The following is a 57,671-nucleotide window of genomic DNA, read 5'->3' as shown; positions in this document are numbered from 1 at the left end:
ATTCGCCAGGTCGTCGGCCCCGATGTGGCCCTTGTATCGAGCGACATCGAGACTGCGAACGAGGTCTTCCAGGTGCTCACCGATCGCGGGCTGCTGCGCCCAACCGGGTCGGGTGAGCCCGAGCTGCGCTACGAGGCGACCGGGCCCGATACCGCTGCATTCGTCGAGCTCGCGAGGCGCATGCTCGGGATCGGCATCGATGCCGTCGACCGACTCGAAACCGGCGCGATTCGCCTGCCGCGCTAGGCAGCCGCGCCAGACTGTACCCACGTATCCGATCCGCCTGAACCCCGGGAGCCCCAGATGACTGAGACCCTTCGCGCCGATGGGCGCACCCCGCAGCAGACCCGCCCCGTGACCATCGAGCGGGGGTGGAGCGCGCAGGCTGAGGGCAGCGCGCTGATCTCATTCGGCAACACGAAAGTGCTCTGCACGGCGTCGTTCACTCCTGGGGTGCCGCGTTGGCTCGCGGGCAAGGGCACCGGCTGGGTGACCGCCGAGTACTCGATGCTGCCCCGTTCGACGAACGAGCGCATGCAGCGCGAGTCGATCAAGGGCAAGGTTGGCGGCCGCACCCACGAGATCTCGCGCCTCATCGGGCGCAGCCTGCGCGCCGTCATCGACACGAAGGCGCTTGGCGAGAACACGATCGTCATCGACTGCGACGTGCTGCAGGCCGATGGCGGCACCCGTACGGCGTCGATCACGGGAGCGTATGTCGCTCTCGTCGACGCGCTCGAGTGGGCGCGCGAGCGCGGCTTCATCGCGAAGAAGGCGAAGCCGCTCACCGACAGCGTCGCCGCAATTTCGGTCGGTATCGTCGACGGGGTACCGCTGTCAGACCTCGCCTACGTCGAGGATTCGCGCGCGGAGACCGACATGAACGTGGTGGTGACCGGCTCCGGCGACTTCGTCGAGGTGCAGGGCACCGCCGAGGGCGCACCGTTCAAGCGAGACGAGCTCGATGCGCTGCTCGATCTCGCGCTCGTCAGCACGACCGAACTCTCCGAGCTGCAGCGCGCGGCGCTGGCGGAAGGACGCTGAGATGACGACCGTCGTGCTCGCCTCGCACAACGCGCACAAGCTCGAGGAGCTGCGGCGCATTCTCGGCCCGCTGATCCCGGGTATCGAGCTCATCGGTTACGACGGGCCCGAACCGGTCGAGAACGGCCTCAGCTTCGAGGAGAATGCGTTCATTAAGGCGCGCGCTGCCGCCGAACACACCGGGCTCCCGGCCATTGCCGACGATTCGGGCATCGCGGTCGACGTGCTGGGCGGCTGCCCGGGCATCTTCTCGGCGCGCTGGGGCGGCCCGGCACGCAACGATCGTGCGAACGTCGACCTGCTGCTCTGGCAGCTGACGGACGTCGCAGATGAGCATCGCGCCGGCGGATTCGTGTGCGCTGCAGCGCTTGCCCTGCCCGGCGCTTCGCGCGACGGCGATGTGTGCGAGCTCGGCGTCTGGAAGGGGACGGTGCTGCGCGAACCCGCGGGGGAGCACGGCTTCGGATACGACCCGATCTTCCAGCCGGAGGGCGAGACGCGATCCGCTGCAGAACTGACGAGCACGGAGAAAGACGCGCACTCGCACCGCACCCGTGCATTCACGGCGCTGGCCCCGGCCATCCAGGCACTCGCCGGGTAGCGGAGGCCCGCGCCCGCGACACCCACGATCTTCGACGTCGGCTTGTGCGGCCCCATGGCCCGAGCCCGAGTGCCCCGCACCGCACGCGCATCCGCGCCGCACCGCGATGGAGCACCCAACACACGAGTGACATCATCGACATCAGAGATGGAGACCACGCGATGACTGAATCATCACCGGGTGGATTGGTGCGACCCGCTGTGACCGAGGCCGACGCCGTAACGATTGCCCGCGACTGCTACGGGATCGAGGTGACCGCCTCAGAACTCGGCAGCAACCAAGATCGCAATTTCGCGTTGACCGCCGCCGACGGCACCCGCAGCGTGCTGCGCATCGACAACCCGATCTTCGCCGACGACGCGCGTGACGCGCAGCACGCGGCGATCGATGCCTATCGCGCTGCGGGCGTGCAGGCGGCGCCGGTACTGCCGGGGCTGAACGGCGAGTTGACGCAGCGCTGGGGTGGCTTCGCCGTGCGGCGCAGCGAGTTCGCCGCAGGCGAGCCGATGGTCGACCTCGGCTACTTTGCGCCCGTCGTGCTCGAGGAATTCGGGGCGCTGGCGGCCGCCTCGGCGAATGCGCTCGCCGACTTGCGCCACCCCGGGCTCGATCGCGAGCACATGTGGGACATGCGCGTGGCGTTCGCCGAGACCTCGAAGCTGGTCGACGCGATCACCGACGAAGACCTGCACGAGCGCGTAGTGCTCGCCGCGACCGCGGCTGACGAAGCGCTCGCTCCGCTCGTCGATGCGCTGCCGGTGCAGGCGATCCACGGCGACCTCACCGACGACAACGTGACGGGTGTGCGCGGCGATGACTCGCGCGTGCACCCGTCGACCGTGCTCGACCTCGGCGACCTCTCGTATGGCTGGCGCGTCGCCGAGCTCTCGGTCACCGCGAGCTCGCTGCTGCACCACGAGCCCGAGCGGCCGCTGCGGTTGCTCGACACGATCGCCGCGTTCCATCGCGACGCACCGCTCTCGGCCGCCGAGGCGCGCGCCGTGTGGCCGCTCGTCGTGCTGCGGGCCGCACTGCTCGTCGCGAGCGGGTGGCGGCAGCTGCAGATCGACGGCGACAACGACTACGCCCGCGACCGCATCGCCGGCGAGCAGGCCATCTTCGACGCGGCAACCTCGGTGCCGCTCGCCGAGGCGACGGAGCAGGTGCTGGCGCGTCTTGGGTTCCAGGGCGTCGCGCAGGGGAGCGGGTTGCAGCTCGTGGCGCTGCCCCAGGCGGTCGCGAGCGCTCCGCTGCGGGCGCTCTTGCCTGGACTCGACGGTGACGTCGAGATCGTGGATCCGGGCGTCGAATCCGAAGCACTCGCGTCTGGCGCGTGGCTCGAGCCCGACGCCGAGGCGAGCCTGGTGACGGCAACACTGCGCGCCGGAAACGCTGCGGCCGTGCTCCCGTACGGGGTGTATCGTCTAACGCGTGCAGCGATCGACGCGACTGAGGCCGCGGCGACCTGGCCGATCGCGACCGAGGTCTGGGTCGCCGGCGGCGACGCCCTCGACGTGACCGCCCCGGTCTCAGGGACGGTTGCGGTCGCCACCGAGCAAGGCCTGCTGCTCGAGCTCGACGGCGGGTGGTTCCTCGCGATCGATGGTGTCGCTGCGTCGCTCGAAGCGGGCGATGCGGTCGCAGCCGGTGGCCCGCTCGGGCGCCTCGCCGCCTCCGGAGACGCCCGCGCCCTCGCAGTGACCCTGTGTCGCAGCGAGGCGCTCGACGGCGCCGAACCGCCCATCTTCGCGGTGGCTGAACCCGAACCCGGTCGCGCCCCGCTCGTGGCTCCGGAGAGGGTACCCGCATGGAGCCGTTTCACGCATGACGCGGCACTGGTACTGGGCTTGCCGCGCCTCGCCCAGCGGGATGAGTCCGGTGACGAGCTGCACCGCCGCGAACAGATCTTCGCGAGCGCGCAGGAGCGCTACTACGATCGGCCGATGCAGATCGAGCGCGGCTGGCGCCACCACCTCGTCGATACGACGGGCCGCACGTACATCGATATCGTGAACAACGTCACCGGGCTCGGCCACGGCCACCCGGGCGTCGCCGACGCGGTGAACCGGCAAATCCGCGTGCTCAACACCAACTCGCGGTTCCTGTACCGCGAGCTCGCCGAGTACAGCGAGCGGCTGCTCGCACTGGTGCCGCCGGAGAGCGAACTCGACACGGTGCTCCTCGTCAACAGCGGCTCCGAGGCCGTCGATCTCGCCCTCCGACTCGCGCAGGCGGCGACCGGCCGCAAGACCGTGGTCGCGCTGCGCGAGGCGTATCATGGCTGGACCATGGCGTCGGATGCCGTGACGACGAGTGCCTACGACAACCCGTTTGCGCTCGAGAACCGCCCCGACTGGGTACACGTCGCCGACGTACCCAACCGCTTTCGCGGCACCTATCGGGGCGACGACACCGGCGCCGCGTACGCCGCAGATCTCGGTCGAGATCTCGACGAGCTGTCGGCCGACGGTCGCGACGTCGCCGCGTTCATCTGCGAGTCGGTGCTCGGCAACGCGGGTGGTGTGCTGCTGCCCGACGGGTATCTCGTCGATGCCTATGCACGGGTGCGTGCCGCCGGCGGCCTGTGCATCGCCGACGAGGTGCAGGTCGGTTTCGGTCGTATGGGATCGAGCTTTTGGGGCTTCGAGCAGTCGGGGGCGGTGCCCGACATCATCACGATTGCGAAGCCGATGGGCAACGGCTTTCCGATCGGCGGCGTCATCACGTCGAAGCGCGTCGCAGACGCGTTGGCGAGCCAGGGTCAATTCTTCTCGTCGGCCGGCGGCAACCCGCTGAGCTGCCGCGTCGGCATCGCGGTGCTCGACGCGATGGCCGAGGAGGGGCTGCAAGAGAACGCGCGCGTGGTCGGCAAGCGCCTGGCGAACGGATTCCGCGGGCTGGCCGAGCAGCACGACATCATCGGCCCAGTGCACGGCGAGGGATTGTATCTCGGGGTCGAGCTGGTGCGGGATCGCGAGACGCTCGAACCGGCGAAGGCCGAGGCGGCGGCGATCTGCGAGCGGCTCAAAGAGCTGGGCGTCGTTGTGCTGACGACCTCGGAGCGGTCGAACGTGCTGAAAGTGAAGCCGCCGCTCTGCCTCACCGCGGAGAGCGCCGACTTCGTGGTGTCGGCGCTCGACCGCGTGCTCACCGAGGGCTGGTAACCCTGCCGCCCGTGGCGGTGCTGCGGCTGGTTTAGAGCCGCAGCACCGCCGAGGCGATGCCGAAGTAAACGAGCAGACCCGTGGCGTCGACGAACGTCGAGATAAACGGGTTCGAGAACACTGCAGGGTCGACCCGCACGGCGCGCGCGAGCAGGGGCATGCAGCCGCCGACCACGGCCGCGACCGTGCAGACGGCGAGCAGCGTGAGTCCGATCACGGCCCCGATGGGCAGCGAGTAGAGCGTCCCGGCGATCCCGAACCCCAGCGCTCCGAGCAGCAGCCCGAGCAGTGCCCCGGTGCGCAGTTCCCGCGCGAGCACGCGGAAGATGTCGCGCGGTCGCACGTCGCCGAGCGCGAGTGCGCGGGTGACGGTGGTCGCTGCCTGGTTGCCGGTGTTGCCGCCCGTGCCGATCAGCAGGGGCACGAACAGGGCGAGTACGGTGACCTGCTCGATCGTCGCCTCGAAGATCTCGAGCACCTGCACCGTGAGCGTCGCGCCCACCGCGAGCACGAGCAGCCAGACCACGCGCGAGCGCACCAGGGTGCGCACCGGGGTCGAGAGGTAGGGGCGGCGCAGCGGCTCGGAGCCGCCCTGACGCGCGGCGTCCTCGCTCTCCACATTCTCGAGGATGCGGATCGCGTCATCGATCGTGAGCATGCCGACGAGGCGCTCCTCGCTGTCGACGATCGGCAGCGCGAGCAGCGAGAGATCGGCGCAGCGTCGCGCGGCCGTCTCATCGGATTCGGTCGCCGCCGCGGTGTGCACGGGCCGCATCATCTCCGAAATGACGGCGTCTGAGTGCGCCGCGAGCAATTCGCGCAGGCTGACCACGCCGACGACAGTGCGCGTGCCGTCGAGCACCGGAATCGTGTAGACGGTCTCGGCGTCATCGATGTGCGCTTGCACGCGCTGGAGGGTCTCTGCGACCGTCAGCGTGGCGCGGGTCGACACGTACTCCGGGGTCATGCGTCGCCCGACGCTGCCCTGCGGATACCCCAGCAGGGATGCGGTGAGCGCGCGATCCTCTGCGGGCAGCCCGCGCAGCAGCTGGGTCGCGAGCACCGACGGTACCTCGTCGAGCAGCCACAACCGGTCGTCGGGGTCGAGCTCGGCGAAGAGCCGACTGACTTCGGCATCTTGCAGCCCGTCGAGCAGATCGCCCTGGAGTGAGGGCGGCAGCGCTTCGAACACCTCGATCGCGCGGGGCTTCGCCAGCAGGCGGAACAGCACCGCGCGCTGGCGCAGGTCGAGGCGCTCGAACAGCGGCACGAGCTCCGCGACTGAGACCGACGTGAGGTCGTGCGTCAGCGCGGGCAGGTCGGTGCCGTCGAGATGCGTGATGATCTCGGCGAAGCGGTCATCGATGGTGGGGATCGGCTGAGTGGTCATGAGAACTCCTTCGCTCGGGCGCAGAAACGCGCCACGGCGCCCGAGAAGTGTCGGGCGGCTGGATGGGAGCCGGGCAGACGCGGAGCCTCGCAGCGAACGGCGGAGACGTGCTCGGGGGAGTACGTGCCGTTAGCGAGCGTGCGAGAACCGGAGCGCGGAGCCCGGCTGCTGACTATTACTGTCACTGGACATCGGGCTCACCTCGCTTGGGTTGTGGGTCGTGCTGACCACGGGAACCCTAACAGCAGGGCAGCCGATCGGCAAACCCGGTGTGGGTCAGGCATTCCGCGTCTGCCCAGGAACTGCCTGTGCCGCGTTGGTAGCATCGGGAGCTTCGCGCCGAGATCCGGGCGGAGGGAGCAGCCATGAACGAAAACGCACGTCGGCGACGGCCGGGCATCATTCTGGCTGCGTTCGCAGGCATACTCGGCGTGCTCGTCGCCGTACCGCACCTCCTGCCGGATGCGCTCGGCCTGGCGATTGCGGTCGAAGCCGTACTGCCCTGGTTCGGGATTGCCATTGCGCTCGTGCTGATCGCCGCACTCGTGCGCCGCCGCTCCCTTGCTGTCATCGTGGCCGTCGCCGCAGCGATCGCGTGGTGCGTCGTCTTCGTGCCGCGCGTGCTGCCGCTCAGCGTCTCCACAGACGCCGCCGCGAGCGTCGCAGCGGGGGGTCGAACGCTCAGCGTGATCAGCCAGAATCTGCACGGTGCCGTTGGCGACCCGGCGGGCACGGCGCAGGCAGCGCTCGATGCGGCTCCCGATCTCATCGCCTTTCAGGAGCTCGACGGTGGTTCGCGCGATGCGGTCGACGCGGTGCTCGCCGAGCGGTATCCCTATCTCTCGCGAGCGGGGTCCGTGTCGCTGTGGAGCGCATACCCGATTACCGCCGATGAACCGCTTGATCTCGGGCTCGGTTGGAATCGTGCGTTGCGCGCAACGGTCGCGGCTCCGGGCGGAGACGTCGAGGTGTACGTCGTGCACGCCGCGTCGGCGCGCATCGGAGAGCACGGGCCGCGGGATCGCATGCTCGCCGAACTCGCCGACACAGTGCGGGCAGACGGGAGCGCCCGCATCCTCGCCGTCGGCGACTTCAATGCCGGCACCGACGATCGCGCGTTCGCGCCGATCGCCGCTCTGCTGACCGAGCCGCGGCAGACGAACGGTGGCTTCGGGTTCTCCTGGCCCGAGGAGTTTCCAGTGACCCGCCTCGACCACGTACTCACGCGCGGCCTGACCGCGACCGCGTCATCGACCGAGCGCCTCGGTGCGAGCGACCACCTGGGGGTGTGCGCGGAGTTCGTGCTGAGCGACTAGCCAGACTCGGAGCGGCCGCGCGGGTGAACGATTCCGTTCACCCCGGGGTTGCAGGGGGGACACTTCTGGTTCATCCACGCTCGGAATGATGGTCGAGGTTGCGGCTGGAAACGGTCGCGCCGATCCGACATTCGATCAGGAAAGGCCTCCGTGCTCCCCACCCCGAATTCTGCCGTTCCGCGTGCGCGCCGCCGGTTCGCGGCGCTCAGCGTCGCCACCGCGCTGCTGGCCGCACCGCTCGCCGCGGGCGTCGCCGCACCGGCGTTCGCCGACCCCATCACCGATTCCGGCGCGTCGCAGGCTGCCGAGCCGACTCTCGAGACCGCCGCTGCGGGTGGCTACGCCGATGCCGAAGCGGGCGATCTGCTCGACGTGCGCATCGGTGACGTACACCCGACGCAGCCGTCGATCGGTTACGACGAGATCTACTACAAGCTCGGGCGCTACGACGCGACCATGGGCAAGGATGCCGTGAACAAGCGCTTTGGCGACTGGTGCGAGGCCAACGGACAGTTGGATGCCGTCGCCGCCGAACCGACGGCGACGCTCCGCGATCCCGCGTCGTTCACCTGCGAACTGCCGCTGGGCGGCGAGACCGACAAGAGCCGGGCGGCGATGAAGACCGTCGTCATCGGCCCCGAAGGGGTGCCGTACCTCACCGACGGGCACCACACCCTCACGTCGCTTACGGAAACGCCCGACGGCGGGCTCGACCTGCACGTGCGTCTGCGCGTGGTCGCGAACCTCTCCGACCAGGCGCCCGAGCAGTTCTGGCAGACGATGATCGCGAACAAGTGGACGTGGCTCGAGCAGGTCGACGGCTCGGCCATCACCCCCGATCAGCTTCCGGCCGCGGTGGGCATAAAGAACTTCGCAGACGACCCGAACCGCAGCCTGCTGTACTTCGCACGCGACATCGGATTCGCGTCGGGCACCATCCCGTTCCAGGAGTTCTACTGGGGCGCATGGCTGCGCGACAGCAACCCCGACTACCTCGCGAGCTGGAACAGCAGCGATCGCGAGAGCTACCTCGCAACCGTGCGGGCGCTCTCTGAGCAGCAGGTGGCCCTGCCGAAGGATGGCGTCGTCTACAGCGGCTTCACCGCCACGGATCTCGGCGCACTCGCCGAGTGGAATGACGGCAAGAAGGAGAACAAGGGCGAGTGGGACAAGCTTTCGCAGCCGTACGAGGCCGCGAAGCCGGGCAAGCTTGCCTACGCGATGGCGTACAAGGCGACGCTGCCGGAGGCCGAAGAACCCGGCACGGAAGAGCCCGGAACCGAGCAGCCCACCGACCCGGCGACGGTGCTCGGTACTCTCTCGGTGCAGGGCGATCTGGTGCCCGGTGGCACGATCTCGGTGAACGGCACCGGGTTTGCGCCCTCCACGAGCGGATTCTCGCTGGAGCTGCACTCCGACCCGGTCAAACTGGCCGACGTGACGACCGATGCCGACGGCGCATTCACGATGGCCGCGACCCTGCCCGAGTCGCTGAGCGGCGCGCACCGCGTCGTGCTGCTGATCAACGGTGTCGAGGTCGGTGGGGCGGCGGTCGAGATCGCACCGGTCGACGGTGAGCAGGCGAACGGTGCAGTGAACGCCGACGGTACCGACCCGACGACGGGAACAGCGTCGGGCGATGTGACCATCGCAGCTTCCGGCTCTGCTTCCGGCTCGGCCTCCGACGCCGGCTCGAACGCGGGCGCCGGAACGACGGCCGCGCTCGCGCAGACTGGTGCGACGTCGGCGCTGCACGCGCTCGCCATCGGCGGCGCGCTGCTCCTCGTGGGTGCTACCGCGCTCGTGCTGCGTCGACGCGCTGCGTCGACGCGCTGCGCAGCACTGATTCGCCGCGCAGCGCTGAACTGAACTGCAGCGCAGCGCTGACCCGCTAGTTCGGGCGTCCGTGGAATGCAGGCGCCCGAACCAGCGCGTTACGGGTCAGATGGCGAGCGACAGGTCGTCGAGTTCGGTGAGCGAGCCGCCCTCTGCCAGCAGTTTCTCGTAAGCGGCAAGGCGCTGCTCATCGATCTGCGTATTGGTCGTGCCGCGCTTCCAGTAGCCGAACACGGCGACGTCGTCTTTCGCGAGTCCGTGCTCCGAACGGAAGAACGACCGCACGGTGCGCATCTCGTCGCGCTCGCCGGCGCCCCACACCACCATCTCGCCGGGCAGGTCGATCGACGTGAGCTGCTCCGAGAACCCGGCGCCCGGTGCCACCCGTGTGAGTTCCAGCCCTGGTAGCTGGGGGAGTTCGCCGAAGGCCACCGCGTCGTCGGTCGCTACCCAGCCCACTCCACTCAGACCTGGGCGCGCCTGCATCAGGATCGCGTAGAGCGCCGGAATCGCGGTCGCGTCGGCGAAGATCGCGACCGCACGGCCCTCGGTTTCCGGGATGGGGAAGTGTGGACGGGGGCCGCCGAATGAGACGGTGTCGCCGACGCGCAGCGTCTGCAGCCACTGCATCATGGGGCTGCGCGCACCGTGCCGCACGACATCGACCTCGATCGTGTTGGCATGCAGATCGGCAGACCGTACGGTGTAGACGCGGGTTGACGCCTCGAATCGGTCGTCGAGGTAGAAACGAATTGCGACGTTGGGTGCGGTCCAGAGGGGCTCGTCGGAGAGACCCTCGATGTGCAGCACGACGCGGGCGAGTTCCGCCGTGATGTCGTCGATGCTGCGCACGGTCGCGGTGCCGAGCACGAGGCCTCGGTTGTGGTCAGACGACTGCACGGCGGATCGCTCCTGCAGCGGGGTCGAGCTTTCGGGGGTGGGCTGCGTCATGAGCGCTCCTGTTCTGCCGCGACGGGTGCCGCAGCGGTCATGGGTGTGTGGTTCTGAGGCCTCCGGCGGTCGCGCGGGATCACCAGCGGTCGACCGGTCTCCGGGTCATCGATGACGCGCGCGTCGAGCCCGAACACCTCGCGCAGGGTCGGTTCCGTGAGTACCTCATCGGGGGAGCCCGCGGCGGCGATCCGGCCGTCGCGCATCGCGACGATGTGGGTGGCGTACCGCGCCGCGAGGTTGAGGTCGTGGAGTACCGCGACCAGTGTGCGACCGCGTGCGTGCAGCTCGGAACAGAGATCGAGCACGTCGATTTGGTGCGCGATGTCGAGGTAGGTGGTGGGCTCGTCGAGCAGCAGGATCGGGGTTTCTTGCGCGAGTGCCATCGCGATCCACGCGCGTTGGCGCTGCCCGCCGCTGAGCTCTTCGACGAGGCGGTCGGCATCACTGGTCAATCCGACTTCGGCGAGCGCTCCGTCGACGGCGAGTTGATCGTCGGGAGACCACTGGCGCAGCAGCGACTGATACGGATTGCGGCCTCGCGCAACGAGATCGGCCACGGTGATTGCCGCCGGGGTGACCGGAGATTGCGCCAGGGTGCCGATGGTGCGGGCGACCTGCTTCACCCGCATGGCCGACAGATCGGCGTCGTCGAGGGTGACGGCTCCCGAGCTCGGCGTCATCATGCGGGCGAGGGATCGCAGCAGCGTCGATTTGCCGCACCCGTTCGGGCCGATGACGGCCGTGAACCCACCGTCGGGTACGGCGAACGTGAGGTCCGAGATGATTTGCCGGTGACCGTAGTCGACGTCGAGGTGCGCGGCGGCGAGCCGTGGGGTGGGGGGTGCGTGGTGCATGGAGTTCCGTTCAAGCGCGGCGTGCGAGGAGCCACAGGAGGTAGACGCCGCCGAGCACGCTGGTGACGAGCCCGACCGGCGTGCGCAGGCCGATGTCGAGATTCTGGGCGAGGAGGTCGGCGCCGACGAGGAGAGCAGCGCCGACGAGAGCGGAGAGGCCGATGAGGGCTCCGGGAACCGGGGCGAGCCGGCGTGCGATCTGCCCGGATGCGAACGCGATGAATGCGATGGGCCCGGTCGCCGCGGTGCCGACCGCCGCGGCGATGACGGCGACGATCATCGCCAGAAATCGCGTGCGTTCGACGCGTACCCCGAGCCCGTGTGCGCTGTCGTCGCCCATCTCGATGAGTGCGAGATCGCGGCCGAGCCAGAGCAGCAACGGCAGCACGACGGCGAGCGCCGCCGTGGCGGCCCACACGTGCGGCCAGCCGCGACCGATGAGCGAGCCAGACGTCCATACCTGCGCGAGCAGAGCGTCGTCGACGTCGGCGCGGGCGATGAGCAGGGCGGTGATCGCACTCACCACGGCGCCCACGCCGATCCCGACGAGCACGAGCCGGAGGCCGCCAGTGATGCCGTCGCGGCGGGACAGCGCGTACACGATCAGTGCTGTCAGCACACCGCCGAGCACGGCAGCGGCCGCGGTGGCGAGCATTCCGTCGTTGAACACCACGATCTGAAAGACCGCGCCGGTCGCCGCGCCTGAAGTGAACCCGATGATGTCTGGGGAGCCAAGCGGGTTGCGCGAGAGCGACTGGAACGCGGCACCGCTCATTCCGAGCAGCGCGCCGACGAGCGCGGCGGTCAGTGCGCGCGGCAGGCGCCGGTTGAACACCGAGCGTTCGAGTGCTGGTCGGGCGTCTCCGGTCAGCACGGCCGTGATCTCTGTGAGTTCGAGTCGCTGACTCCCCACAATGACTGCGGCGATCACGACGACGACCACGAGGGCGGCGAGGATCGCCACGCTGCGTGCGAGACGCCGCCGCATCACAAACGTGCAGCTGCCGAGTTGCGCGATGATCCGGGACCGCGGAGCACGGCGCTGCGCGACCACCTGCCCGCTCACAGTGCGGCGACCCGGCGTGAGCGCACGAGTGCGATGAAGAGTGGCGCGCCGAACAGGGCCGCAGCGAGGCCGGTCTGCAGCTCTGCGGGGGCGACAAGCGCACGACCGAGCGTATCCGCGGTGACCAGCAGGGCCGCGCCGACGACGATCGATGCGGGGAGGAGCCGACGGTGCTCGTTGCCGGCAGCGAATCGAGCAATGTGCGCGGCGCCCAGGCCGATGAACCCGATCGGACCGGCTGCCGCGGTGGCGGCACCGGCGAGCACCACGACCACTGCTGCGGCGCCGATCCGGGTCCCTGCGACGCGCGTACCGAGGGCACTCGCGGCATCGTCGCCGAGCGCGAGCGCGTTGAGCGGCCCCGCGAGCAGACCGGACACGAGCAATCCGACCGCGATGAACGGCAGCACCGACCAGATGACATCCGCTCCGCGCCCCTGGAGTGAGCCGAGCGCCCAGTACCGGAAGATCGTGAAGCTCGTCTCGTTGCTGATGAGTACCATCTGCGTCAGCGCGGAGATGACGATCGCGACGGCGGTGCCTGCGAGCGCGATGCGCACCGGCGTCGCGGCGCTCCGTCGTGCCGTGCCCAGCGCGTAGACGAGCACTGCGGTGAGTGCGGCGCCGGCGAACGCGAACCAGATGTACCCAGTGACACTGTGCACTCCGAAATATGCGATCGCAACGACGACGCACAGCGACGCACCCGCGTTGACTCCGAGAATGCCGGGGTCAGCGAGCGGATTGCGCGTCATCGACTGCATGAGCGCCCCCGCGAGTCCGAGCGCGGCGCCCACGAGCGCGCCGAGCAGGATGCGCGGCAGACGAGACTGCACCACGATCAGGTGCGCATCATTGCTCGGGTCGTACGCGACGAGCGCCTGCACGACCGTTCCGGGCGGCACCGGGTGGGAGCCGAGACCCAGGCCGAGTACCGACGCTGCGGCGAGCAGGGCGACGCCGCCACCGAGCATCGCCGCGGTGCGCCCGCGCGGAGAGCGGCGGGTACGCGATGTTGGGCTCGCCGGGGCGGCATCGGAGGGCTGTCCGGGCTGCTCCGGGGCGCCGTGCGCATCGGCGCGGCGCCCCGGTGAGGTGATGGTCATCGCGGTCAGTTGCTGAAGGTGTCGACCAACAGCTCGACGGTCAGTTTCGCGCTGTAGTAATCGAGGCGGAACGCCTGTGCACCCATGGAGAAGACGCGGTCGTTCTGTACGGCCGGCTGATTAGCGAGCAACGGATCGCCGGAGAAGTCTGCGGCAGGATCCCCGCCACCCATGGCGACAGCGAGCACGGTTTCGGCATCTGCAAGACCGGCCGACGTGTTCTCGGAGGTGAGCACGTCGACGCCGCGTCCCTGCGCGTCGTCGGTCTGGTACTTCTCGGCGACCGGTGCGTAGGTGAATCCGAGCGACGTGAGCAGTTCTGCCTGCGGGCTGTCGGCCGTGAAGGCCCACGAGCCGTCGACGCCCATGTAGACCAGGGCGGTGGTCGGCTGCTCCGGGAGCGCAATGCGGGTGGCCTGGTCGGCGACCCAATCATCGTACTCGGCGATGCGATCCGCCGCCGCGTCTTCGAGCCCGGTGATCTCTCCCAGCTCGGTCGTGAGTTCCTGCCACGTGATGCTGCTGTAATCGAGCATGACGGTCGGGGCGATCTCGGAAAGCTGATCGTAGGCGTCGGCGGTGGCGTCGCCGCCATTCGCGGAGCCGATGATCAGGTCGGGTTCGAACGCATCGACGGCATCGACGTCGAGGGTGAGATCGGTGTACGCGATCTCGACGCCGCGGTCTTCGGCCACCTCGGCCCACTGGGTGAAGAACCCCTGGTCGTCGGTCAATGGGGAGACCGTGGTCGCGCCGGAGGCGACGAGCGGTGCATCGATGGCGAGCAGGCTGCCGGTGATGGAGGGGGATGTGGAGACGATGCGCAGCGGTGCCGCGTCGATCTCGGTCTCGCCGGATTCGTGGGTGATCGTGCGCGGCCAGTCGCCCGAGGAGTCGGAGGCCTGGGTGGCGTCGGCATCAGTCGCTGCGCTGCTCGTGCTGCAACCGGCGAGGAGCGCGGTCAGCGCGGCGGCCAGAATGATCGGGGCAAGGGGTTTCGCCATGCGGCGCACCTCCGTGGAATCGAGTTCAGCGCGGTCGAATCGCCGCGCGGTAACCTAAGTTAGTAGAGCCTAACTTGCATCTGTTGATGGAGAACGACACCGTGTTACCAGGACCCACCGGGCGCCTCGCCGAACCGTTGCTGTACGTCGCAGTGCGCGGTGCATGCAGGGTCACCGTGGGTGACGTCGCCTGCAGTATTGCGGAGGGTGAAGCGCTCTGGGTGCCGGCGGGGTCGATCGTAGATGCGGCCCGAGCGTCAGTAACCGGCATCGTGCTCCCGGTTCCCGGACACGCATCGGGGCCCGCGGTCATTGCGCGGATTTCCGGCGCGATCGAACACCTGCCGGTGCTGCTCGAGGCCTTCTCGAGGGGGCTCGGGCATCTCGATGACGGCTCGGCGCGCGGCGTTTCCGTGCGTATTGAGGAGTCTGCGCTGCTCGAGCCTCCTCCGGCGCCGGTCTCGGCCGAACTCCACGACCTCGCCGACACGCTGGCCGATAATCCCGACCTCGACCTCGCTGCCGCGCTTGATGCCGCGGTTACCGGCTGGAGCATGCGCTCCGTGCAGCGGAGGTTCCGCGCCGAAACCGGTCTGTCGCTCACCGCCTGGGTGCGTCGCTCCCGCATTCATGCTGCCGCCGAACTCCTGCGGAGCGGCCGTGATCTCGAATGGACAGCGCACCGAGTCGGCTTTCGCAGCGTGCCCGGGTTCGTGCGGGCATTTCGTGAGATTGCCGGATCACCGCCCGGCGAGTGGCGACGTACCGCGACGGGTGCCAAGCTCGCCCGGGCGCAGATCGTTCCCACGGTCGCACTGGCGGAGACCCGCACCTGGGAGCGGGTGAACGGCGCGCACGTCGCCGTGTGGGCAGCCCTCGGCGTCGTCGACGTGACCATTGGTGGGCGGCCGATGCGCCTGCGCGAGGGAGACGCTGTGGTGCTCCCTGCAGGATTGCGCAACCGAGTCACGGTGCCGGCCGGGTCGCTCATGCTGCCCATCGGCTATCGATCGGGCCGGGCGGGTGCCGTGGGGGTGCCGCTTGCCCCCGTGCAGGTGGCTCCACGGCTCGATATCGAGGCGATCGCGTGGATGATCGATGCGTATGCCCGGCCGAGTGCGACCGGACCCGGAGCCGAGCGCGTGGAGGCGGGATTCGCTTCGGTGCTCCGCGAGGGCTCTCTTGCGCCCACCGACACGGATGACCACCGGCTCGCAGCCCTTGCGAGCGCCGTGTCGCTGCGGCCCGAATGGAGTTTTGCCGACATCGCAGCGCTGCTCGACGACAGCGAGCGCGATCTCAGACGGCTCGTTCGCGAGCGCGCGGGGGAGTCGAGCGCGACCTGGCTTCGTGCGGCGCGCATGACCCGCGCACGCAACCGCCTCAACGAAGGGCAGGCAGCATCGCGCATCTCCCGTGATCTGGGCTACGCGCACCTGCCCGCGTTCTCGCGAGCGTTCCGAGAAGTGCACGGCGCGGGACCCGCGACGGTGCCGCTCACCGATATCTCGGCGATGTGGACATCTGCCGGGGCCGAGTCGGTGCGCTGATACGCCACGTGCGCGAGGGGGGACTTGAACCCCCACGTCCGAAGACACTGGAACCTAAATCCAGCGCGTCTGCCAATTCCGCCACTCGCGCGTGGGCCGGGAATCCCGGCCGAATACCACCTTAGCGGTCGTGCGAGACCACTTCGGCGCCCTCGGGCAGTTGTGCGCCTGCCGGCAGTCGCACGGTGACGAAGCCGTCGGCTGCGGGCGCCGCAGTCACCGTCGCTGGCGTCGGCGCAGCTGCAGGTGCGTCTCCGCGCAGTCCTGCTTCGATGGCTCCGGCGCTCAGCCCGCTCGGGGCCGCCGGCACGTGGTGCTGGCTCATCCGATCGATCCAGGCGAGCGCGATCGCGGAGACGATGAAGGCAAGGTGAATGGCGACCTCCCACATCACGCCCTCCGACGAGTACAGCACAGTGCCGTTCGAATTCAGCACCACGCCGCCATCCATGCGCCCCACCTCGATGAAGGTCTTGAGCAGGTGGATCGACGAGATCGAGATGATGGACACCGCAAGCTTGACCTTCAGCAGGTTCGTGTTCACGTGCGACAGCCACTCGGGCTCGTCGTGGTGCCCCTCGACGCGAATCTTCGACACGAAGGTCTCGTACCCGCCGATGATCACCATGATGAGCAGGTTCGCGATCATGACGATGTCGATGAGCGCGAGCACGCTGAGCATCACGTCGGTCTCCGTGATGTGCCCGGTCGCGACGACGTTCTCGACCAGGTGCCAGAGCTCGACGAAGAAGAGCACGACGTATACCGCCTGCGCGACGATGAGGCCGAGATACAACGGCGCCTGCAGCCAGCGGCTCGCGAAGATGAATCCTGCGAGCGTGCGAGAGGCGGCCCCGGGGCCGGCTTCGGTGCTGCGTTCGATGGTGTTGGGTCGCTGACTCACGTGGGGCCCTCTCTGCGGATGTGGATGGCATGATGCTAGCGCAGCGCGATTGAGCGTTCGTGAACGACGTGCGACGCGACCCGCCTGTGCGAGTACACTGTTGCGAGCGAAGGGGAGTATCCCGGTTCGCCCGTGTCGTCAATACGTGCCGCTCCGTAGCGGCGCCGGTGCGGGCGCGGTGCTGCAGGCGTCATGTCGAGCACCGGGGAGAGACTTTCGGTCATTTGCGCGCCTGCCGCGCCCTGCCGAAAGAAGTGCACTCCGGTGACCTCAGTTCTGCCGCTCTGGTTCGAAATCGGTTCGATGGTCGCGCTCGTCGTGATCCTCGTCGTCGATCTCGCCCTGATCATTCGTCGTCCCCACGTTCCGTCGATGCGGGAGGCAAGCCTGTGGGTCGGGTTCTACGTGCTGCTCGCGCTCGTCTTCGCCGGAGCGATCTTCCTGCTCGGCGACGTGCAGCACGGCACCGAATTCTTGGCAGGCTGGCTGACGGAGTACAGCCTCTCCATCGATAATCTCTTCGTGTTCGTGCTGATCCTCGCGAGCTTCAAGGTGCCCAGTGCTTACCAGCAGCGCGCGCTCATGATCGGTATCGTGCTCGCACTGCTCTTCCGCGGAGCGTTCATTCTGGTCGGTGCCGCAGTCATCGAACGATTCATCGCGATCTTCTTCGTGTTCGGTGCGTGGCTGATCTGGACGGCCTGGCAGCAGATCAAGCCCGGCGGTCACGACGATGAGGGCGACAGCTGGATCATTCGCCAGATCAAGAAGGTCATGCCGTTCAGCGATCACTACGACGGTGGCAAGTTGCGCACCACCGTCGATGGCAAGCGGATGTTCACTCCCTTCCTCCTCGTGCTGATCTCCCTGGGATTCACTGATCTGCTCTTCGCCCTCGACTCGATTCCGGCGATCTTCGGTATCACGCAGAGCCCATTCATCGTGTTCACCGCGAACGTGTTCGCGCTCATGGGCCTGCGTCAGCTTTACTTCTTGCTGGGCGGGTTGCTCGAACGTCTCGAGTACCTCAAGTACGGCATTGCCGCGATTCTGGCTTTTATCGGCGTCAAGCTGATCCTCCATGCCCTGCATGAGAATGAGTTGCCGTTCATTAACGGTGGCGAGCACGTTCCCGTTCCCGAGATCACGACCGGAGTTTCACTCGGCTTCATCGTCGGGGCGATGGCGATCGCGACGATCGCGAGCGTCATCAAGGCCAACCGCGAGGCGCGCGCGCAGGGTGAGCACCTCCACCTCGGCATGGCCGAACCGCACGAATCGAACAGTCAGCACCACGATCGCGCGAACCGCCATTAGGAGCCAGCGCGCGGCTCGGCACCGAATGCAGGGTGCTCGGGTCGCGCGGTGGTAGACTCTCGGCATGCGTTCGCGGGCTCTGCTTCTTCACAGCCGCGACGGGGTCTAGTCCATCGACCGCCCGTCGCGGAGTTCGCGCATGGTCGATCCGCCGCGTCAGAGCTTGCGAAATAGTTTCGTGCCGCGCGGTGTTGAACAGCACAGTGCTGAGTGCACGGAACCGGGAAGAGAAGCACACATGAGCGAGCAGAATGCGACGGAGGCGGCCGGTCGGCCGCGGACCCTGGCAGAGAAGCTGTGGGACGACCACGTGGTCGTCAAGGGCGAAAATGGCGAGCCCGACCTGATCTACATCGATCTTCACCTCATTCACGAGGTCACCAGCCCTCAGGCGTTTGATGGTCTGCGTGTCGCCGACCGCCCGCTGCGTCGCGTCGATCTCATGATCGCGACGGAGGATCACAACACTCCGACGCTCAACATCACCCGTGAGATCGAAGACCCGACGAGCCGTCTGCAGATCGAGACGCTGCGTCACAACGTCGCTGAGTTCGGCGTGCGCGCGCATCCGTTGGGCGACCGCGAGCAGGGCATCGTGCACGTCGTCGGCCCGCAGCTCGGTCTGTCAATGCCGGGTATCACAGTGGTCTGCGGTGACAGCCACACCTCGACGCACGGCGCCTTCGGTGCACTCGCGTTCGGTATCGGCACCAGCGAGGTCGAGCACGTGATGGCGACCCAGACGCTGCCGCTCAAGCCGTTCAAGACCATGGCGATCAACGTCGACGGCGAACTGCGCCCGGGCGTGACGGCGAAAGACATCATCCTCGCAGTCATCGCGAAGATCGGTACCGGCGGCGGGCAGGGGTATGTGCTCGAGTACCGCGGTTCCGCAATCCGTGGCCTGTCAATGGACGGCCGAATGACGATGTGCAACATGTCGATCGAAGCCGGTGCGCGCGCCGGAATGGTCGCTCCCGACGAGACGACCTTCGCGTACGTCAAGGGTCGCCCGCACGCACCGCAGGGCGCCGATTGGGATGACGCGGTCGCATATTGGAAGACGCTGCCCACCGACGAGGGCGCGGTGTTCGATGCCGAGGTGTTCATCGATGCGAACGAGCTCGAGCCGTTCGTCACCTGGGGCACGAACCCCGGTCAGGGCGTGCTCCTCAGCGACACGGTGCCGAACCCCGAGCTCATCGCCGATCCCAACGAGCGTGCCGCAGCCGAGCGCGCACTCGAATACATGGATCTCACTGCGGGCACCCCGATGAAAGAGATTCCGGTCGACGCGGTCTTCATGGGCTCGTGCACCAACAGCCGACTCGATGATCTGCGCACCTTCGCCGAGCTCATCAAGGGCAAGCAAAAGGCGGAGGGCGTGCGACTGATGGTGGTTCCCGGTTCCGCTCGCGTGCGAGCTGAAGCCGAAGCCGAGGGTATCGACCGTATCGTCGAGGCATTCGGCGGTGAATGGCGCTTCGCGGGCTGCTCGATGTGCTTGGGCATGAACCCGGATCAGCTGGCGCCGGGTGAGCGGTGCGCGTCGACCTCGAATCGCAACTTCGAGGGCCGGCAGGGCAAGGGTGGTCGTACCCACCTGGTCTCACCGCTGGTCGCAGCGGCGACCGCGATTCGCGGCACGCTCTCGAGCCCGTGGGATCTGCAGGACGATGCGGCGAACGGGGTGTCGCACGACGCGCCTGAGGGCTCCGAACTCCCGGTGCGGCGACGCATTCCGATCATGCCCGTCTCCGAGCAGGCAGGAGCCTGAGCCATGGATAAGTTCACCACGATCACGGGCATCGCAGCGCCACTGCAGCGTTCGAACGTCGACACGGATCAAATCATCCCTGCCGTCTTCCTGAAGCGGGTCACCAAGACAGGTTTCGACGATGCGCTCTTCTACCACTGGCGCCAGGACGAGCAGTTCGTGCTCAACCAGCCGGCGTTCCAGGGTGCGCAGATCCTCGTCGCGGGCCCCGATTTCGGCACCGGCTCGTCGCGCGAGCATGCCGTCTGGGCGCTGCGCGATTTCGGGTTCAAGGTGGTCATCTCTCCGCGTTTCGCTGACATCTTCCGCGGCAACTCGGGCAAGCAGGGTCTGCTCGCTGCGGTTGTTCCCGAAGACGACGTGAAGCGGATCTGGGCCGCCATCGATGCGCAGCCGGGCATCGAGCTCACGGTGAACCTCGAGGATCGCACGGTGACGGTCGGCGACCTGACCGTAGCGTTCGACGTCGACGACTACACGCGTTGGCGCCTGCTCGAAGGCCTTGACGATATTTCCCTGACGCTCCGCAACGCGGATGCGATCACCCAGTTCGAGGCGAAACGCCCGAATTGGATGCCGACGACGACTCCCGTGGAGGCCGCATGACCGAGAAGCTCACGACCCAAGACACTGCGGTCGAGACCGCGACTGAAGACGCGGATGCCGCCGGGCGCAAGCTCGACGCGCAGCGCGCCGGCGCCCGAGTCGGCCTCACCTCCGATGAGATCATCATCAACGGTGGACGGCCGCTGAAGGGCCGCATCGAGGTGCGGGGTGCGAAGAACCTCGCGACCAAGGCCATGGTCGCGGCGCTGCTCGGCAAGACGCCGAGCGTGCTGCGCAACGTGCCGAACATCTCCGATGTTCGCGTCGTCGCCGGACTGCTCGCACTGCACGGCGTGCTCATCACCAAGGGTGATCAGGCCGGGGAGTGGCGCCTCGACCCGTCGAACGTCGAGGTGGCGCATCAGGCTGACATCGATGCGCACGCGGGCTCGTCGCGCATCCCGATCCTCTTCTGCGGGCCGCTGCTGCATCGCCTCGGTGAAGCCTTCATCCCCGACCTCGGCGGATGCCGCATCGGCGACCGTCCGATCGACTTCCACCTCGATGCGCTGCGCCAGTTCGGTGCCGTCATCGAGAAGCTGCCGAGCGGCATCAGCCTGACCGCTCCGGATGGCCTCAAGGGAGCGAACATCGAGCTGCCTTACCCGTCCGTCGGTGCCACGGAGCAGGTGCTGCTCACCGCCGTGCTCGCCGAGGGCCAGACCGAGCTGCGCAATGCAGCGATCGAGCCCGAGATCGTTGACCTCATCTGCATCTTGCAGAAGATGGGCGCCATCATCTCGATGGAGCCGAACCGCGTCATCTTCATCGAGGGCGTTCCCGAGCTGCGCGGCTACGACCACCGTGCGATCTTCGACCGCAACGAAGCCGCGAGCTGGGCTGCTGCCGCGCTCGCGACCAAGGGCGACATCTTCGTCGGCGGTGTCGAGCAGGAAGAGATGATGACCTTCCTGAACGTGTTCCGCAAGGTCGGGGGCGATTTCGACGTCCACGACGACGGAATCCGCTTCTGGCACCCGGGTGGAGAGCTCAAGCCCGTCGTCATCGAGACCGACGTGCACCCCGGCTTCATGACCGATTGGCAGCAGCCCCTGGTGGTCGCGCTCACACTCGCTCAGGGCGAGTCGACGATTCATGAGACGGTGTACGAGAACCGCTTCGGCTTCACGGACGCACTCGTGAAGATGGGAGCGGACATCGTGGTGTACAAGGAGGGTCTGCACGACGAGAACCGTCGCGTCAAGCGTCGCGAGTTCGAGCAGGCCGCGGTGATCACCGGGCCCGTGCACCTGCGCGGCGCCGATATCGAGGTTCCCGACCTGCGCGGCGGGTTCAGCCACCTCATCGCAGCGCTCACTGCAGAAGGCCAATCGAAGGTCACGAACCTCGGCATCATCTCTCGCGGCTATGAGAACTTCATCGAGAAGCTGCACCTGCTCGGGGCAGATTTCGTCTACGAGAGCTGATCCTGCAGCAATCATTTTCTGCGAATGCGGCGGTGGCCCGGAGCGTATGCTTCCGGGCCACCGCCGCTTCGGGATAATGGACGTATGACTGACACGGTGAAATTCCGCAGCCGGCTTTCCGCGGAGAAACGCCGGCCCTCAGCGTTCTGGGCGCTCGCATCGTTGATTCTGCCGTTCTGGTCGATGATGGTTCGCTATCGCTTCACGCCGAAGTCGAAGCTGCCCGAGAGCGGTCCCTTCATCCTCGCGCCCAATCACTACAGCGAAGTCGATCCGATTGCGATGGGTGCCGCCGTCTGGCATCTCGGTCGACTGCCGCGTTTCATGGCGAAGGCGAGCCTGTTCAAGGTGCCCGTACTCGGCTGGCTGATGCGTGCCTCGGGTCAGATCCCGGTGCAGCGAGAAGGTGCGGCGCGCTCCGCCGCCCGTGACGGAAACCCCATGAGCGCGGCGTCACTGTTGATCGAACGCCAACAAGGGGTCATCGTGTACCCCGAGGGCACCCTGACCCGCGACCCCGATCTCTGGCCGATGCGCGGCAAGAGTGGAGCAGTGCGTCTCGCCCTTGAATCAGGCATTCCGCTGATCCCCGTGGCGCACTGGGGTACGCAGCACTTGATGCCGCGGTATGCGAAGCGACTGCATCCGTTCCCTCGGAAGACGATCGAGGTATCGATCGGGGCGCCGCTCGATCTGAGCAAGTTCAAGGGCCGGCCCCTCGATCAGCGTGTCATCAACGAAGCGACGCGCGAGCTTATGGACGCCATCACTGCGCTGCTCGCGGAACTGCGCGGCGAGACCCCGCCCGCTGAGCGCTGGGATCCGAGTAAGCACCAACAGAGCGAAACGGGACGCTTTTGAGTACTCGACCCGTACCCGTGGTGTCCGCGAGCGCGACGAAGAATCGCGGCCGCAAGGTCGCCGTCATCGGTGCCGGCAGCTGGGGCACCACGTTTGCCAAAGTGCTTGCCGATGCGGGGTGCGACGTCACGATCTGGGCCCGTCGCCCGGAGGTCGCGAATGAGATCCGCGTCGCGAAGCGCAACAGTCAGTACCTCCCGGGAATCAATCTGCCGAAGCGGCTCAGCGCCACCGACGATCTCTCGGTCGCGCTGAAGGGTGCTCGCCTCGTCTTCCTGGCCGTCCCGAGTCAGACACTGCGGCAGAACCTCATCGACCTCGAGCCGTATCTCGATCGTCGCTCGGTGCTCGTCAGCCTGGTGAAGGGTGTGGAAAAGACCACCACCATGCGCATGTCCGAAGTCATCGCGGATACGCTCGATCTCGACCCCGAGCGCATCGCCGTGGTGTCAGGCCCAAACATCGCGCTCGAGATCGCGAAGGAGCAACCCACTGGAGCGGTCGCGTCGTGCGTCGATCTGGGCGTTGCCCAAGAGGTGGCCACGGCCGCGAATGCTCACTACTTCCGCACGTACGTGAACACCGATGTGGTGGGGACCGAACTCGGTGGCGTGCTCAAGAATCTGATCGCACTGGCGATCGGCATCGTCGACGGTGTGGGGTACGGCGAGAACACGAAAGCCGCGATCATCACGCGTGGGTTGGCAGAGATGACCGAGTTCTCGGTGGCATCCGGGGCCGACCCGGCGACGCTGTCGGGGTTGGCGGGCCTGGGCGACCTGATTGCCACCTGCCAGTCTCCGCTTTCGCGCAACAACACCGCGGGGCGACTCATCGGTCAGGGGTACACGCAGGAGGAGACCCGCGAGCAGATGCAGCAGGTCGCCGAGGGCATCACGTCGGTGCCGCCCGTGCTCGAGCTCGCCCGTGAGCGGGGCATCGTCATGCCGATCGTGGAGCAGGTGCAGATGGTGCTCAGTGGCCGCATGGCGCCGAAGCACCTCGGCCCGCACTTGGCGACCGAAGACGAGGTGCCTCAGGCCGAGCTCAGTCTCGCCGCGCCGCAGGCCGGAAGAATCCGGCGACTATTCAACCGTTTTAAAGGAGAAACTTCGTGACTGAGCCCCAGCCCCAGGGCAGCGAACACGCGAAGAGCACCGTCGTGCTGCTGTTCGGCGGCCGATCGAGCGAGCACGGCATCAGCTGCGTCACCGCTGCCGGCGTGCTGCACGCGATCGACCGCGAGAAGTTCGACGTGATTCCGGTCGGCATCACGAAGCACGGCGCGACTGTGCTGATGCGCGAAGAAGATCTTTCGGAATACCGACTCGACGCCGCGGTGCTGCCCGAGGTGCGCGACAACGGCACGCGTGTGCTCTGGCCGGCGTCGACCGCGACGCGCGCGGTCACCGTGATCGACCAGCAGGGCACGCTGCGCAGTCTCGGCCACGTCGACGCCGTGCTGCCGATGCTGCACGGACCCTACGGTGAAGACGGCACCGTGCAGGGCATGCTCGAACTCGTCGATATGCCGTACGTCGGCAGCGGTGTGCTCGGGTCGGCATTGTGCATGGACAAGCACGCGGTAAAGACGGTGCTTGCCGACGCCGGCATCGCGGTGGCCCCGTGGAACACCGTCACGCGTTCGCAGCTCGATCACGACCCGTATCTCGTGTCGCGTCTCGACGAGGGCCTGACTTATCCGCTCTTCGTGAAGCCGGCCCGTGCCGGTTCGAGCGTCGGGGTCAGCAAGGTGACGGAGCAGGCGGGCCTGGGCGCCGCGCTCGAGATCGCATTCGCGGAGGATCGCACGGTGCTCATCGAGTCCGCCATCATCGGCCGCGAGGTCGAGATCGCCGTACTCGAAGGGCGTGGCGACGACCGCCCGCGCACGAGTTCGGTCATCGGCGAGATCGTCATCAGCGGTTCGGGGTTCTACGATTTCGACGCGAAGTACCTGGGAGCGTCGGGTGTCGAACTCCAGCTGCCGGCATCGGTGACGGAGGCGGAGTTCGCGGCGCTGCAGCGGGATGCGGTGCACGCGTTCGAGATCGCGCAGTGCGCCGGGCTGGCCCGCATCGACTTCTTCCTCACGGCAGAAGGCCCGGTGCTCAACGAACTGAACACGCTTCCCGGCTTCACGCCGATCTCGATGTACCCGCGCCTCTGGGAGGAGTCGGGTCTCAGTTACACCGACCTCATCACCGAGCTCATCGAGCTCGCGATCGAGCGCCGCCCGGCCTACTGACCGACGGCACGATCGGGGCGTCTCACGGCGCGATGTTTATTGTTTCGCGCCGGGAATGTCGAACGTGTCGGTGAGTGCCGTGCACTGGCGCTCTTGGGGCAACTGTTGCACGACGTTGTTGAGGTCGACGGTGGTCTCGGTGCCGCTGACCTGCTCGGAATCGACGTACACCACGATGCCAGGGGTGCGCCCGTACGGCTCGAATTTGTAGATCGGCGCGGCTGAGTCGTCGATCACCCAATCGACGCCGTTCACATCGACGCAGGCATCGGTCGTCGGCCCGCTCGGTTCGGTGCCGCAGATCAATTGGACCGCGCTGTCGCCCCATGCCCCGGTCGACTGGGCGTTGGTGGTGCGGCGATCCTGCCCCGCGACCGTGTCGGGTAGACGCACGATGACATTTGCGCACGCCGGATTGTTGGCATCGTCGGCCGCGGTCATGGGCACCGTCGGTGCGCATGCGGTGAGCATGGATGCTGCGCCCAGCAGTGCGGCGGTCGATGCGGCGATCTTCAGGGCACGAGACTTCACCCGGCCAGCCTACTCGTCGGCATCTGGTGGATCGCCGCACGGTGCCGTCTCGGGCACTCGGGGCGGTCGCCCGGTAGCGTGGAGTCGTGACGCCTGTCGAAGAATCCGAAATGACCGTGGGAGCGTTGGGAGAGCGCGGTGTGCTCGCGCGTGTGCTCGCTCGATTCACGGGCGCTGAGGCGGCGTCGGTCGGCCCCGGCGACGATTGCGCGGTGATGCGGCATTCCGGCGACATCGTGGTGACGACCGACACCATGATCGAGGGCCCCGATTTCCGACTTGCCTGGCACGACGGATTCGAACTCGGCTGGAAGCTGGCGGCGACCAATCTGTCTGATGTCGCGGCGATGGGTGCGCGGCCGACGGCGCTCACGGTTGCGCTCGCCGTGCCGCACGACACCCCGGTCGTGCTGCTCGAGCGCATCGCTGAGGGGCTCGATGCTGCGTGCCGCGCGCTCGCGCCGGGGTGCGGGGTGGTCGGGGGTGACCTCGGGCGCGCCCCCGTCGTGACGGCAGCGGTGACCGCGATCGGTGACCTTGACGGACGGGCTCCGGTGCTGCGCGGCGGGGCGTGCCCGGGTGATGTCGTCGCGTACGCGGGGGAGCTCGGCCTTGCTGGTCTCGGCCTGTCGCTCCTCTTCGCGGAGGCGGCCGACGGCGACGGCATCGCGCACGATCGTGCATTGCCCCGGCTCTGGGCGACGCACCCCGAAGTGCTCGCGGCGCAACTCGCGCCCGCGCCGCCGATTCCGCTGGGGGTCGTTGCCGCGCAGTTCGGGGCGACCGCGATGATGGATGTGTCAGATTCGTTGTCGATCGACGCGGAGCGCCTCGCGCGTGCGAGCGGAGTCGGCATCGATTTCTCAGCGGAGCACCTGCTGGCGTCGTTCGGCGAGCAGCAAGGGGTGCCGGTGCCGCTGACCGCGATGCTCACCGGCGGCGAAGACCACGGACTTCTGGCAACATTCCCTGCAGCAATTGAGCTTCCGAGCGGGTTCCACCGGATCGGTGCCGTGGTGCCATCCGGCGCCGGGACGAGCCTGCGGCTCGACGGCGAAGCGCTCACTGCGCAGGGGTGGGATCCGTACACCGTGCGACTTCCTGGCGCCGATGCGCCGTCAGCCTCTACTGTGGTGCCATGACGTGCACGCGCAAGGCATCGGCACGTGGATTCGACCGACGATCGGAGCAGCCATGACTGAGATTCGAGTGACCGGCGCAGCGACACGATCGCTTCCCGCGGACCAGGCAACCGTGCGAGCATCCGCGCGATTCGCGGACGCATCGCGCGAGAACGTGGTCGCCAGTGCCAGCGCGCTGCAGGATCGCGTGCTCGATCGTCTTCGCGCTGTCGCCGCCGCGGGCGGGGCCGACGCCTATATTGCGGACCCGATCAGCACCTCGAGCAATTCATGGTCGGGCGAGGGCGGCGTGCGAGTCGTCGAGCACAGCGCTGTGGTGTCGGTGTCGGTGACACTGCATGACCCGCAGCGTGTCGGCGAGCTCATCGCGGGCCTGATCGAGGACGGCGCCGATGCTGACGCGACGTGGGAGCTCAGCGCGGCGCATCGTGCAGCCGTGATCAGCGAGCTTCGAGCCGAGGCGGTCGCTGACGCTCGTGCGGCGGCAGGAGACTACGCGGCAGCGCTCGGCGCACCTGGGATCGAGATCACTTCAGTCGAAGACGCGAGCGACGCGGGGTTCCCCGGCCCGCCTGTCATGCGTATGGCCGCGGCGAAAGATTTTGCGCCCGAGGTCACCGCCCGAGACATTCAGGTGAGCGTGCGCATCGACGTGCGCGCGCAGACCGCGTCGGGCTGATCCTGCGCCGGTTTCAATGATCTGAGACGAATCGTGAACGCTCAGGCGCCGGGGTGGCAATACTCGGTATGAGATCCAGTTACGTGCAGAGCGATGCCGAGATCATCGCCAGCGCGCGCGAGCAGCCCGAGGCCTTCACCGAGCTGTACCGGCGACATGCCGCTGCGGTGTTTCGATATGCCATCTCGCGACTCGGCCGTGAGGCCGCTGACGACATCGTGGCGGAGACGTTCCTGGTGGCGTTCGAACGACGCGACACCTACGACGTCGCGGTTCCCGGAGCACTGCCCTGGGTACTCGGGATCGCCACGCGCCTGATTCGTCGGCGCCGACGGCAGGAAGCCGATCTGTGGCGTCTCGTCTCCGCAGTGGGCGGCATCGGCGGTGACGGTACCGTGCACTCGGGCCATGACCCCAGTGAGGGGATCGACTCGCGCCTCGACGCGGATACCGCCGTTCGATCAATCGCGGCTACCGTCGCGCGGTTGCCGAAGCGTGACCGCGACGTTCTGATGCTTTCGGCCTGGTCGGAGCTCGACTCCGCGGGCATCGCAACCGCGCTCGGCATTCCGGAGGGCACCGCGCGGTCTCGACTGCATCGTGTCCGGCGCATCCTTCGCACACAACTTGCAGCGGGCGCGGCCCGTGAAGTGGAGAACACTGATGAACAACGCAATGCAGCACGACGAACTGTCGTCCGTGCGCCGAGCGCGTGAACGCGTCGGCGGCGTCGAACCCGGCGACGACGATCTGGTGCGCGGCTTCGCGCGTTTCGAGCGCGATCTCGCTCGGAGCCTCTCGGGTGACGTCGAGTCGCCGACGCGGGTGCGCGCGCGTTCCCGCCGCAGGCGAGTGACCTGGGCGGGTATCGGGGTGATCGCGGTCGGAGCTATTGCCGGGGTCGCCATTGTGGCGACGCCGGCCCCCGTATTCGGTCCGATCGCACCGGCCGATACCTCGGCGGAGGCCGCCGAGCTTCTGGGGCGAGCAGCAGATCAGGTGCTCGCCGCCGATGCCGAGTTGGCTCCGGGCCAGTACATGCGTGTCGCCTCTCGCTCCGAGGGAATCGGGTCGTCGTGGAACGTGAATGACTATGTGAACGAGGGGGAGCCGGCGGCGCTGGTGAAGTCTCAGATGGAGGTGGCGACGTATCTCCCCGCTGATCATGACGCGCCTTACACCGTGCGCCAGTCCGCAGACTACGGTCGACAGCTGGTGTACCCCTTAGGCGGCGACCTCGAGCGCCAGGTGCGCGAAGAGTTCGCGGTCGTCGATGACGCGGTGACCGGCCCGTCGGCCGAACCCGCGCCGGGGGCAGAGAACGACGATACCTGGCCGCGTGGAGTCGAGGCGGGCCGGTCGCAGGCCCCAACCGACGTCGACGGATTGCGCGCGTACGTTCTCGAGGAGGCGCGCCAGCGCGAAAACGGTGACTTGCCCATCTCCTCCGAGCAGGGCGCCATCGCCTACGGTGCCTGGTCGATCGCAGCTGACCAGAGTCTGCCCGGCGAACTTCGCGCTGGGGCCTATCGCCTGCTCGCCACGGATTCAGAACTCGAGGTCACGTACTTCGCGGGCTACGACGCCGCTCAGGAGTGGAACTCGCCTACGGGTTCGACGATCTCGATCGGAGCGGGCACCAGCATTTCGATTCACGTGCTCCCTGACATCACCACGCAGCTGATCTTCGACGATGCCACGGGGAGGCTGATCGGTACCCGGAACGTGGTCGAAAGAGAATCACGCGAGTACCCGGGTTTTTCTCCCGGCGACGTCATTGGCGCAAGCGCCATCACCTCCACGATCGTGGACAGCATCCCGCCAGACGAGACATGGGACTAATCAGTCGCGCAGTGCCGGGCGCTCTGGGTTCTCTTCCGGGCGCCCGGTGAGCCTGAGGGCGGCCCAGAGTTCCGCTCGCGTGTCGGGCGAGTCGAGGTTGTTTTGCAGCAATTGGGCCGCAGTGTGTACCCGGGCCTTGAGCGTGTGCCGGTGCAGCCCCAGTTCGGTGGCGGCGGCGCTGGTCTGCCCGTGATGCGCAAGCCAGACCGTGAGCGCTTCCTCAATGCGGTCGTCGTGACGCTCATCGTGGTGTCGTACCGGCGCGAGCAGCAGTTGCGCGCGTCGCCGTGCCTCGGGCTGGGCATCGAGCAGATGCAGCACTCCCTGATGCAGTGCCGGGAGGTAGTCGACCGATCCACCGGCATCGGTCGCGATGGCTCGATCGAGCGCGAGGTCGGCTTCGGCCGCGGCTTCGTGCAAGCGGGTGAGTGCGCCGCGATCGGAGACGCCAGCAGCGAGCTGGTGGGAGGCGAATAGACGCCGGATCGCCGGAAGGTGGCGCACCTCGGCCACCATGAGCGGTGCGCCGTTGAGCGCGGCGGTGAAGAGCCCGGGGCTGCCGGCGTCGAGCGACTGCAGATCTTCGGCGAAGGTGGGGTCGAGGTGATCCGGAACCGCGTAACGCACCGCCACCACCGGCCCCTGCGGGAAGCGCGACAGCGTGCCGCGCGAGAGCCGCTCGGCGAGTTCGATCTGGCCGGCGAGCAGGAGTTCGAGAATGGCGTCGCGAAGCGCGGTCTGCGCTGATCGGATGCCGCTGCGGTGCTCCAGTTGCACCGTTGCGAGCGCCGCGACCAGCCCGTGCAGGGCGCGTTCTGCGTTGTCGGCGACGCCGCGTTCTTCAACCGCGAGCACGCCGAGCACGTGCCCCTGGCGGCCGAGCGCCTGCAATTGCATGCCCGTACCGTCTTCGTTCTCAATGCGGCCGGCGCTCACTCCGCGCTCGATGAGACGCCGGGATTCCCGGCGCACCCCGTCGGCCGGGAACGTGGACCGCTGGGCTTGCGGAGCGAACTCGACGATGCGCCCGAACCGGTCGGTGAGGCACACCCAGCGCCCGAGTCGGCCCGAGGCTTCGCGAATGGCGGCTCCGAGCCCATCACGGTGCAGGGAGGCATTCGCGACTGCCCGCTGGGATTCGAGCGACCAGATATCGCGATCGCGGGTCTGCGCATCGAGGAGTCGGGCGGCCGTCTGCACGATCTCGATGAACGCCGTGTCGTAGGGCACGCGGAACAGGGGGAGGTCGAGGCGGTCGCACGCCGAGACGATGGACGCGGGAACCCGCTCCCAGTGCAGCCCGACCGCGACGCCGAGCGCCGTGACGCCGGCGTCGATGAGACGCTGCACATACCCATCGGCGTCGCGCGCGTCATCGAGCGCGCTGAAGCGGGCGCCGGTCGTGAGGAGCACGGTGCGGGGCGTCAAAAATGGCGCGGGGTCTTCGAGCTCGCTGACGTGCACCCACTGCACGGGGCGCGAAGCTGCTTCGCGGCTGGCGCCCGCGATCAGTGAGAGCTCGAGTTGGTACTGGTGCAGCAGCTCGCCCAGTTGGATGGTGGGGGCCGGCGGTGGGGGAGCTGCGGGTGCCCCGCCCGACTGCGGTGCCGACGGATCGCGCGGTGTTGCGTTGCTCATCATGGCCTTTCCCGAAGCGTGCCATGTTGGTGAAACAAGGTGCCTCGCGTCACCATTCTGGCAGATTACGAAACATGGCACAGGGGTTAGGCTGAACCCGCATCACAACGAACCCGTGATTCAGGTCGCGGGCACGTTCCGAAACTCACAAGGAGAATCAGTCATGGCTGAAGTCACCGGCGGCCCCTCGCTTCCGCAGGAGCGCAAGCTCGTCACCAGCATCCCCGGCCCCAAGTCACAGGAGCTGCTCGCGCGTAAGAACGCCGCAGTCGCTGCCGGCGTCGGCGTCGCGCTTCCCGTCTCCATCGTCGCCGCAGGCGGCGGCGTCATGGTCGACGTCGACGGCAACTCGCTCATCGACCTCGGCTCCGGCATCGCCGTGACCGGTGTCGGCAACTCGGCACCCGCGGTCGTCGAAGCCGTGACGAACCAGGTGCAGCAGTTCACCCACACCTGCTTTACCGTCACCCCCTACGAGGGCTATGTCGCCGTCGCCGAGAAGCTCAACGAGCTCACCCCCGGTGACCACGAGAAGCGCTCGGCGCTGTTCAACTCGGGCGCCGAGGCCGTCGAGAACGCGATCAAGATCGCTCGTCACTTCACGAAGAAGAACGCCGTCGTCGTCTTCGATCACGCCTACCACGGTCGCACGAACCTCACTATGGGCATGACCGCGAAGAACATCCCCTACAAGGATGGCTTCGGTCCCTTCGCTCCTGAGGTCTACCGTGTACCCACCTCGTACCCCTTCCGCGACGGCCTCTCGGGCGTCGATGCCGCAGCGGTTGCGCTGACGCAGATCGAGAAGCAGGTCGGTGCGGGCAACCTCGCGGCGATCATCATCGAGCCCATCCAGGGTGAGGGCGGCTTCATCGCTCCCGCCGAGGGCTTCCTGCCCGCGCTGCAGGAGTGGGCGACCGCGAACAACGTCGTCTTCATCCTCGATGAGGTGCAGACCGGCTTCGCGCGCACCGGCGATCTGTTCGCCGCGAACCACGAGGGTGTCGTTCCCGACCTCGTCACCACCGCAAAGGGCATCGCGGGTGGTCTGCCGCTCTCGGCAGTGACCGGCCGCGCCGACATCATGGACTCGGCGCACGCCGGCGGCCTCGGCGGCACCTACGCCGGCAGCCCCATCGCCTGTGCTGCGGCTCTCGCGACCATCGATACCTACGAGCGTGAGAACCTCACCGAGCGCGCCCGCGAGATCGGTGCGATCATCGACGAGTTCTTCGGAGAGCTGCAGAAGTCGGACGATCGTATTGGCGACATCCGCGGTCGCGGCGCGATGAAGGCCGTCGAGCTCGTCGAGTCGGGTTCGCAGAAGCCCGCGGCAGCACTGACCGGTGCGATCGCGAAGGCAGCCGGCGAGCAGGGCGTCGTGGTGCTCACCTGCGGCACCTACGGCAACGTGATCCGCTTCCTGCCTCCGCTGTCGATCTCCGACGAGCTGCTCCGCGAGGGCCTGCAGGTCGTCGCCGACGCGCTCGCTGCCAAGTGATCCGACGATCCCGCACTCTTTGAAAGGACACCGAACATGGCTTTGAAGCCCAACGAGCAGGAGCTGCTCGACCGCGTCCAGTCCGGTCTCGGCATCGGCGGCACCTGGGAGCCGTCGTCGTCGGGTGCGACGATCGACGTGCACGACCCCGCCACCGGCGAGGTCATCAAGCAGATCGCTGACGCAACCGTCGAAGACGCTGTGCGCGCACTCGACGCCGCAGTTGAAGCGCAGGAAAAGTGGGCCGCGACGTCGAGCCGCGAACGCTCCAACATCCTGCGCCGCACCTTCGACCTGCTCATGGAGCGCAAGGAAGAGTTCGCGCTGCTGATGAGCATGGAAATGGGTAAGCCCATCGCCGAGGCTCGCGGTGAAGTGAACTACGGTGGCGAGTTCCTCCGCTGGTTCTCGGAAGAAGCCGTGCGCGTTCCCGGCGACTACCGCCAGAACCCCGAGGGCACCGGCACGATGATCGTTTCGCAGATGCCCGTGGGCCCCTGCTACTTCATCACGCCGTGGAACTTCCCCCTGGCCATGGCGACGCGCAAGATCGCACCGGCGCTCGCTGCCGGCTGCACGGTCGTCATCAAGCCCGCCGCGCTCACCCCGCTGACCACGGTCTTCTTCGCGCAGCTGCTCGAAGAGGCCGGCCTGCCCGCAGGTGTGGTCAACGTCGTCGCGACGTCGAAGTCGAGCGCTCAGTCGAGCGCGCTGCTGTCCGATCCGCGTCTGCGCAAGCTCTCGTTCACCGGCTCGACGCCGGTGGGTGTGAAGCTGCTGCAGGCCGCTGCTGAGAACGTGCTGCGCACCTCGATGGAGCTCGGCGGCAACGCGCCGTTCGTCGTCTTCGAAGACGCCGATCTGGATAAGGCTGTTGAGGGTGCGATGCTTGCGAAGTTCCGCAACATCGGCCAGGCCTGCACCGCGGCAAACCGCATCATCGTGCACGAGTCAGTCGCCGACGAGTTCGCTCGTCGCGTGGGCGAGAAGGTCGCGGCGATGTCGATCGGCCGTGGCGCCGACGAGGGCAACGACATCGGTGCGCTCGTCGAGGAGAAGGCCGTGACCAACACGGCTCGTCTCGTCGCGGATGCCGTCGAGACCGGCGGCACGATCGTGACCGGTGGCGAGACCGTTGACGGCCCCGGGTTCTTCTTCCAGCCTACCGTGATCGATCACATCAGCCCCCAGGCTGCGATCATGCGCGAGGAGATCTTCGGGCCGGTGCTCGGCATCATCCGTTTCTCCACCGAGGAGGAAGCGGTCGAGATCGCTAACAACACCGAGTACGGTCTCGTGAGCTACGTGTTCACCGAGAACATCGGTCGCGGGCACCGCATGATCGAGAAGCTCGAGACCGGCATGATGGGCCTGAACACCGGCCTCGTGTCGAACGCTGCGGCACCGTTCGGTGGCGTGAAGCAGTCGGGTATCGGCCGCGAGGGCGGCTTTGAGGGCATCCACGAGTTCCTCTCGTCGAAGTACACCCTGCTGCCGCGCTCCTAAGCGCTGGTAAGTGCAACGGGCTCGGGATCGCAAAATCCCGGGCCCGTTGTGCGTGTGCGGGCGGACGATGCGTTGCCGTCAAGCAGACCGCCTGTCGGCGGCAGAACTCGCGCGAAGCGTTGCTTCGCTATGCAGCGACCGCCTTTCGGCGGCAGAATCTGCGCAACGCGATGCGTTGCCGTCAAGCAGATTCTGCCCACCACAGCGCGGTCTCGCCGTAGCGCTTCTCACGAATCAACTCGATGCCGGCAGGCCATGCCGGTTCAGGGGAGCGCGTGCTGCGTTCGACGAGCACCGCGCCGCCCGGAGCGAGCAGCGGAACGAGCGCCGCTAAGTTGTCGGCGATCTCCTGCTCGGACAGGTCGTACGGAGGATCAAGCAGCACGACGTCCCACTGCGGCGAAGGATCGCGCTCGGCCGCTGCCGTGACGAAAGCTTGGACCGCCTGGCGAACGACCTCGATGCGCGGAGCCGACTCAGATGAGCGTTCGAACGCGTTGGCGACGATGCGGCCGTTGCGCTTCGCTACCTCGGCGGCCTGCGGATGCTTCTCGACGAGCGTGACGTCGGTGGCACCGCGGCTCGCCGCTTCGAGCGCCAAAGCTCCAGATCCTGCGTACAGGTCGAGCACGCGGGTTCCCTCGATGAGATCCCAGGAGCCGAGCGTGGAGAAGATCGCCTCGCGCACGCGATCACTCGTCGGTCGGGTGCCGGCCTTGGGGACTTCGAGCCGCAGGGATCCGGCGACTCCGGCGATGATTCTCGTCACCACACGAGCGTAGCGTGTCGGTGGTCCCCGATACGCTGGAGACATGACCCGCGCCACCCTCGACACGCCCCTTCCGGGTGTCGTCGGCGACCGCACCGCGAAGCCGCTCGCGCAGGCCTTCGGCATGCAGACGGTCGGCGATCTGTTGATGCACTTCCCCCGTCGATACTCGCGACGCGGTGAACTGACGCCGTTGAACGGTCTGCCGCTCGGCGAGCAGATCGCCGTGGTCGCGCAGGTGCTCGACGTGCAGCAGCGGCAGATGCAGCGGCGCAACGGCAAGCTGCTGCAGGTGCGTGTCACCGATGGCACCGGCCACCTCACGCTGACCTTCTTCAACCAGGATTGGCGCGCGCGCGAACTGCTTCCCGGCAAGCGCGGGCTCTTCGCGGGCAAGGTGAGCGAGTATCGCGGCAGCCTGCAGTTGCAGCACCCGGTGTATGAGCTGTTCGAGAACCGCGACGACGTTCCCGGTGCCGACCAGCTCGACGAGGCGGCGGCGAAAGCGTGGTCAGAGACTCCGGTGCCGATCTATCCCGCGACCGCGCAGATGCCGACCTGGACGCTGCAGCGCGCCGTCGAGTTGGCGCTCGACGCGCTCGGAGACCTCGACGATCCGGTTCCCGAGCACATTCGAGCCGACGAGGGCATCGTTTCTCTCGGGCTCGCATTCGAACGCATCCATCGCCCGCAGCATGACGCCGACTGGCGCGGTGCGCGCGACAGCTTCCGATTCCGCGAGGCATTCGAATTGCAGCTCGCGCTGCTCGACCGTCGCCGCCGTGCGGGGTTGCAGTCGAGTACACCCAGACCTACGGGCGGCGCAGGCGGGCCGCTCGAACGGTTCGACGCGGCGCTGCCGTTCCAGCTCACCGGCGATCAGCAGCGCGCTGGCGCAACCATCAGCGCCGAGCTCGCCGAGGGGCACCCGATGCATCGCCTCCTGCAGGGCGAGGTCGGCTCGGGCAAGACCCTCGTCGCGCTTCGCGCCATGCTGCAGGTCGCCGAGAGCGAGGGCCAGAGCGCACTGCTCGCGCCGACCGAGGTGCTCGCCGCACAGCATTACCGATCGGTCGTGGACGCCCTCGGCCCCGAGCTGACCGCTGAACTGCAGCCGGTACTGCTCACCGGTCGCATGCCAGTCGCCGAGCGCAAGCGCGTGCTCCTCGCACTCGTCTCCGGTGCGTCGCGCATCGCAATCGGTACGCATGCGCTGCTGAGCGAGGGCGTGACGTTCCTGGACCTCGGCTTCATCATCGTCGACGAGCAGCACCGATTCGGCGTCGACCAGCGCGAAGCCCTGCGGCAGAAAGGCGCGCAACCGCATGTGCTCGCGATGACCGCGACGCCCATCCCGCGAACGGTCGCGTTGACCGCGTTCGGCGATCTCGAGGTGACGACGATTCGTGAGCTGCCTCCGGGCCGCCAGGGGATCGAGACATTCACGGTCCCCGAAATCGAGATGCCGGCGCGTGCCGCGCGCGTCTGGGCGCGCTCGGCCGAAGATCTCGCCGCAGGGCGTCAGATTTATGTCGTCTGCCCCGCGATCGCACCGGGTGAGGTGGAAGACGGCCTCGATGACGCGGCCGACACCGACGGAGACGCCCCCGGCGAGGCGCGACGTTTGGCGAGTGTTGCTGAAACCGTCGAAGAGTTGCGTGCGCAGCCGGCGTTCGCGCGCGCGGGGGTCGAAGGTCTCCACGGCGGCATGCCCTCCGACGAGAAAGATCGGGTCATGCGTGCCTTTGCCGCGGGCGAGGTCGGGGTGCTGGTCGCGACGACCGTCATTGAGGTGGGCGTGAATGTGCCGAACGCCTCCATCATGATCGTGCGCGACGCCGATCGGTTCGGCATTTCGCAGTTGCATCAGTTGCGCGGTCGCGTCGGCCGCGGCGAGCACGCCGGTCTGTGCCTGTTGATGACGCGTGCCGAAACCGGCACCGTCGCACGTGAGCGCATTGACGCCGTTGCGGCGACGACTGACGGCTTCGCCCTCGCCGAGGTGGACCTCGAACTCCGTCGTGAGGGCGACATTCTGGGCACTGCGCAATCGGGTGGGCGTTCGACGCTGCGTCTGCTCCGCGTCGCCGAGCACGGCCCGCTGATCGCGCACGCCCGCGAGATCGCCGCCGCGCTGCTCGCCCAAGACCCTGAGCTGACGACAGCCCCCGGGCTTGCCGCCCTCATCGCGCGAGATCACGAGGCCGGTGTGCTCGACAACCTCGCGAAATCGTAGGCTCGGCGATCCCGCGCACGCAACGGTACCCAGGTACCACCCACAATCGCACCGCGGATCGATGCATCGACTGAGAATCCCGCCTACCGTGGAACCATCGCCCCACTGCGGCACATGCCGCATTGCCCACGGAGAAACGGAGACGCCATGATCGAAGCACGTGGACTGACCAAGCACTACGGCACGAAGACCGCGGTGCACGACGTGAGTTTCAACATCAAGCCGGGCCAGGTGACCGGGTTTCTCGGGCCGAACGGCGCGGGCAAATCGACGAGCATGCGATTGATGGTCGGGCTGGATCGCCCCACCGCCGGCACCGTCACCGTCAACGGCGCACGCTACGCCGACGCGCAGGCGCCCATCGCCGAGGTCGGTGCGCTGCTCGACGCGAAGGGCGTGCACCCGGGTCGTAGCGCGCGCAGCCACTTGCGTGCCCTCGCCGCGACGCACGGCATCTCGGATCGTCGCGTCGACGCCGTACTCGAGCAGACCGGCCTCGCCGCGGTGGCGAATCGCCGCGTCGGGGGCTTCTCGCTCGGCATGGGACAGCGACTCGGCATTGCGGCGGCGCTGCTCGGCGATCCGCAGGTGCTGATTCTCGACGAACCCGTCAACGGGCTCGACCCCGACGGCGTGCTGTGGGTGCGCCAGCTGCTGCGCCACCTGGCCTCCGAGGGGCGCACGGTACTGCTGTCGAGCCACCTGATGAGCGAGATGTCGCAGACCGCCGATCACGTCATCGTGCTCGGGCGGGGTCGGGTAGTCGCCGATGCGCCGATCGCTGAATTCGTCTCGGGCGGGCGCACCACGCGCGTCACGGTGCGCAGCCCCCACGCGGCACGGCTCGCGTCGCTCCTCATGGAAGCGCATCGCGACGGCGCAGCACTCGAACCGCTCGGCGATGAAGGGTTCACGGCAAGCGGGTTCACCGCCGCAGAGATCGGCGACCTGGCCGCCTCGCAGGGCCTCGCGCTGCACGAACTCAGCCCGGTCGCCGCGAGCTTGGAAGATGCGTATCTCGAGCTCACCCGCGGCGAAGTCGAGTACGCCACCGCATAGCGCGGGCGATTCGCACCCCACACACCGACCGCATTCACCGCACCAGCGAAGAATCGAGACTCTCATGACCTCCTCCATCGTCATCGATGCCGGCTCGGCATCGACGCCTCACCAGACCCCACAGCACGGCACCCGTCAGACCCGTGATCGCGTCGCCCGCCCCGTCAGCTTTGGCGGCGTGCTGAAATCCGAGCGCATTAAACTCACCTCGCTGCGGAGCATCAAGATCACGCTCATCATTACGGTGCTGTTCGGGATCGCCTTGAGCGCAGCCATCGCGTTCTTCTTCAGCAACGAACTCCGCAACACCTCGACTGACGGCGCACCGTCATTCTTGACGGCGGATGCCGCGGGGCTGCAAAGCTATCTCCTCATCATCGCGACGTTCGCGACCCCCTTCCTGGCGCTCGTCTTCGGAGTGCTCGGCGTCTTCGCGATCTCGAGCGAGTACTCCAGTGGCATGATCCTCTCCACGCTCACGGCGGTGCCGAAGCGCACGCCGGTGTTCTTCGGCAAAGCGCTCGTGCTCGCGGCGGTTGCAGCGATCGGCGCACTCGTCTTGGTCGGCGGCAGCCTCGCGGTGGCGGTGCTGTGCTACCCGAGCGCCGCGGCTCAACTCGGGAGCGGCATCGTCATTTCGGGTGCGCTCGGTACGATCGCCTACCTCGTGCTGATCTCGCTCTTCGCCTATGGCGTCGCTGCGCTGCTGCGGTCGACGGCCGGCGGCATCGCGGTCGTCGCCGGCGTGACCTTCGTACTGCCGATCGCGTTCCAGCTGCTCGGGATGACCGGCTGGGAGTGGGTTGCCGCCGTCACGCCGTACCTGCCGGCACAGCTCGGGTCGCTGCTCTCCCAGGGGGTCGTCGAGGTCAGCACTGGCCCGAACTTCTGGGTGGCGCTTGCCGCGATGGTCGGCTGGGTCGCTGTCGTCGTGCTTCCGGCTGCGGTGCTCTTCAAGCGCCGCGACGCACGCTGAGCGTCGCAGTGGTGTGGTCGCCCGGCAGTAGGGTGAAAGCATGACGCGCGATGCCGAGGTGCGACTGCCGCGCCCGCCGGGTGTGATCCGGCGGGCGTTCGCCGCGCACCCGTTGGCAGTCGATATCACGATCGTCGTCTGGTACTTCATCGGCAGCGGCATCGGCATTTTGCTCGATGTGCTCAGCACGCAGCAGTGGAACGAAGCGACTGAGTCGATCGAGTGGCCCGGGCCGCCCATCCAGCTGACCTGGCCTTGGGTGCTCATCACCGCCGCGCGCATCCTCATTATTGCCACGGCCCTGTTGTTCCGACGCAAGTACCCGTTAGCGGGGTTGATCGTCATTGTCGTGGTGACCTTTGGCGAGCAGGGAATTCAGTCATTCGCGAATGGCGTTGCGCTGATGTTCTTGCTGTACGCCGTTCCGGTGTACCGGAGCGTCACCGCGGCCTGGCTAGGGTATGCCATCGCGACGGCGGGCATCATCTTGCAGGGTCTCCTCGCGTACTGGCGAGGTTTCGGTGATGTCGGCAGCGCAAGCCCCGCGAATCTCCTGGTCGCCGAGACGAGCGCGGTGCGCAGCTTCGGCGAGTTGGTGACGATCACGATCATGGGCGCGCTGTGGATGCTCGCGGTGCTCATGCTGGGAATCAACCTGGGCAATCGTCGGCGCTACATCGCCGCGGTGATTGATCGCGCGCATCAACTGGCCCGGGAGCGCGATCAGCTCGCGCAGCTCGCCGTTGCCGAGGAGCGGTCGCGCATCGCACGCGAGATGCACGACATCGTCGCGCACTCGGTCTCGGTGATGATCGCGCTGTCAGAAGGCGCCTCGCGCGCTGCGGCGACGGCGCCCGAGGCGGCGACCGACGCGATGCGTCGCAGTGCCGAGACCGGGCGAACCGCCCTCGCCGAGATGCGCCGGTTGCTCGGGGCGCTCCACACTCCCGATGAGCAGGCGGCGCTGCTGCCGCAGCCGGGGGTGGAGGATCTGCCGCAACTCGTCGCAGGATTCCGAGACGCGGGGCTCGACGTCTCGCTCGACGTCTCCGGCGCCTCAGCGGGGGATCGCGGTCAAGATCTGGCGATCTATCGCATCGCGCAGGAGGGGCTCACAAATGTGCTCCGCTACGCGGGAACAGGCGCCCGGGTGCGCGTCGAATTGCATCGGGACGCGGAGCGCACGACCGTCGAGGTGCGCGACTTCGGGCCGGCGGCCGGCGCGGCGGCGCCCGTGACGGGGATCGGTTCGGGGCGCGGGTTGACGGGCCTCACCGAGCGGGCGCGCGTGTTCGGTGGGCACATCGAATCCGGCCCGGTCGGATCTGCCGACGGGGGAGGGTGGCGTCTCTGGGCGGAACTTCCCGTGAACGCCGGTGCCCGCGAGGGGACGCAAGTATTCACCACTTCAGCTGCAGAAAGAGAGACGCTGTGAGCACCGCACCGATCCGAATCATGTTGGTCGATGACCAGGAGCTGATACGCACCGGCTTCCGCCTGGTGCTGCTTGCGGAGTCAGACATCGATGTTGTCGCCGAAGCGTCCGATGGGGCGGAGGCGCTCGCACGGCTCGACGAGCTCGGCCCGGGGGGATGCGACATCGTGTTGATGGATGTGCGCATGCCGGGAATGAACGGGATCGAGGCGACGGCAGAGATTGCGCGTCGGTTCCCGGAGACGCGGGTCGTGGTGCTCACCACCTTCGACCTGGATGAGTACGCGACCGGAGCGATTCAGGCGGGGGCCAGCGGGTTCCTCCTGAAAGACGCCCGACCCACAGAGCTCGTTGACGCCATTCATCGGGTCGCCGCGGGTGACGCGACGATGGCTCCGAGTGTGACGCGGCGCCTGCTCGAGCAGTTGCGCGCGGGCACCGGCTCGGGCGCGGCGCTCGGGTTCGCCGCCAGCGCGGAAGCTGAGGCGGACGTCGCGGCGCTCAGTGCCCTGACGGAGCGGGAGCACGATGTGCTTCGGCTGATCGCAGAGGGAAAGAACAACGCCGAGATCAGTGCTGACCTCTTTCTATCGGAGTCCACGGTGAAGACGCACGTGGGGCGGGTGCTCGCAAAGCTGCATTTGCGCGACCGCGTGCACGCGGTGATTTTTGCCAAGCAACACGGTCTCTAGTGCCGCTGGTGCGAGGCTGAAACCTGGACACGGTGCAGGCGGCACAGGCGACGAGCAAGTGTAAGCTTCGTATGATCTGATGTTTCATGACGAAGGAGATCCGTTGACCACTCGAACGATGCCTCACCGTCGTGCGCTGCGAATTGCCGGGGCCGCTGGCGCCGGCGTGCTGGCGCTCGCTCTCGCCGCCTGCTCGAGCGGTTCCGGCGACACCGCAGGTGACTCCAACGCTTCGAGCGGCGAGTTCCCGGTGACCATCACCCACGCACTCGGCGAGACCACGATCGGCGCGCAGCCCGAGCGCCCCGCAATCGTGGGTTGGGGCAGTGCGGATGCGGCGATCGCGCTCGGCTCGATTCCGGTGGGCATGCCGGAGCAGAGCTACGGCGACACTGACGGTGACGGCGTGCTCGAGTGGATCAGTGACGCGCTCACGCAGGCCGACGCGGAGACCCCCGTGCTGTACTCCGAAATGGACGGCGTTCCCTTCGAGAAGATCGCGGACACCGAGCCCGATGTGATCCTGGCCGCGAACTCCGGGCTCTCGGATCAGGATTTCAGCACCCTCAGCGAGATCGCACCGACGGTCGCCTACCCGGGCCAGCCGTACGGCACAAGCTGGCGCGATACCACCGAGCTCGTCGGCAAGGCGCTCGGCAAGGAGCAGCAGGCCACGGAACTCGTGAGCCAGACCGAAAAGACCATTGCTGACGCGCTCGCACAGCATCCTGACCTCGCCGGGAAGACCGGCATGGTCGCCTGGGTGGATGCGGCGGATCTCGGAAAGATTCAGGTGTACACGCCGGCAGATACCCGCGTGCAGTTCTTGCAGGACCTCGGCCTCACGATCGCCCCGGGTGTGGAAGAGCTCTCGAAGAACGAATCGGGTTTCGTGTTCAGTATCAGCGCTGAGCAGGCCGACAAGCTCGACGCCGACGTCGCGATCATGTTCGTGCAGGGCGGCGACCTGTCGACGCTCGAGAAGGATCCGCTGCTCAGCAAGATTCCGGCGGTCGCGAACGGCACCGTCGTGCTCACCAATGATGAGGACGTGCTGATGGCACTCTCCTCGCCCTCGGTGCTGTCGATCCCGTGGGCGATCGACAATCTCACGCAGCGCCTCGACGACGCCGCAGCCAAGGTCAAGTGACCGCTGCCACTGCGGCGGTCGCCCGAGTCACTCGGCGGCGGCGTCCGCTGAGCCTCATGCTGACCGTCGCGGTGGTCGTGCTGATCGCCGCGGTGCTGCTGTCGCTGACGATCGGCGCGCGCGACGTCTCGCTCGCGACGGCGTGGGCGGCGTTCACGCATCCTGATGCGGCATCGACCGATCAGGCGGCCGTGCTGTCGCGCGTTCCGACCACCATCACGGGGCTGCTCGTGGGCGCCGCGCTCGGCATGGGTGGATCGTTGATGCAAGGCATGGCGCGCAATCCGCTCGCCGATCCAGGTCTGCTCGGTGTGAACGCCGGTGCGGCGCTGTTCGTGGTGCTCGGCATGTCGGTGTTCGGGTTGCAGCAACCGTTCGCGACCGTGTGGCTCGCGTTCGCGGGAGCCGGCGTCGCGGTGGCGCTCGGCTATCTCGCCGCTGCGGCGAGCCCCGGGGGAGCGACGCCCGTGACGCTCGCGCTCGCGGGTGCCGCGATCACGGCGCTGGCCGGGTCGGGTATCGCGGCGATCATCATCTTCGACCAGAACACGCTCGACCGGTACCGGTTCTGGCAGCTCGGTTCGCTCACCGGCGCGACGCCGGAGACGCTTGCCCAGCTGTCGGGTTTCCTCATGCTTGGTGCGGTGCTCGCGGTGTTCAGCTCGGGAAAGCTCAACGCGCTCGCGCTGGGCGACGACGCCGCGCGCGGGCTCGGCGTGCAGGTCGGCCTGCTGCGCGTGACCAGCGCGGGTGCCGTGGTGCTGCTCTGCGGTACGGCGACGGCGCTCGCCGGGCCCATCGGGTTCGTCGGTCTGGCGGTGCCGCACGCGGTACGCGCGTTCGCGGGGACCGACTATCGACGTATCGTGCCGCTCTCGGCCGCGGTCGGCGCTGCGTTCTTGCTCGTCTGCGATGTCGCAGGTCGCGTTATCGCCCGCCCGGGCGTGCTCGAGGTCGGCATCGTCACGGCGGCGATCGGGGCGCCGATCTTCATCGTGCTGCTGCGACGCGGGCGGATGGTGGGAGTATGAGCCAGATCGTGAGTGGCGGATCACCCGCGCTCGTGACTCCCGAACGTCTGCGAGCAGATCGCCGCAGTAGGCGTCTCCGCGATGCCGTCGTGATCGCTGTGCTCGCGTGCGGCGTCATAGTGCTCGCCGCTCTGGTGCTCGTCTGGGGCACGAAATTCACGCCGCTCGACCAGGTCATTGCGGCACTGCGCGGCGAAAGCATCCCCGGGGTGTCGTTCTCGGTCAGCACGATTCGGGCGCCGCGGGCACTCGGCGCGGTGCTCGTGGGGGCAGCGTTCGGGCTCGGCGGCATCATCTTCCAGACCCTGCTGCGCAACGTGCTCGCGAGCCCCGATGTGATCGGCATCTCGTCGGGTGCCAGTGCGGCGGCCGTCGTGTCGATCGCCTTCTTCGCCGCCTCGGGTACCACGGTGATGGCCGCCGCGGTCATCGGTGCGCTCGCCACGGCGCTGCTCATCTGGGCGGTCGCGTCGAAGCGCGGTCTCTCGGGGATGCGCTTCGTGCTCGCCGGGGTCGCGGTCGCCGCAGGCCTCCAAGCCGTGATCGCGTATGCGCTGACCCGAACCGACGTGAACCAGGCGCACGAGGCCGTGGTCTGGATGACCGGCTCACTCTCGCGCAGTCTCTGGGACCAGTTGCGGCCAATCGCGCCGATCCTGTTCGCACTGCTCGTCATCGCCTTGATCGCGGCGCGGCGCATTCCGCTTCTGGCGCTGAGCGTCGACACGGCGCGAGCACTCGGCGTCCGCGAGCAGCGGGATCGTTTGCTGCTCATCGTGCTGGCGGTGCTGCTCATTTCGGTGGCCACGTCGCTTTCCGGGCCGATCGCATTCGTCGCGTTTCTCTCCGGGCCGATCGCCACGCGTCTCGTGCGTCGCCCCGAGTCGCGTCCGTTCGCATCGGCACTGGTCGGTGCCCTCATCGTGTTGCTCGCCGATGCCGTGTCGCAGCATGCGTTCCCGACTGCTATGCCCATCGGCGTGATCACGGGGGCGATCGGCGCCCCGTTCCTCATCGTTCTGCTCATGCGGGGAAGGACCCGAGTATGACCTCCCACTTGCTCGCCGCGAAAGACCTCACCGTCGGCTACGACGGCGACCCGGTGATCACAGGCCTCGACCTTGTGCTTCCTGAATCGGGGATCACGATGATCGTGGGGGCGAACGGCTGCGGAAAATCGACGCTGCTGCGCACGCTCGCACGATTGCTGAAGGCCCGCAGCGGTGCGGTGCTGCTCAATGGCGAGCCGATCCAACGCCTGCACACGAAGCAGGTCGCACGCATCATCGGCCTGCTGCCCCAGGCACCGATCGCCCCCGACGGCATCACAGTGTCCGAATTGGTCGATCGCGGGCGTACGCCGCACCGCGAATGGCTCGGTCGTCGCAACCAGCATGATGATGAGGTCGTGGCCGAAGCGCTTGCCCTCACCCACATGGATGCCTTCGCCGAGCGATCCGTTGACGCGCTCTCGGGCGGTCAGCGGCAGCGCGCGTGGGTCGCCATGGCCCTGGCGCAGGAGCCAGACATCCTGCTGCTCGACGAACCGACCACCTACCTCGACCTCGCCCACCAGGTCGAACTACTTGAACTGCTGGTCACGCTGCAACGCACTCGAGGCACGCAGATCGTGGTGGTGATGCACGAGCTCAACCTCGCGACACGTTACGCGGATCACCTCATCGCCATGCGACACGGTGAGATCGTGGCAGAGGGCGCGCCCGGTGAAATCGTGACCGAGCAGCTCATCGCCGAGGTGTTCGGACTCGCTTCGGTCATCGTGCCCGACCCCATTGCCGGCACGCCGATGGTCGTCCCTGTCGGAGCACCGCACCCCATCGATCCCGAGCCGCAGCGCGCACCTACAGCCCCCACCGATGCCCCGGAAGGAACCGCATGAGCACCACCGCCTACCGCTTGTTCGAGGTCACCGCGACCGAGGTGAGCCGACCGGCCCCGGGATTCGTGCGTGTCGTGTTCGCCGGCCCCGAGCTCGAACGATTCGGTTTCGCGGGGCTCGACCAGCGCATCAAGCTGCTGCTTCCCAACGAGCACGGCCAGATTCCCGCGCTGGAGAACGGCGACGGCTGGTACCAGTCGTGGGCGGCGATGGCCGATGATGAGCGGCCGCCGATGCGCACGTACACACCGCGCGATGTGAGTCGCACGGGCGGCGAGGTGCGGGTCACGGTCGATTTCGCGCGGCACGACACCCACCCCGGCCCGGCCTCGGCGTGGGCAGAGCAAGCCATTCCGGGGGCCGCGCTGACGATTTTGGGCCCGGATGCGCAGTTCGCCGGCCCGAACACCGCGGTCGGGTGGATCCCTCCGCAGCGCGCCGAACGATTCTTGATCGTCGGAGACGACACGGCGCTTCCTGCGATCGCCGGGATTCTGGCATCGCTTGAAGCCACGGCCTGCGCACACGTCATTCTTGAAGTGGCGGATCGCGCGGACGCCGCACTCCTCGACGCAGATGCGCTGCTCGCGTCGGGGCGAGTCGAGCTCACCGTGCTGCAGCGCGATCCCGCTGCGCCGGGTGCGGCTCTGGTGGAGGCGGTGCGCGGACTCGAATCCGTGTTCCCGGGCGGGCTCGTTGATGTCGAGCGATCGGCGGCGGCGGCGCAGGACGAGCTGCAGGAGATCGACGTGGACCGTGACATCCTCTGGGAAGTTCCCGGCGTCGACGCGCTGACCGGAACCCCGGCCGCGAGCGACACGCGATCTTCGGAGGGATACGCGTGGCTGGCGGGTGAGGCCGGTGCCATCAAACTCATTCGTCGGCATCTCGTTGCAGAGCGCGGCATCGACCGTCAATCGGTCGCGTTCATGGGGTACTGGCGGCGCGGGCGGGCCGAGAACTGATCGCACCGGATCGCAGATCACAGCGGACCTCAGGCTCAGGGGCATGGGTCACCCCCTAGGCTGAAGCCATGACGAAAATCGCTGTGGTTCCCGGCTCCTTCGACCCGGTCACGATGGGGCACCTCGATGTCATTCTGCGCGCAGCGCGCATCTTCGATGAGCTGCACGTGCTGGTGGTGCACAATCCGAATAAGACGGCGATGCTGCCGATCACCGAGCGCATGTCGCTCATTCAGAAGTCGCTCGCCGACGCCGGCGCACCTGCCAACATCACCGTCGCATCATGGTCGGTTGGGCTGCTCGTCGACTACTGCACCGAGGTCGATGCCTCGGTGCTCGTGAAAGGCATCCGGTCGCAGATCGATGTGTCGTACGAAACCCCCATGGCCATCATGAATCGCAGTCTCGCTGACGTCGAGACCGTGTTCATGCTGCCGGACCCGGCGCATGCCCACGTCTCGAGCACGCTGGTGCGACAGGTCTCCGAGATGGGTGGCGATGTCAGCCCGTACGTTCCCGACGCCGTCGCCCGCTTCCTCGAGAAGCGTCACCCGGCATAGGCCCGGGCGCGCACGCGGTAGACTGCTTCGGTGAGTAAGAGCCGTGTCTACGAGGAGAATATCCGCGACATCATCAACCGTCCGGGGGAGATGCGCGAACGTTCGCGCACGCTGACGGTTCCCGAGAAGTTCGGCGAGGGGCTCGCTGAGATTCCTGCGGGTGTCGAACTCGATCTCGATGTGCGTCTCGAATCGGTGCACGAGGGCATTCTGGCTTCGACCGAGATCGCGACGACCATGCACGCCGAGTGCGGTCGATGCCTGAAAGATTTCACCACGCCGTTTCAAGTCGAGTTCCAGGAACTTTTCGCGTATACTCCTACGGAGGCCGAAGAGTATGGGGTTCACGGTGATCACGTGGATCTTGAACCCCCGCTCCGAGACGCGGTAGTGCTTGCACTGCCGTTCCAGCCTGTGTGTCGTCCGGACTGTCCGGGACTCGATCCCGAGTCCGGTGAGCTGCGCGACACCGAGGCTGCGGTGGCAAACACCACGGATGTAGATCCGCGGTGGGCGGCGCTGGCGGGTTTTGCTCCGGAAGGCGCGAAGACCAACGCAGTCGAGGCTGAAGAAGACCACGGCTCGGGTGAGACTCCCGAGTCCGAAAGCAAGTAGGAAAGAGAGCATCATGGCTGTTCCCAAGCGGAAGACGTCGCGATCGAACACCCGCCACCGCCGTTCGGCGTGGAAGGCCGAGGCCCCCACTCTGGTGAAGACCGTTGAAAACGGCCGCACCGTGTACAGCCTCCCGCACCGCGCCCGCGTGGTCGAGGATTCGCAGGGCAACGCCCTCTTCCTCGAGTACAAGGGCCGCAAGGTCGCTGACGCCTGAGTTGACCCAGAGCGTTGTAGAGCCGTCGGGCTCCCCGGAAGGGGACCCCGGCGGCTTTCTCCTTGCATTCGGCGTTCGGGCCGATCCCGAACTGATTCAACTGGCTCTGACGCATCGCTCATGGGCGTACGAGCACGGCAGTGCGCCGCACAACGAGCGACTCGAGTTTCTCGGCGACTCGGTGCTGGGGCAGGCCGTCACCGTGAAGCTCTACGAGACCTTCCCCGATTTCAGTGAGGGCGAGCTCGCGAAGCGCCGCGCCGCACTGGTGTCGACTGTCGCGCTTGCCGAAGTCGCTCGACAGCACGGCATCGGAGAACTGCTGCGTCTCGGCAAAGGTGAAGAACTCACCGGTGGGCGCGACAAGGATTCGCTGCTCGCCGATGCAGTTGAGGCGGTAATCGGAGCGGTCTACCTCTCCACCGACCCGGCGACCGCAACCCGCTTCGTGCTCGATCTGATCGAGCCACTGCTCGAAGACACCGATCGGTTCCTCGAGTCGCTCGAGGCGCTCGACCCGAAAACCTCACTGCAGCAGGAGGCCTCGCGCCGCGGGCTGCCGCACCCGCCGTTCGAAACGCGCGGCACCGGCCCCGACCACGACCGACGGTACACGTCGAGGGTGGTTCTCGATGGCATCGTCGGCGAGGGGGCAGGGACCAGCAAGAAAGCCGCCGAACTTGCCGCGGCTCGCGACGCCGTGAATCGACTGCGCACGCCCGCGAAGCGCCGGCGTGCCTGAACTCCCCGAAGTCGAGGTGGTGCGCGCCGGGTTGGCGCCCGCCGTGACCGGCGCCCGCGTCGTTTCGGCTCAGGTCATGGATCCGCGCGCGTTGAAGCGCCATCTGCCGACTGCGGGCGACGATGGTCTCGGCGGCCACGGAGTGACACTGACGGCTGCGGCTGGCGCGGCACGCTCTGCCGATTTCGAGCGGCGCGTGACCGGACTCACGCTGGCGGCACCCGAGCGTCGAGGCAAGTTCCTGTGGGTGCCGACGAGCGGTCGGTCAGCCGCGGGGGAGCCGCTAGCGCTGCTCGCGCACCTCGGCATGAGCGGCCAGGTGTTGCTGCGCGCGCACGACGCGGTCGACGACCGGCACGTGCGCATTCGGCTGTGGATCGCGCACCCAGACCACGGTGAGCTGCGGGTCGACTTCGCCGACCAGCGGCTGTTCGGATCGCTGGCGCTCGATGCGCTGCACCCGGCGAACGACGGGCCCGGCGTGATTCCGACGCAGGCCGCGCACATCGCGCGCGACCCGCTTGACCAGGCCTTCGACGATGCCCGTTTCATCGCCGCGCTGCGCTCGCGTACTTCCGGGGTCAAGAAGCTGCTGCTCGATCAGACGCTGATCAGCGGTGTGGGTAACATCTACGCCGATGAGGCGCTCTGGCGAGCACGCCTGCACCCAGAGACACCCGGCAGCGCGGTCGGCCCGCGCAAGGCAGTGGAGTTGCTCGCACTGTTGCGTGCGGTGTTCGCACAGGCTCTCGTCGAGGGCGGCACGAGCTTTGATGCGCAGTACGTCAACGTGAACGGGCAGGCAGGGTATTTCGCGCACTCACTCAACGCATACGGTCGCACCGGGCAGCCCTGCCCGCGGTGCGGCACCCCCATCAAGCGCATCACCTTCGGTGGACGTGGGTCGCACTTCTGCCCGAGGTGCCAGAAGCGGCGCACCTGACGGATAGCAGAGCACATTTGGGGCAGGAGCGGAAGCACAGGGGGCCTGTGATTCATGTATGAGCGACATTCTGACCTGCCGCAGGGTCTTTCGGAGGCTCCGAATTGAATGCGCCGTTCTCTGGTGTTTGAGTCAATGTATCGAACCGCGCTCTGCGTAGCGCAATCTACTGACCACGCTCTCCCAAACCGTACACATCACGGCAAGAGGGCACACTCCTCTGAAGAAACATCTTTGAGAGGAGATGACCACGGGCGTTTACCTCGGAATCGACTTGTTCCGGGACGGATGTCGAGGTACGCCTGCACTTGGAACCGGATCGCTGCACTGCCGACGAGTGTACCGCGTAGGTGGACTCCAGCGTTCGAACAATACCTGCGCGGCATAAGTTAGCCAATCCGCAAGGAGCCATTCTCTGCTTCGTCCTCTGGCGCATTCGCCGTCAGCCATCGTATGGAGTTATACGGCCTAAACGCGGCCCACTTCGCTGAGCGCAGTTGATGACGGGCGACTTCCGCTGTGACAAAGTCATCGTTTGTCGTTCCAGTAGAGACCACGCGTACTCCCAGAGTCCCACTTCGACTCAGAGCCGTTTTAGATAGGACGCAATGTCGAAGTCCCGCAGCGGAAGGTACGCACCGCGCGATGGATGTCGCGGGTGCAGTTTGGTCGTGAGGGCACCGATTGATTGCCAACTGCAAGCCGAAGCGTCGGTGATGCCTACGATGTCCGCCAACATGTCCCTCAAGTAGGGGCGTGTTGTGATCGGTTCGCCCCAGGCTGCAAGCAGTGTCAATGCACGGCCATTAATGAACTCTGCAATCCGTCGCTCGTTCGTTGTCTTTAGCTCTGCAATGTAGGCGTCGTGGAGGCCTTCGGGGTCGGTTGACCTCTGCGGATACAAGTTGAACATCATCCAGCTGCCAAACCCATTGCGCTGAGAGTAGCCTCGCACCCGCCTGAGTGTCTGATCAAGTTCGTCGGGCACCGCAGTGCTGGGGTTAACTCCGAAGCAGATCAGTGGATTTGAACCCTCCGTGCCCAACAGAAAGCGCGCGGAGTTGTCATCGTTTCGCTCGTAGATCCATCCGTTAGGGACAACAGCCACTGCTGAAGTGATCGACGAAGACGCGCCTGCTCCGTGCGGATGATCTTGGACGTTCAACTCTGACGTCCCTGCTCCAGCAGGTTTGCACTGATGAGGGTTGCGGAATGGAGTGGGATGCAGGACATGAGACCAGTATTGCGGGTACGTTTGCGTTTCATTTACCGCAAGCGTAGATTCTGCGCGCGCGTCCTGCGGATGGCGAATCAGAGAGCGAATGAGAAAACGAGCAACGTTAGTTGGCCACTCCTTCGCTGCAAGTAGAAGTTGCATTTCTCATCGATAGCATCGACATATGAAGACTTTGGAGCAGGAGAGGGTCGAACGCTTCGAGCGAACGTTCTACGAGAAGCAGTTCGACTCGACTTATCTCGACTTATACCGACGCGAGTCGGTTCTGCCCAGAGCATTTGCCTACATTCATGAAGGTCTCGATGCCGAATTCAAGTGGATGAACTACAAGGCTCGTGGTGGCACCAGCGGGCACTTCAATGCCGACAATTCCCGGAAACTTCTGGACCTCATCGACTTGCTGACGGAGGCGCGCACCGTGCTCAGTAAGGCAGGCCACGAACTCACGATGTCACCCGAGTACCGCCGGGTCATCGAGAACGCTCCGGCATGGCTGGTGGATAGCGGGGGCAGCCCCATCCCTGAGGGCTTCACGCCGGTACACGTGGAGAGTTACGCTCCAGTATTCGGCCTCGGCGATCAGGCGGTAACGCTGTCCGACTCTCGTTCAGTGAAGTTGACACCCGTCGGAGAAGGTGCCTTTGCAGTGGTCCACCGATTCACTGATCCAAACTACGGGCTGACCCTTGCTCGGAAAAAGCTCAAACCTGGAGCTGACCACAGAGAAAAGGAGCGCTTTCGTCGAGAATTTGAGCTAATGAAGGAACTCCAGTTCCCATACGTTCTTGAGGTCCACCGCTTCCAGGAGTCGGACTGGTCCTACACAATGGAACACTGCGATACCTCGCTCGAAGACTATGTCGCCAAGCGCAACAACCAGCCTGCATTCGGGTTGACCAGCCGCAAGCGCATCGCACTCCAATTTCTCTACGGTTTGAACTTCATCCACACCAGAGGGCACTTCCATCGTGACCTAAGTACGCGAAATGTCTTACTGAAGACGTTCGGCGGTTCAGCCGTCCTCGTCAAGCTCTCCGACTTCGGTCTCGCGAAGCGCAGGGGATCGGACTTTACGATGACCGAAACAGAGCTGAAGGGCACGAAGATTGATCCCGCGCTCGGTTCCTTCAAGGATTTCAGTGCAGTCCATGACATCTTCGCCGCTGGGTTCGTGCTTCTGTACATCTTCACCGGGCGCAAGAACATCGGACGAAGTGTGAGGACACCGCTGGAGGACATTGTGCACAAGTGCATCGACTCCCAGCCAGATCGTCGCTACCAAAGCGTCCGCGAGTTGATCACCGATGTGGAGGCCCTCGCTACCACCTCGATGAACGACAACGCATCCAAGTCGGTGAAGCAGGCAGCCGAGAATCCCGCTCAGCACGGAGCACTGCCAGGTGCAGTGCGCGACGTGTTTGACGTTGTAAACCGAGCTGTAGCCAGAGAGACGCCGGCGTAGTTATCCGATCTCAGCAGAGCGACCGCTCATCAACTCTTATGGTCGCGACTCCTTGAACTAACGGGTGATTTCCTATCGCGCGTAGAAAGTCCGTGGACTGGTCTAATCCGAAACGAACGCAATAGACGAAGATAAGTTGGTTGCTTTGCTTACTCGCTAAATACCTGCGGTCGTGCCGCACAGCTTTGCCCGCGGTGCGGCACCCCCATCACACGCATCACCTTAGGTGGGCGTGGGTCTCACTTCTGCCCGAAGTGCCAGAGGCGGCGCACCGTATCCTGAAGTCATGGCAGATGAGGCGACCCGTGCGATTGCGAACCTCGGGGGAGCGGGTTGGCGTTATCGCCCCTCGGTGCCGGCGGAATCTGGGGTGCCCAATGCCCTCGAGAATGCGTCTCCTGCGCTAATGACGTGGGTCAACTCCTTCAGCGAGTTGTCGAGCTCCGACGATGCGGTCTGGTTTCTGAGCCGAGACGACTACGCGGTCGAGGACGCCGACGGATTCGCGTGGAATGCCTGTGAGATGCTGAGCCTGGAGGCGGCGAACACGGCCGCGGCAGCGGCTGAGGTCACCGCGTACTGGCGGGAGTGCACCCCAATTCTGCTCAGCGTCCGCGGCGATTACGCGTATCTGGCTGAGCGCGCGGATGGTGTGATCGTGCACGGGACAGAGCCCGAGTTCGAAGTCTCCACGGTGGTGGCACCTGATCTGACGACGCTGCTCAACGCGCTTGACGAGCCGGGTGACACGGCGTGCTGAGACACGTCAGGCATAGACTGGCACGATGACGCAGCTGTATTCGTCGCAGGTTCCGCAGCCGCAGTATCCGCAGCCGCAGCAGTTTCAGTATCCGTATGCCGTGTTCACCGGTGCCTACGGAGATAACTCGACCGGTGCCTACTATCCGGCGCGCGCAGAGATCAGCAACGGGTGGATCACGCTGTGGGTCATCACTGCCACGGGGTGGGCTCAAGTGTTCAGCGTGGCGGCGACCGAAGTAACGGTGAAGTCCGCGGCACAGCGCATCACCCTGGTCGTGCGGGGGCAGAGCTATCCGCTGCTCGCCGACCCGACCGTGGTCAACCGGGTGCTGCGCTACGGCATCGCAGGCACGGTCGCGACCGTGCTCGACCACGATCGATTCGCGGCGGGCGTCGACCTCAGTCGAGGCTTGACGCAAGTGTCGGCCGCCGGGTCGTGGGTGACCCAGGGAGGGCCGGAGTTCATCGCCGCCGCACGCGCATCGGGAGCTCGAACGTCGCGGATGGGCTACGGGGCGCTGATCGGCATCGGCTGCGGCGCCGGGATCGCCGTTGTGCTGCTGGTTACGGTGGTCACCGTGGCCATGCTTAGCCTGTAGCCAGCAGAAAAGCACCCCGCAGAAACGACAGCGGGGGCCGTGCGTTGCCGCGCGACCCCCGCTGATTCCGCCTCTACGCGCGCGAACGCACGCGTACTCGGCGTGCGAGCACGAGGCCTGCACCGAGCACGATGAGCAGTGCAGCACCGCCGATCACGCCCACCGGCAGCGCGGAAGACGCTCCGGTGACCGGGAGCTGCGACGTAGCAGCGAGCTCGTCGGCTGAGGCGATCGCGATCGGCACCCATCCGATGATGGCGCCGGACGCATCATACGCGGCGAGGCGATGCTGACCGGTCACGTTTTCGGGCAGCGTCACGGAGAACGTGTTGTTCGCGCTCACCGTGTGCGTTCCGAGATCCGTCGGCGACGAGAACAGGTACGCGGCGACGTTCTGCCGCGCGTACTCGTCGCGGATAGCGACCTCGATCGTTGAGCCTGCGATTGCCGTCGGCGGGGCCACAATGCGCCCCTCGAGCTCAGCAGTCAAGTCGTCTTCCGACGGCGTGACCGAGATCGGATCGGGATCAACGCCCGGGTCGGTACCGGGATCGGTTCCGGGGTCAGTTCCCGGGTCGGTGCCCGTGTCGGTTCCGGGGTCGGTTCCCGGATCGGTTCCCGGGTCAGTTCCCGGGTCGGTCCCGGGGTCGGTTCCCGGATCCGTGCCGGGGTCGGTTCCGGGGTCCGTGCCCGCACCGGCGAAGGTCACCGGAGTGAACGCTTCGAGTGCCGAGTCGCGGCCACCGTGTGCGCCGATGGTGAAGACACCGCAGGTGATCCCGCTTGCCAGGCAATCGACCACTGCGCCCGAGGCGCCGATGAACTTCGACTGCACGGTGAGGCCGTCGGCCGTGAAGCCGCCGTCGGCGAAGACGGCTTGCGCCGACCCTGCCGTCGCCGAGTCCGGCCACGCGATGAAGCGCTGGTTCGCCATTTCCGGAATGTAATCGTAATCGGTGCCGAGCTTGCCGCCCTGCGAGGGCGCCTTGGTCGAGTATCCGAACAGCAGATACGCGCCCGAGGTGTTGGTGTGCTTCTCGTAGCCGGATCCCGACACCGAGACCGCGGTCTCGTTCGCGAGATCGGCGCCCGGCGTGACGACCAGCGCGGGGCCGCCGTCGGGATCGGTATCGATTGGCTCAGACGTCACGGTGACGACGGCGGTATCGGTTGTGACCGATTCGCCTCCACCCGTGAACACTGCGCGATACGAGTACGTGCCCTCAGCAAGCTTCGGGGTGACGAATGTCGGCTCAGTGGCGCCGGCGATATCGTTCCAGGCCTCGTCGACGAGCTGCTGCCACTGCACGGTCGGTGCGGGGGAGCCTGCGGCACTCGCCGTGAGTGTCGCCGTGCCGTCGACGGCGATCGTGACCGAGCTCGGCTGTTCGACGACAGTCGGCGATGCCGGGGTGAACGGGTTCTTCCCATCGCCGAGCGGGTCGGCATGATCGATGCGCGTGCCGTCGGTCGCAGGCGCATCGGTCGACACTGCCGCGGTCGCGGTGACCGCCAGCGGGGCCTTCTCGGGGTCGCGGTCGCTGCCGCTTGCATAGAACCAGGGCTGGTTCGACACATCGAAGTAGCTCACGAACGACAGCGGGAAGCTGTTCGGGTAGGTGAGCCCGGCGCCCTGCGTGTAGCTGCGGCCTTCCCACTCGGGGGTACCCGAGAAGGTGAGTGACCCATCATTCGCCGCGGCGAGTTCACTCGCCGAGAAGGTCGCGACGATGACCCGACGGTAGCTGCTGTCGACGGGCCCGCTCCAGTGGCCGCCGCCATCGTTCCAGGCGACCTCGGCAGTCAGCGTGGCGCGACCGTCGGCTCCCACCGCGAGGTACGGATCGGCGATCGCCATGTAGAGCCCCAGGTATCCGCCGTAGGGGCGATAGATGGCGGTGCCCTGCCAGGTCAACTGGGCCTCGCCAGTCGTGGCGTTGCTCCATCCGGTGCCGTTCGCGAAGTCGAAGCCGGTGGCGCCGAGCGTGACGTTCGGCGACGCGGTGTCGCGCATCCAGTCGTGCGCGTACTTCGAGAGGTCGAGCGTGAACTGTGCCTCGCTCGCGGTCACCGCGCCCGCAGGTGCTGCGCCGAGCGAGATCCCGGCCGGCGCCATCACGCTCACGGTTGCGGGGTCGCTCACGACCTCGGAACCGCCCGAGCTGAATACGGCGCGGAACTGCGCACCCGAATCACTCGCCGCAGCGGTGAACGTGTAGGTGCTCGCAGTCGCCTGGTCGATATCGGCCCACGTCTGGCCGTCGGTGGAGCGCTGCCACTGCACGGCAGGGGTGTCGGCCGCGGTCGCTTCAGACTTCAGTGACGTCTGCTCGCCCACGCTGACGCGAGCGGACTCCGGCTGAGCGGTGACGCGCAGGCTCGTATCGACCTCTTGCTCGTCAGCGAAGACGATGCGCGTGGTGTTGCTGGCGCGCGAGCCGTAGGCGCTTTCGACCCGGTAGCGCCAGAGCGCATCGAGCTGCTCGGTCGGTACCTGCAACTGCGACGAGAACGAGCTGGTGGTCGAGGTCGCCCACACATCTTCGCCGGTTTCCTGACGCAGGTACGGCGCCTCATCATTCAGCGGCCCGGGCTGTGCGCCGGGGAGCGTCGTGACCGAGCCGATGTCGGAGATCGCGGAGTTCCACGATTCGCCGCGCTTCGCCCACGACGCGCCGTCGTCGAGGCTGTACTCGAACCAGACGCGGTTCAGGGCGATGTCGGTTCCGGCGGCCCCGTAGGCGAAATCGATGCCGGCACCCCGGGTGGCTGCATTCAGCGTCAGCGTGGAGTAAGGCTTCGGAGCGGTGATGTACTCCGTGCGGTACGAGTATGCGCCCGAATCGAGTGTGACGAGCATCGTCGTGGCGGGGCGCCAGCCGATGTGCGAGCGGAGCGATCCGGCAATCACAGTGCCGGCGACGTCGAGCGAGGTGCGGGCGGCACCAGTGTCGGTCGAGTAGCGCAGAATCGCATTGCCGCGAGCCGTCGTGACCTGCAGCTCGTTCAGGTAGCTGACGTAGGCCAGGGACGCGGCATCGTCACCGATGTCGAGCACCGAGCGCGTGGACTGCACGCCCGAAGACGTGTTCGCGTTCACGAGCGCGACGTGACCCTGATCATCGCTGACGGCGATGAAGCCATTGTTGTCGAGCAGCCACTGCTGCACCGTGGCGAGTCCGTCGACCTTCGCGGTGGCCGGCGATGTCAGGTTGTACAGTGACACGGAGTCGACCTGGCCGGGCTTGCTCGAGAAGACGTTGCCGTAGGAATCTGAAGCGAAGGATCGCGCGGCGCCGTCGAACGGCAGGGCAAAGGGCTCGCGACCTGCCTGAGGGGACAGCGCGTACGTGAGGCGCTTTCCGGCGTAGGCGTCGCCGTCGCGGTACACCGCGAGCATGCCGGTGCTGAACGGGTTCAGCAGCTGCAAGTCGGCGAGCGCCACCCCCGTGAGTGACTTGAACTTCGCGGCGTCGGTCACGGTAAACGTCGAGGTCGACGCCGTACCGAGTGTGCCCGCACCGGGAGTGGTGACGGTGAGGAGCTGACGCTCACCATCGCGTTCGCCAATGACATAGACGTTGAGCGGGCGCGGTGCGGCCTGATCCCAGTCGACGGCGGCGGAAGCGGAGGTTACGGTGTCCAGGTACTGCGACAGGTCCAGGCTCTGCGTGACCTGACCGGTCTCTTCGGTGACCTGCTGCAACACGATGCCGGCGTCGGAGGTGACAGCACGCAGCGTGTTGTTGCCGTTTTCGGAGGGCGTATCGATGAGGAGAGCCTGCGCGTTCGCACCGATCGAGTCGGGCTGTGCGGTCGGCGTGCTGTCGAATCCGGCGTAGAACGGATCGTTGGCGGGTTCGCCGCCCGTTCCTGAGCCAGGGTCATCGCTGGAGTAGAGCTGGATCTCGCTCAGCGTTGGCGTGTAGATCTCGCCGGGGAGCATATCGGTGATGGACAGACGCACTTTCTCGGTGCTGACGTGCTCATCGAGTACGATCGTCTTGCTGTGCCCGATACCGCCGCTGTACGAGCCGAAGGTGCTCCAGCTGCTCGAGTCGGTGTCCCACTGCTGGAGCTGGAAGTGATCGACGCGTGGGTCGGTGCCCGAATCCGTGTATTCGTCGAGGTAGACCTCGTCGAAGGTCTTCGTTTCGCCGAGATCGAGATCGATGGTGATGGGGAACGTGGCATCGTCGGCTGCGGCCCAACGGGTCTGCACGGAGCCGTCGACGAGGTTCGCGCCCGCGAGCGCGCCGTTGTTCCATGGGTGGGTCGAGCTGGCGGTGACTTGGGCGCCGTGCGCGAAGTTCACGCGCCCGGTCACCGCCTGTGCGGTCGAGACGCCGCTCAGCGTGACGACTGCAACCAGCGCTGCAGCGAGCGCCGGCTTCAGGATTCTTCGGGACAAGGGATTGCATCCTTTCGGCGCGCCGAATCGAGAGCTGTTCGCGAGT

50 protein-coding genes, 1 tRNA gene and 1 pseudogene (1 of these 52 only partly in view) are annotated in these 57,671 nt (G+C 66.9%); 39 read left to right on the top strand and 13 right to left on the bottom strand.

Translation table 11 applies throughout. The features are described from left to right. The 4 genes from murI to CH42_RS11370 form a co-directional block, all read left to right on the top strand. Window positions 1–246, top strand: partial view of a glutamate racemase gene (murI, locus tag CH42_RS11385; RefSeq protein ID WP_053353256.1) — the final stretch only. Its footprint begins 594 nt before the window's first position; 246 of the gene's 840 nt are visible here — the last part of the coding sequence; the start codon falls outside the window, past its left edge; its stop codon occupies window positions 244–246. Between the two features lie 57 nt (window positions 247–303). Beyond that, entirely contained in the window at window positions 304–1,044 is a 741-nt protein-coding gene (rph, locus tag CH42_RS11380; RefSeq protein ID WP_053353255.1) for a ribonuclease PH, read from the top strand. Window position 1,045: 1 nt separating this feature from the next. Then, the gene (rdgB, locus tag CH42_RS11375) at window positions 1,046–1,645 is read left to right on the top strand and encodes an RdgB/HAM1 family non-canonical purine NTP pyrophosphatase (RefSeq protein WP_053353254.1); all 600 of its coding nucleotides are present in this window, start codon (window positions 1,046–1,048) and stop codon (window positions 1,643–1,645) included. A gap of 161 nt (window positions 1,646–1,806) precedes the next feature. Next, complete coding sequence (locus CH42_RS11370; protein ID WP_053353253.1) at window positions 1,807–4,809, top strand: aminotransferase; 3,003 nt, start codon at window positions 1,807–1,809, stop codon at window positions 4,807–4,809. A gap of 31 nt (window positions 4,810–4,840) precedes the next feature. Here the strand turns inward: CH42_RS11370 and mgtE are convergent, their stop codons facing one another. After that, window positions 4,841–6,199, bottom strand: coding sequence for a magnesium transporter (gene mgtE, locus CH42_RS11365; RefSeq protein WP_053353252.1), 1,359 nt, complete (start codon window positions 6,197–6,199; stop codon window positions 4,841–4,843). 365 nt (window positions 6,200–6,564) lie between these two features. On the opposite strand from mgtE, the gene CH42_RS11360 reads away from it, so the two are divergent. Both CH42_RS11360 and CH42_RS16060 read left to right on the top strand, forming a co-directional pair. After that, entirely contained in the window at window positions 6,565–7,515 is a 951-nt protein-coding gene (locus tag CH42_RS11360) for an endonuclease/exonuclease/phosphatase family protein (protein WP_053353251.1), read from the top strand. A 150-nt stretch (window positions 7,516–7,665) separates the two neighbouring features. Further along, window positions 7,666–9,384, top strand: a complete 1,719-nt coding sequence (locus tag CH42_RS16060; protein WP_075205351.1) for a ParB/Srx family N-terminal domain-containing protein — start codon at window positions 7,666–7,668, stop codon at window positions 9,382–9,384. Window positions 9,385–9,456: 72 nt separating this feature from the next. Here the strand turns inward: CH42_RS16060 and CH42_RS11350 are convergent, their stop codons facing one another. From CH42_RS11350 to fepB, 5 genes are all read right to left on the bottom strand, one after another. Then, on the bottom strand, window positions 9,457–10,302 hold the full coding sequence (locus CH42_RS11350; protein WP_053353250.1) for a siderophore-interacting protein: 846 nt from the start codon (window positions 10,300–10,302) through the stop codon (window positions 9,457–9,459). Beyond that, window positions 10,299–11,159, bottom strand: coding sequence for an ABC transporter ATP-binding protein (locus CH42_RS11345; protein ID WP_053353249.1), 861 nt, complete (start codon window positions 11,157–11,159; stop codon window positions 10,299–10,301). The genes CH42_RS11350 and CH42_RS11345 overlap by 4 nt, the downstream gene beginning before the upstream one ends. Before the next feature lie 10 nt (window positions 11,160–11,169). After that, complete coding sequence (locus tag CH42_RS11340) at window positions 11,170–12,147, bottom strand: FecCD family ABC transporter permease (protein WP_053353605.1); 978 nt, start codon at window positions 12,145–12,147, stop codon at window positions 11,170–11,172. A 74-nt stretch (window positions 12,148–12,221) separates the two neighbouring features. Further along, window positions 12,222–13,331, bottom strand: a complete 1,110-nt coding sequence (locus CH42_RS11335) for a FecCD family ABC transporter permease (RefSeq protein ID WP_082309411.1) — start codon at window positions 13,329–13,331, stop codon at window positions 12,222–12,224. A 5-nt stretch (window positions 13,332–13,336) separates the two neighbouring features. Then, the gene (gene fepB, locus CH42_RS11330; RefSeq protein WP_075205350.1) at window positions 13,337–14,335 is read right to left on the bottom strand and encodes a Fe2+-enterobactin ABC transporter substrate-binding protein; all 999 of its coding nucleotides are present in this window, start codon (window positions 14,333–14,335) and stop codon (window positions 13,337–13,339) included. A gap of 86 nt (window positions 14,336–14,421) precedes the next feature. Between fepB and CH42_RS11325 the strand changes: the two genes are divergently transcribed. Further along, window positions 14,422–15,885 carry a helix-turn-helix domain-containing protein gene (locus tag CH42_RS11325; RefSeq protein WP_053353247.1) on the top strand — a complete coding sequence of 488 codons (1,464 nt, stop codon included), beginning with the start codon at window positions 14,422–14,424 and terminating at the stop codon, window positions 15,883–15,885. 9 nt (window positions 15,886–15,894) lie between these two features. Here the strand turns inward: CH42_RS11325 and CH42_RS11320 are convergent. Together CH42_RS11320 and CH42_RS11315 are read right to left on the bottom strand one after the other, a co-directional pair. Continuing rightward, a tRNA-Leu gene (locus CH42_RS11320) sits at window positions 15,895–15,976 on the bottom strand. A gap of 30 nt (window positions 15,977–16,006) precedes the next feature. Continuing rightward, on the bottom strand, window positions 16,007–16,789 hold the full coding sequence (locus CH42_RS11315) for a TIGR00645 family protein (protein ID WP_075205349.1): 783 nt from the start codon (window positions 16,787–16,789) through the stop codon (window positions 16,007–16,009). 264 nt (window positions 16,790–17,053) lie between these two features. On the opposite strand from CH42_RS11315, the gene CH42_RS11310 reads away from it, so the two are divergent. From CH42_RS11310 to CH42_RS11280, 7 genes are all read left to right on the top strand, one after another. Beyond that, window positions 17,054–18,106: a TerC family protein gene (locus tag CH42_RS11310; protein WP_075205348.1), complete on the top strand. Its 1,053-nt coding sequence runs from the start codon at window positions 17,054–17,056 to the stop codon at window positions 18,104–18,106. 238 nt (window positions 18,107–18,344) lie between these two features. Then, complete coding sequence (gene leuC / locus CH42_RS11305; protein WP_053353246.1) at window positions 18,345–19,883, top strand: 3-isopropylmalate dehydratase large subunit; 1,539 nt, start codon at window positions 18,345–18,347, stop codon at window positions 19,881–19,883. Window positions 19,884–19,886: 3 nt separating this feature from the next. Beyond that, a complete protein-coding gene (leuD, locus tag CH42_RS11300; RefSeq protein ID WP_053353245.1) occupies window positions 19,887–20,489 on the top strand; it encodes a 3-isopropylmalate dehydratase small subunit in 603 nt (200 codons plus the stop codon). Then, window positions 20,486–21,916, top strand: a complete 1,431-nt coding sequence (gene murA, locus CH42_RS11295; protein WP_239684027.1) for a UDP-N-acetylglucosamine 1-carboxyvinyltransferase — start codon at window positions 20,486–20,488, stop codon at window positions 21,914–21,916. The genes leuD and murA overlap by 4 nt, the downstream gene beginning before the upstream one ends. 84 nt (window positions 21,917–22,000) lie before the next feature. Then, the gene (locus CH42_RS11290) at window positions 22,001–22,777 is read left to right on the top strand and encodes a lysophospholipid acyltransferase family protein (protein ID WP_053353244.1); all 777 of its coding nucleotides are present in this window, start codon (window positions 22,001–22,003) and stop codon (window positions 22,775–22,777) included. Continuing rightward, window positions 22,774–23,895, top strand: coding sequence for an NAD(P)H-dependent glycerol-3-phosphate dehydrogenase (locus tag CH42_RS11285; RefSeq protein WP_053353243.1), 1,122 nt, complete (start codon window positions 22,774–22,776; stop codon window positions 23,893–23,895). The genes CH42_RS11290 and CH42_RS11285 overlap by 4 nt, the downstream gene beginning before the upstream one ends. After that, window positions 23,892–25,025: a D-alanine--D-alanine ligase family protein gene (locus tag CH42_RS11280; RefSeq protein ID WP_053353242.1), complete on the top strand. Its 1,134-nt coding sequence runs from the start codon at window positions 23,892–23,894 to the stop codon at window positions 25,023–25,025. Before CH42_RS11285 ends, CH42_RS11280 begins: the two co-directional genes overlap by 4 nt. Before the next feature lie 36 nt (window positions 25,026–25,061). On the opposite strand, the gene CH42_RS11275 is transcribed toward CH42_RS11280, so the two are convergent. Then, window positions 25,062–25,556: a DUF3515 family protein gene (locus CH42_RS11275; protein WP_075205347.1), complete on the bottom strand. Its 495-nt coding sequence runs from the start codon at window positions 25,554–25,556 to the stop codon at window positions 25,062–25,064. A 110-nt stretch (window positions 25,557–25,666) separates the two neighbouring features. On the opposite strand from CH42_RS11275, the gene thiL reads away from it, so the two are divergent. The 4 genes from thiL to CH42_RS11255 all read left to right on the top strand — a co-directional run bounded on the left by thiL (window position 25,667) and on the right by CH42_RS11255 (window position 29,219). Then, entirely contained in the window at window positions 25,667–26,698 is a 1,032-nt protein-coding gene (thiL, locus tag CH42_RS11270; protein WP_053353241.1) for a thiamine-phosphate kinase, read from the top strand. 52 nt (window positions 26,699–26,750) lie between these two features. Further along, window positions 26,751–27,377 (top strand): SIMPL domain-containing protein, encoded by a 627-nt coding sequence (locus CH42_RS11265; protein WP_162231088.1) that lies wholly within the window; start codon window positions 26,751–26,753, stop codon window positions 27,375–27,377. Between the two features lie 68 nt (window positions 27,378–27,445). Continuing rightward, on the top strand, window positions 27,446–28,093 hold the full coding sequence (locus tag CH42_RS11260) for an RNA polymerase sigma factor (protein WP_075205346.1): 648 nt from the start codon (window positions 27,446–27,448) through the stop codon (window positions 28,091–28,093). Continuing rightward, window positions 28,041–29,219 carry a hypothetical protein gene (locus tag CH42_RS11255; protein WP_156322541.1) on the top strand — a complete coding sequence of 393 codons (1,179 nt, stop codon included), beginning with the start codon at window positions 28,041–28,043 and terminating at the stop codon, window positions 29,217–29,219. Before CH42_RS11260 ends, CH42_RS11255 begins: the two co-directional genes overlap by 53 nt. Here the strand turns inward: CH42_RS11255 and CH42_RS11250 are convergent, their stop codons facing one another. Then, window positions 29,220–30,860 carry a PucR family transcriptional regulator gene (locus CH42_RS11250; protein WP_053353237.1) on the bottom strand — a complete coding sequence of 547 codons (1,641 nt, stop codon included), beginning with the start codon at window positions 30,858–30,860 and terminating at the stop codon, window positions 29,220–29,222. A 160-nt stretch (window positions 30,861–31,020) separates the two neighbouring features. Between CH42_RS11250 and gabT the strand changes: the two genes are divergently transcribed. Beyond that, the gene (gene gabT, locus CH42_RS11245; RefSeq protein ID WP_053353236.1) at window positions 31,021–32,358 is read left to right on the top strand and encodes a 4-aminobutyrate--2-oxoglutarate transaminase; all 1,338 of its coding nucleotides are present in this window, start codon (window positions 31,021–31,023) and stop codon (window positions 32,356–32,358) included. Between the two features lie 36 nt (window positions 32,359–32,394). Continuing rightward, window positions 32,395–33,864, top strand: coding sequence for an NAD-dependent succinate-semialdehyde dehydrogenase (locus CH42_RS11240; RefSeq protein ID WP_053353235.1), 1,470 nt, complete (start codon window positions 32,395–32,397; stop codon window positions 33,862–33,864). A 181-nt stretch (window positions 33,865–34,045) separates the two neighbouring features. Here the strand turns inward: CH42_RS11240 and rsmD are convergent, their stop codons facing one another. Next, complete coding sequence (gene rsmD, locus CH42_RS11235) at window positions 34,046–34,633, bottom strand: 16S rRNA (guanine(966)-N(2))-methyltransferase RsmD (protein WP_053353599.1); 588 nt, start codon at window positions 34,631–34,633, stop codon at window positions 34,046–34,048. A 43-nt stretch (window positions 34,634–34,676) separates the two neighbouring features. Between rsmD and CH42_RS11230 the strand changes: the two genes are divergently transcribed. The 15 genes from CH42_RS11230 to mutM all read left to right on the top strand — a co-directional run bounded on the left by CH42_RS11230 (window position 34,677) and on the right by mutM (window position 49,154). Further along, the gene (locus CH42_RS11230; protein ID WP_053353234.1) at window positions 34,677–36,869 is read left to right on the top strand and encodes an ATP-dependent DNA helicase RecG; all 2,193 of its coding nucleotides are present in this window, start codon (window positions 34,677–34,679) and stop codon (window positions 36,867–36,869) included. 147 nt (window positions 36,870–37,016) lie between these two features. Next, the gene (locus tag CH42_RS11225) at window positions 37,017–37,928 is read left to right on the top strand and encodes an ABC transporter ATP-binding protein (RefSeq protein ID WP_053353233.1); all 912 of its coding nucleotides are present in this window, start codon (window positions 37,017–37,019) and stop codon (window positions 37,926–37,928) included. Window positions 37,929–37,992: 64 nt separating this feature from the next. Continuing rightward, window positions 37,993–38,904, top strand: a complete 912-nt coding sequence (locus tag CH42_RS11220; protein ID WP_053353232.1) for an ABC transporter permease subunit — start codon at window positions 37,993–37,995, stop codon at window positions 38,902–38,904. Between the two features lie 40 nt (window positions 38,905–38,944). After that, entirely contained in the window at window positions 38,945–40,339 is a 1,395-nt protein-coding gene (locus tag CH42_RS11215) for a sensor histidine kinase (RefSeq protein ID WP_053353231.1), read from the top strand. Continuing rightward, window positions 40,336–41,031 (top strand): response regulator, encoded by a 696-nt coding sequence (locus tag CH42_RS11210; protein ID WP_239684026.1) that lies wholly within the window; start codon window positions 40,336–40,338, stop codon window positions 41,029–41,031. The genes CH42_RS11215 and CH42_RS11210 overlap by 4 nt, the downstream gene beginning before the upstream one ends. 103 nt (window positions 41,032–41,134) lie before the next feature. Then, a complete protein-coding gene (locus CH42_RS11205) occupies window positions 41,135–42,181 on the top strand; it encodes an iron-siderophore ABC transporter substrate-binding protein (RefSeq protein WP_239684025.1) in 1,047 nt (348 codons plus the stop codon). Beyond that, window positions 42,178–43,212: a FecCD family ABC transporter permease gene (locus CH42_RS11200; protein ID WP_239684024.1), complete on the top strand. Its 1,035-nt coding sequence runs from the start codon at window positions 42,178–42,180 to the stop codon at window positions 43,210–43,212. The genes CH42_RS11205 and CH42_RS11200 overlap by 4 nt, the downstream gene beginning before the upstream one ends. Further along, window positions 43,209–44,261: a FecCD family ABC transporter permease gene (locus CH42_RS11195; protein ID WP_075205345.1), complete on the top strand. Its 1,053-nt coding sequence runs from the start codon at window positions 43,209–43,211 to the stop codon at window positions 44,259–44,261. Before CH42_RS11200 ends, CH42_RS11195 begins: the two co-directional genes overlap by 4 nt. After that, on the top strand, window positions 44,258–45,112 hold the full coding sequence (locus tag CH42_RS11190) for an ABC transporter ATP-binding protein (RefSeq protein WP_053353228.1): 855 nt from the start codon (window positions 44,258–44,260) through the stop codon (window positions 45,110–45,112). The genes CH42_RS11195 and CH42_RS11190 overlap by 4 nt, the downstream gene beginning before the upstream one ends. Continuing rightward, window positions 45,109–46,077, top strand: a complete 969-nt coding sequence (locus CH42_RS11185) for a siderophore-interacting protein (RefSeq protein ID WP_053353227.1) — start codon at window positions 45,109–45,111, stop codon at window positions 46,075–46,077. The genes CH42_RS11190 and CH42_RS11185 overlap by 4 nt, the downstream gene beginning before the upstream one ends. Before the next feature lie 68 nt (window positions 46,078–46,145). Continuing rightward, on the top strand, window positions 46,146–46,637 hold the full coding sequence (gene coaD, locus CH42_RS11180) for a pantetheine-phosphate adenylyltransferase (RefSeq protein WP_053353226.1): 492 nt from the start codon (window positions 46,146–46,148) through the stop codon (window positions 46,635–46,637). A 30-nt stretch (window positions 46,638–46,667) separates the two neighbouring features. Then, window positions 46,668–47,252 (top strand): YceD family protein, encoded by a 585-nt coding sequence (locus tag CH42_RS11175; protein WP_075205344.1) that lies wholly within the window; start codon window positions 46,668–46,670, stop codon window positions 47,250–47,252. Between the two features lie 13 nt (window positions 47,253–47,265). Then, window positions 47,266–47,469 carry a 50S ribosomal protein L32 gene (gene rpmF / locus CH42_RS11170; RefSeq protein WP_053353224.1) on the top strand — a complete coding sequence of 68 codons (204 nt, stop codon included), beginning with the start codon at window positions 47,266–47,268 and terminating at the stop codon, window positions 47,467–47,469. Between the two features lies 1 nt (window position 47,470). After that, on the top strand, window positions 47,471–48,211 hold the full coding sequence (gene rnc / locus CH42_RS11165) for a ribonuclease III (protein ID WP_082305570.1): 741 nt from the start codon (window positions 47,471–47,473) through the stop codon (window positions 48,209–48,211). Then, complete coding sequence (gene mutM, locus CH42_RS11160; protein WP_053353223.1) at window positions 48,204–49,154, top strand: bifunctional DNA-formamidopyrimidine glycosylase/DNA-(apurinic or apyrimidinic site) lyase; 951 nt, start codon at window positions 48,204–48,206, stop codon at window positions 49,152–49,154. Before rnc ends, mutM begins: the two co-directional genes overlap by 8 nt. 583 nt (window positions 49,155–49,737) lie before the next feature. Here mutM and CH42_RS17180 read toward each other — a convergent pair. Beyond that, entirely contained in the window at window positions 49,738–50,532 is a 795-nt protein-coding gene (locus tag CH42_RS17180; RefSeq protein ID WP_082309408.1) for a DUF1643 domain-containing protein, read from the bottom strand. Between the two features lie 22 nt (window positions 50,533–50,554). On the opposite strand from CH42_RS17180, the gene CH42_RS11150 reads away from it, so the two are divergent. The 4 genes and pseudogenes from CH42_RS11150 (at window position 50,555) to CH42_RS11140 (ending at window position 53,214) form a co-directional block, all read left to right on the top strand. Beyond that, window positions 50,555–51,853, top strand: a complete 1,299-nt coding sequence (locus CH42_RS11150) for a serine/threonine protein kinase (RefSeq protein ID WP_053353221.1) — start codon at window positions 50,555–50,557, stop codon at window positions 51,851–51,853. 195 nt (window positions 51,854–52,048) lie between these two features. Continuing rightward, window positions 52,049–52,135, top strand: a pseudogene (locus CH42_RS16935) (zinc finger domain-containing protein); the annotation flags it as partial. Window positions 52,136–52,139: 4 nt separating this feature from the next. Continuing rightward, window positions 52,140–52,613 carry a hypothetical protein gene (locus tag CH42_RS11145; protein ID WP_053353220.1) on the top strand — a complete coding sequence of 158 codons (474 nt, stop codon included), beginning with the start codon at window positions 52,140–52,142 and terminating at the stop codon, window positions 52,611–52,613. Between the two features lie 25 nt (window positions 52,614–52,638). Further along, entirely contained in the window at window positions 52,639–53,214 is a 576-nt protein-coding gene (locus CH42_RS11140; RefSeq protein WP_053353219.1) for a hypothetical protein, read from the top strand. A gap of 73 nt (window positions 53,215–53,287) precedes the next feature. On the opposite strand, the gene CH42_RS11135 is transcribed toward CH42_RS11140, so the two are convergent. Continuing rightward, on the bottom strand, window positions 53,288–57,625 hold the full coding sequence (locus CH42_RS11135; protein WP_053353218.1) for a discoidin domain-containing protein: 4,338 nt from the start codon (window positions 57,623–57,625) through the stop codon (window positions 53,288–53,290). Between the last annotated feature and the right edge of the window lie 46 nt (window positions 57,626–57,671).

Origin of the sequence: Leucobacter musarum subsp. musarum (assembly GCF_001273845.1) — a bacterium.
Lineage (GTDB): Bacteria > Actinomycetota > Actinomycetes > Actinomycetales > Microbacteriaceae > Leucobacter > Leucobacter musarum.
The sequence above is the reverse complement of the archived record's forward strand: the minus strand, read 5'-3'. Positions and strand labels throughout refer to the sequence as shown.

Bases quoted from the DNA above. Each gene is read 5' to 3' on its own strand.
- rph (WP_053353255.1), top strand. From the start codon at position 304: ATGACTGAGACCCTTCGCGCCGATGGGCGCACCCCGCAGCAGACCCGC.
- rdgB (WP_053353254.1), top strand. From the start codon at position 1,046: ATGACGACCGTCGTGCTCGCCTCGCACAACGCGCACAAGCTCGAGGAG.
- CH42_RS11370 (WP_053353253.1), top strand. From the start codon at position 1,807: ATGACTGAATCATCACCGGGTGGATTGGTGCGACCCGCTGTGACCGAG.
- mgtE (WP_053353252.1), bottom strand. From the start codon at position 6,199: ATGACCACTCAGCCGATCCCCACCATCGATGACCGCTTCGCCGAGATC.
- CH42_RS11360 (WP_053353251.1), top strand. From the start codon at position 6,565: ATGAACGAAAACGCACGTCGGCGACGGCCGGGCATCATTCTGGCTGCG.
- CH42_RS11350 (WP_053353250.1), bottom strand. From the start codon at position 10,302: ATGACGCAGCCCACCCCCGAAAGCTCGACCCCGCTGCAGGAGCGATCC.
- CH42_RS11345 (WP_053353249.1), bottom strand. From the start codon at position 11,159: ATGCACCACGCACCCCCCACCCCACGGCTCGCCGCCGCGCACCTCGAC.
- CH42_RS11340 (WP_053353605.1), bottom strand. From the start codon at position 12,147: ATGCGGCGGCGTCTCGCACGCAGCGTGGCGATCCTCGCCGCCCTCGTG.
- CH42_RS11335 (WP_082309411.1), bottom strand. From the start codon at position 13,331: ATGACCATCACCTCACCGGGGCGCCGCGCCGATGCGCACGGCGCCCCG.
- fepB (WP_075205350.1), bottom strand. From the start codon at position 14,335: ATGGCGAAACCCCTTGCCCCGATCATTCTGGCCGCCGCGCTGACCGCG.
- CH42_RS11325 (WP_053353247.1), top strand. From the start codon at position 14,422: ATGGAGAACGACACCGTGTTACCAGGACCCACCGGGCGCCTCGCCGAA.
- leuC (WP_053353246.1), top strand. From the start codon at position 18,345: ATGAGCGAGCAGAATGCGACGGAGGCGGCCGGTCGGCCGCGGACCCTG.
- leuD (WP_053353245.1), top strand. From the start codon at position 19,887: ATGGATAAGTTCACCACGATCACGGGCATCGCAGCGCCACTGCAGCGT.
- murA (WP_239684027.1), top strand. From the start codon at position 20,486: ATGACCGAGAAGCTCACGACCCAAGACACTGCGGTCGAGACCGCGACT.
- CH42_RS11290 (WP_053353244.1), top strand. From the start codon at position 22,001: ATGACTGACACGGTGAAATTCCGCAGCCGGCTTTCCGCGGAGAAACGC.
- thiL (WP_053353241.1), top strand. From the start codon at position 25,667: ATGACCGTGGGAGCGTTGGGAGAGCGCGGTGTGCTCGCGCGTGTGCTC.
- CH42_RS11265 (WP_162231088.1), top strand. From the start codon at position 26,751: ATGACTGAGATTCGAGTGACCGGCGCAGCGACACGATCGCTTCCCGCG.
- CH42_RS11260 (WP_075205346.1), top strand. From the start codon at position 27,446: ATGAGATCCAGTTACGTGCAGAGCGATGCCGAGATCATCGCCAGCGCG.
- CH42_RS11255 (WP_156322541.1), top strand. From the start codon at position 28,041: ATGAACAACGCAATGCAGCACGACGAACTGTCGTCCGTGCGCCGAGCG.
- CH42_RS11250 (WP_053353237.1), bottom strand. From the start codon at position 30,860: ATGATGAGCAACGCAACACCGCGCGATCCGTCGGCACCGCAGTCGGGC.
- gabT (WP_053353236.1), top strand. From the start codon at position 31,021: ATGGCTGAAGTCACCGGCGGCCCCTCGCTTCCGCAGGAGCGCAAGCTC.
- CH42_RS11240 (WP_053353235.1), top strand. From the start codon at position 32,395: ATGGCTTTGAAGCCCAACGAGCAGGAGCTGCTCGACCGCGTCCAGTCC.
- CH42_RS11230 (WP_053353234.1), top strand. From the start codon at position 34,677: ATGACCCGCGCCACCCTCGACACGCCCCTTCCGGGTGTCGTCGGCGAC.
- CH42_RS11225 (WP_053353233.1), top strand. From the start codon at position 37,017: ATGATCGAAGCACGTGGACTGACCAAGCACTACGGCACGAAGACCGCG.
- CH42_RS11220 (WP_053353232.1), top strand. From the start codon at position 37,993: ATGACCTCCTCCATCGTCATCGATGCCGGCTCGGCATCGACGCCTCAC.
- CH42_RS11215 (WP_053353231.1), top strand. From the start codon at position 38,945: ATGACGCGCGATGCCGAGGTGCGACTGCCGCGCCCGCCGGGTGTGATC.
- CH42_RS11195 (WP_075205345.1), top strand. From the start codon at position 43,209: ATGAGCCAGATCGTGAGTGGCGGATCACCCGCGCTCGTGACTCCCGAA.
- CH42_RS11190 (WP_053353228.1), top strand. From the start codon at position 44,258: ATGACCTCCCACTTGCTCGCCGCGAAAGACCTCACCGTCGGCTACGAC.
- CH42_RS11185 (WP_053353227.1), top strand. From the start codon at position 45,109: ATGAGCACCACCGCCTACCGCTTGTTCGAGGTCACCGCGACCGAGGTG.
- coaD (WP_053353226.1), top strand. From the start codon at position 46,146: ATGACGAAAATCGCTGTGGTTCCCGGCTCCTTCGACCCGGTCACGATG.
- rpmF (WP_053353224.1), top strand. From the start codon at position 47,266: ATGGCTGTTCCCAAGCGGAAGACGTCGCGATCGAACACCCGCCACCGC.
- CH42_RS17180 (WP_082309408.1), bottom strand. From the start codon at position 50,532: ATGCAACTTCTACTTGCAGCGAAGGAGTGGCCAACTAACGTTGCTCGT.
- CH42_RS11150 (WP_053353221.1), top strand. From the start codon at position 50,555: ATGAAGACTTTGGAGCAGGAGAGGGTCGAACGCTTCGAGCGAACGTTC.
- CH42_RS11145 (WP_053353220.1), top strand. From the start codon at position 52,140: ATGGCAGATGAGGCGACCCGTGCGATTGCGAACCTCGGGGGAGCGGGT.
- CH42_RS11140 (WP_053353219.1), top strand. From the start codon at position 52,639: ATGACGCAGCTGTATTCGTCGCAGGTTCCGCAGCCGCAGTATCCGCAG.